Origin of the sequence: Pseudomonas sp. 2VD (assembly GCF_005503585.1) — a bacterium.
Classification (GTDB): domain Bacteria; phylum Pseudomonadota; class Gammaproteobacteria; order Pseudomonadales; family Pseudomonadaceae; genus Pseudomonas; species Pseudomonas aeruginosa.
The window spans coordinates 1-42,955 of record NZ_SCND01000006.1; the positions used below are offsets into that span (position 1 = coordinate 1).

The 42,955-nt window shown below is 67.2% G+C and carries 44 protein-coding genes and 1 pseudogene; 32 read left to right on the plus strand and 13 right to left on the minus strand.

Features of this window, described 5'->3' with window-relative positions; translation table 11 throughout:
* The 5 genes from FFS27_RS33475 to FFS27_RS01250 form a co-directional block, all read left to right on the plus strand.
* Window positions 1-131: hypothetical protein (locus tag FFS27_RS33475; RefSeq protein ID WP_256659432.1), on the plus strand; the 131-nt coding region annotated here is incomplete at its 5' end.
* Entirely contained in the window at window positions 124-645 is a 522-nt protein-coding gene (gene cobU, locus FFS27_RS01235) for a bifunctional adenosylcobinamide kinase/adenosylcobinamide-phosphate guanylyltransferase (protein WP_003162533.1), read from the plus strand. The genes FFS27_RS33475 and cobU, both read left to right, overlap by 8 nt.
* The gene (cobT, locus tag FFS27_RS01240; RefSeq protein WP_034013871.1) at window positions 642-1,697 is read left to right on the plus strand and encodes a nicotinate-nucleotide--dimethylbenzimidazole phosphoribosyltransferase; all 1,056 of its coding nucleotides are present in this window, start codon (window positions 642-644) and stop codon (window positions 1,695-1,697) included. Before cobU ends, cobT begins: the two co-directional genes overlap by 4 nt.
* Entirely contained in the window at window positions 1,694-2,278 is a 585-nt protein-coding gene (gene cobC / locus FFS27_RS01245; protein WP_021263940.1) for an alpha-ribazole phosphatase family protein, read from the plus strand. Before cobT ends, cobC begins: the two co-directional genes overlap by 4 nt.
* A 2-nt stretch (window positions 2,279-2,280) precedes the next feature.
* Complete coding sequence (locus FFS27_RS01250) at window positions 2,281-3,018, plus strand: adenosylcobinamide-GDP ribazoletransferase (RefSeq protein ID WP_003082605.1); 738 nt, start codon at window positions 2,281-2,283, stop codon at window positions 3,016-3,018.
* Here FFS27_RS01250 and FFS27_RS01255 read toward each other — a convergent pair.
* Window positions 2,981-4,486, minus strand: coding sequence for an MFS transporter (locus FFS27_RS01255; RefSeq protein ID WP_137951913.1), 1,506 nt, complete (start codon window positions 4,484-4,486; stop codon window positions 2,981-2,983). The genes FFS27_RS01250 and FFS27_RS01255 overlap by 38 nt on opposite strands.
* Window positions 4,487-4,604: 118 nt before the next feature.
* On the opposite strand from FFS27_RS01255, the gene FFS27_RS01260 reads away from it, so the two are divergent.
* Complete coding sequence (locus FFS27_RS01260; RefSeq protein WP_003163469.1) at window positions 4,605-5,165, plus strand: TetR/AcrR family transcriptional regulator; 561 nt, start codon at window positions 4,605-4,607, stop codon at window positions 5,163-5,165.
* A gap of 30 nt (window positions 5,166-5,195) precedes the next feature.
* On the opposite strand, the gene FFS27_RS01265 is transcribed toward FFS27_RS01260, so the two are convergent.
* Window positions 5,196-7,016 (minus strand): acyl-CoA dehydrogenase C-terminal domain-containing protein, encoded by a 1,821-nt coding sequence (locus FFS27_RS01265; protein WP_137951914.1) that lies wholly within the window; start codon window positions 7,014-7,016, stop codon window positions 5,196-5,198.
* A gap of 130 nt (window positions 7,017-7,146) precedes the next feature.
* Between FFS27_RS01265 and FFS27_RS01270 the strand changes: the two genes are divergently transcribed.
* The 3 genes from FFS27_RS01270 (at window position 7,147) to FFS27_RS01280 (ending at window position 9,588) form a co-directional block, all read left to right on the plus strand.
* Window positions 7,147-7,596: a MarR family winged helix-turn-helix transcriptional regulator gene (locus tag FFS27_RS01270; RefSeq protein WP_003082614.1), complete on the plus strand. Its 450-nt coding sequence runs from the start codon at window positions 7,147-7,149 to the stop codon at window positions 7,594-7,596.
* 73 nt (window positions 7,597-7,669) lie between these two features.
* On the plus strand, window positions 7,670-8,869 hold the full coding sequence (locus tag FFS27_RS01275) for an MFS transporter (protein WP_034013872.1): 1,200 nt from the start codon (window positions 7,670-7,672) through the stop codon (window positions 8,867-8,869).
* A gap of 164 nt (window positions 8,870-9,033) precedes the next feature.
* Window positions 9,034-9,588, plus strand: a complete 555-nt coding sequence (locus FFS27_RS01280) for a glutathione peroxidase (protein WP_003086801.1) — start codon at window positions 9,034-9,036, stop codon at window positions 9,586-9,588.
* A 58-nt stretch (window positions 9,589-9,646) separates the two neighbouring features.
* On the opposite strand, the gene FFS27_RS01285 is transcribed toward FFS27_RS01280, so the two are convergent.
* The 3 genes from FFS27_RS01285 to FFS27_RS01295 all read right to left on the minus strand — a co-directional run bounded on the left by FFS27_RS01285 (window position 9,647) and on the right by FFS27_RS01295 (window position 12,421).
* Window positions 9,647-10,921: an outer membrane protein transport protein gene (locus FFS27_RS01285; protein ID WP_003133490.1), complete on the minus strand. Its 1,275-nt coding sequence runs from the start codon at window positions 10,919-10,921 to the stop codon at window positions 9,647-9,649.
* A gap of 205 nt (window positions 10,922-11,126) precedes the next feature.
* Entirely contained in the window at window positions 11,127-11,606 is a 480-nt protein-coding gene (locus FFS27_RS01290; protein WP_003082640.1) for a hypothetical protein, read from the minus strand.
* 221 nt (window positions 11,607-11,827) lie between these two features.
* Window positions 11,828-12,421, minus strand: coding sequence for a TetR family transcriptional regulator (locus tag FFS27_RS01295; RefSeq protein ID WP_021264483.1), 594 nt, complete (start codon window positions 12,419-12,421; stop codon window positions 11,828-11,830).
* Between the two features lie 111 nt (window positions 12,422-12,532).
* On the opposite strand from FFS27_RS01295, the gene FFS27_RS01300 reads away from it, so the two are divergent.
* Window positions 12,533-13,372 (plus strand): alpha/beta hydrolase family protein, encoded by an 840-nt coding sequence (locus tag FFS27_RS01300; protein WP_021264484.1) that lies wholly within the window; start codon window positions 12,533-12,535, stop codon window positions 13,370-13,372.
* A 21-nt stretch (window positions 13,373-13,393) separates the two neighbouring features.
* On the opposite strand, the gene FFS27_RS01305 is transcribed toward FFS27_RS01300, so the two are convergent.
* Window positions 13,394-14,248, minus strand: a complete 855-nt coding sequence (locus tag FFS27_RS01305; protein WP_021264485.1) for a sulfurtransferase — start codon at window positions 14,246-14,248, stop codon at window positions 13,394-13,396.
* Window positions 14,249-14,548: 300 nt separating this feature from the next.
* The gene (locus FFS27_RS01310; RefSeq protein ID WP_003082649.1) at window positions 14,549-15,610 is read right to left on the minus strand and encodes an SMP-30/gluconolactonase/LRE family protein; all 1,062 of its coding nucleotides are present in this window, start codon (window positions 15,608-15,610) and stop codon (window positions 14,549-14,551) included.
* 140 nt (window positions 15,611-15,750) lie between these two features.
* Here FFS27_RS01310 and rnd point away from each other — a divergent pair, with 140 nt between their 5' ends.
* The 3 genes from rnd to FFS27_RS01325 all read left to right on the plus strand — a co-directional run bounded on the left by rnd (window position 15,751) and on the right by FFS27_RS01325 (window position 18,352).
* Window positions 15,751-16,875 (plus strand): ribonuclease D, encoded by a 1,125-nt coding sequence (rnd, locus tag FFS27_RS01315; RefSeq protein ID WP_003086813.1) that lies wholly within the window; start codon window positions 15,751-15,753, stop codon window positions 16,873-16,875.
* The gene (locus FFS27_RS01320; protein ID WP_003082651.1) at window positions 16,872-17,165 is read left to right on the plus strand and encodes a YcgL domain-containing protein; all 294 of its coding nucleotides are present in this window, start codon (window positions 16,872-16,874) and stop codon (window positions 17,163-17,165) included. Before rnd ends, FFS27_RS01320 begins: the two co-directional genes overlap by 4 nt.
* A 254-nt stretch (window positions 17,166-17,419) precedes the next feature.
* On the plus strand, window positions 17,420-18,352 hold the full coding sequence (locus FFS27_RS01325; protein ID WP_003086815.1) for a D-2-hydroxyacid dehydrogenase: 933 nt from the start codon (window positions 17,420-17,422) through the stop codon (window positions 18,350-18,352).
* A gap of 11 nt (window positions 18,353-18,363) precedes the next feature.
* Here the strand turns inward: FFS27_RS01325 and aitP are convergent, their stop codons facing one another.
* Window positions 18,364-19,326 carry a CDF family iron/cobalt efflux transporter AitP gene (gene aitP / locus FFS27_RS01330; protein ID WP_023101411.1) on the minus strand — a complete coding sequence of 321 codons (963 nt, stop codon included), beginning with the start codon at window positions 19,324-19,326 and terminating at the stop codon, window positions 18,364-18,366.
* A gap of 67 nt (window positions 19,327-19,393) precedes the next feature.
* Between aitP and FFS27_RS01335 the strand changes: the two genes are divergently transcribed.
* The 5 genes from FFS27_RS01335 to hxuC all read left to right on the plus strand — a co-directional run bounded on the left by FFS27_RS01335 (window position 19,394) and on the right by hxuC (window position 24,536).
* Window positions 19,394-19,669, plus strand: a complete 276-nt coding sequence (locus tag FFS27_RS01335) for a metal/formaldehyde-sensitive transcriptional repressor (RefSeq protein ID WP_003082658.1) — start codon at window positions 19,394-19,396, stop codon at window positions 19,667-19,669.
* A 76-nt stretch (window positions 19,670-19,745) separates the two neighbouring features.
* Window positions 19,746-20,195 (plus strand): YcgN family cysteine cluster protein, encoded by a 450-nt coding sequence (locus FFS27_RS01340; RefSeq protein ID WP_003082662.1) that lies wholly within the window; start codon window positions 19,746-19,748, stop codon window positions 20,193-20,195.
* 149 nt (window positions 20,196-20,344) lie between these two features.
* On the plus strand, window positions 20,345-20,872 hold the full coding sequence (locus FFS27_RS01345) for an RNA polymerase sigma factor (protein ID WP_003082669.1): 528 nt from the start codon (window positions 20,345-20,347) through the stop codon (window positions 20,870-20,872).
* Window positions 20,869-21,852, plus strand: a complete 984-nt coding sequence (locus FFS27_RS01350; RefSeq protein WP_003086822.1) for a FecR family protein — start codon at window positions 20,869-20,871, stop codon at window positions 21,850-21,852. Before FFS27_RS01345 ends, FFS27_RS01350 begins: the two co-directional genes overlap by 4 nt.
* 128 nt (window positions 21,853-21,980) lie before the next feature.
* Window positions 21,981-24,536 carry a heme receptor HxuC gene (hxuC, locus tag FFS27_RS01355; RefSeq protein WP_014603684.1) on the plus strand — a complete coding sequence of 852 codons (2,556 nt, stop codon included), beginning with the start codon at window positions 21,981-21,983 and terminating at the stop codon, window positions 24,534-24,536.
* 6 nt (window positions 24,537-24,542) lie between these two features.
* On the opposite strand, the gene lepB is transcribed toward hxuC, so the two are convergent.
* The gene (gene lepB, locus FFS27_RS01360) at window positions 24,543-25,082 is read right to left on the minus strand and encodes a signal peptidase I (RefSeq protein WP_003133458.1); all 540 of its coding nucleotides are present in this window, start codon (window positions 25,080-25,082) and stop codon (window positions 24,543-24,545) included.
* Between the two features lie 76 nt (window positions 25,083-25,158).
* On the minus strand, window positions 25,159-27,210 hold the full coding sequence (locus FFS27_RS01365; RefSeq protein WP_021264486.1) for a S9 family peptidase: 2,052 nt from the start codon (window positions 27,208-27,210) through the stop codon (window positions 25,159-25,161).
* Window positions 27,211-27,358: 148 nt separating this feature from the next.
* Here FFS27_RS01365 and FFS27_RS01370 point away from each other — a divergent pair, with 148 nt between their 5' ends.
* The 4 genes from FFS27_RS01370 (at window position 27,359) to FFS27_RS01385 (ending at window position 29,685) form a co-directional block, all read left to right on the plus strand.
* Complete coding sequence (locus FFS27_RS01370) at window positions 27,359-27,832, plus strand: hypothetical protein (RefSeq protein ID WP_003086834.1); 474 nt, start codon at window positions 27,359-27,361, stop codon at window positions 27,830-27,832.
* Window positions 27,833-27,895: 63 nt separating this feature from the next.
* Window positions 27,896-28,357, plus strand: a complete 462-nt coding sequence (locus tag FFS27_RS01375) for an HIT family protein (RefSeq protein WP_021264487.1) — start codon at window positions 27,896-27,898, stop codon at window positions 28,355-28,357.
* A 3-nt stretch (window positions 28,358-28,360) separates the two neighbouring features.
* Window positions 28,361-29,134 carry a class II glutamine amidotransferase gene (locus tag FFS27_RS01380; protein WP_003082680.1) on the plus strand — a complete coding sequence of 258 codons (774 nt, stop codon included), beginning with the start codon at window positions 28,361-28,363 and terminating at the stop codon, window positions 29,132-29,134.
* A gap of 26 nt (window positions 29,135-29,160) precedes the next feature.
* Window positions 29,161-29,685 (plus strand): DUF2937 family protein, encoded by a 525-nt coding sequence (locus FFS27_RS01385; RefSeq protein ID WP_003082681.1) that lies wholly within the window; start codon window positions 29,161-29,163, stop codon window positions 29,683-29,685.
* Between the two features lie 9 nt (window positions 29,686-29,694).
* Here the strand turns inward: FFS27_RS01385 and FFS27_RS01390 are convergent, their stop codons facing one another.
* Window positions 29,695-30,555 (minus strand): LysR substrate-binding domain-containing protein, encoded by an 861-nt coding sequence (locus tag FFS27_RS01390; RefSeq protein WP_019484331.1) that lies wholly within the window; start codon window positions 30,553-30,555, stop codon window positions 29,695-29,697.
* 167 nt (window positions 30,556-30,722) lie between these two features.
* Between FFS27_RS01390 and phnW the strand changes: the two genes are divergently transcribed.
* Window positions 30,723-31,838, plus strand: coding sequence for a 2-aminoethylphosphonate--pyruvate transaminase (gene phnW / locus FFS27_RS01395; protein ID WP_003086851.1), 1,116 nt, complete (start codon window positions 30,723-30,725; stop codon window positions 31,836-31,838).
* 35 nt (window positions 31,839-31,873) lie between these two features.
* Complete coding sequence (phnX, locus tag FFS27_RS01400) at window positions 31,874-32,701, plus strand: phosphonoacetaldehyde hydrolase (protein ID WP_022580686.1); 828 nt, start codon at window positions 31,874-31,876, stop codon at window positions 32,699-32,701.
* A 50-nt stretch (window positions 32,702-32,751) separates the two neighbouring features.
* Here the strand turns inward: phnX and FFS27_RS01405 are convergent, their stop codons facing one another.
* The gene (locus FFS27_RS01405) at window positions 32,752-33,663 is read right to left on the minus strand and encodes a LysR family transcriptional regulator (protein WP_003082689.1); all 912 of its coding nucleotides are present in this window, start codon (window positions 33,661-33,663) and stop codon (window positions 32,752-32,754) included.
* A 107-nt stretch (window positions 33,664-33,770) separates the two neighbouring features.
* Here FFS27_RS01405 and FFS27_RS01410 point away from each other — a divergent pair.
* Both FFS27_RS01410 and FFS27_RS01415 read left to right on the plus strand, forming a co-directional pair.
* Window positions 33,771-35,128 (plus strand): annotated as a pseudogene (locus FFS27_RS01410) (MDR family MFS transporter).
* 13 nt (window positions 35,129-35,141) lie between these two features.
* The gene (locus FFS27_RS01415) at window positions 35,142-35,528 is read left to right on the plus strand and encodes a DUF4440 domain-containing protein (protein ID WP_003082694.1); all 387 of its coding nucleotides are present in this window, start codon (window positions 35,142-35,144) and stop codon (window positions 35,526-35,528) included.
* A 7-nt stretch (window positions 35,529-35,535) separates the two neighbouring features.
* Here FFS27_RS01415 and FFS27_RS01420 read toward each other — a convergent pair whose 3' ends face one another.
* Window positions 35,536-36,150 (minus strand): TetR/AcrR family transcriptional regulator, encoded by a 615-nt coding sequence (locus FFS27_RS01420; RefSeq protein WP_003082696.1) that lies wholly within the window; start codon window positions 36,148-36,150, stop codon window positions 35,536-35,538.
* A 157-nt stretch (window positions 36,151-36,307) separates the two neighbouring features.
* Here FFS27_RS01420 and FFS27_RS01425 point away from each other — a divergent pair, with 157 nt between their 5' ends.
* From FFS27_RS01425 to FFS27_RS01455, 6 genes are all read left to right on the plus strand, one after another.
* On the plus strand, window positions 36,308-37,849 hold the full coding sequence (locus FFS27_RS01425) for an MFS transporter (RefSeq protein WP_022580682.1): 1,542 nt from the start codon (window positions 36,308-36,310) through the stop codon (window positions 37,847-37,849).
* Between the two features lie 626 nt (window positions 37,850-38,475).
* A complete protein-coding gene (gene cyoA / locus FFS27_RS01435; protein WP_003082702.1) occupies window positions 38,476-39,471 on the plus strand; it encodes a ubiquinol oxidase subunit II in 996 nt (331 codons plus the stop codon).
* A gap of 6 nt (window positions 39,472-39,477) precedes the next feature.
* Complete coding sequence (cyoB, locus tag FFS27_RS01440; protein ID WP_003082705.1) at window positions 39,478-41,454, plus strand: cytochrome o ubiquinol oxidase subunit I; 1,977 nt, start codon at window positions 39,478-39,480, stop codon at window positions 41,452-41,454.
* Between the two features lie 3 nt (window positions 41,455-41,457).
* Window positions 41,458-42,087, plus strand: a complete 630-nt coding sequence (cyoC, locus tag FFS27_RS01445; protein WP_137951915.1) for a cytochrome o ubiquinol oxidase subunit III — start codon at window positions 41,458-41,460, stop codon at window positions 42,085-42,087.
* Entirely contained in the window at window positions 42,087-42,422 is a 336-nt protein-coding gene (gene cyoD, locus FFS27_RS01450; protein ID WP_003109258.1) for a cytochrome o ubiquinol oxidase subunit IV, read from the plus strand. The genes cyoC and cyoD overlap by 1 nt, the downstream gene beginning before the upstream one ends.
* Window positions 42,423-42,432: 10 nt before the next feature.
* Window positions 42,433-42,955: UbiA family prenyltransferase (locus FFS27_RS01455; protein WP_171019178.1), on the plus strand; the 523-nt coding region annotated here is incomplete at its 3' end.

Consider the following 42,955-nt stretch of genomic DNA (forward strand, 5'->3'; position numbering starts at 1 on the left):
GCCTGCGCGAGGTCCAGGCGGTGGACTACCAGGCCTTGCGCGAACGCGACATCGAGCGGCTCGCCGACTTGGTCGAGCGCCACCTGGATACCGGGCGATTGCTCGCCCTCTGCGGAGAACCCCATGCGTGACCTGATCCTTGGCGGCGCCCGTTCCGGCAAGAGCCGCCTGGCCGAGCGCCTGGCCGCCGAGAGCGGGCTGGCGGTGAGCTACATCGCCACCGCCCAGGCCGGCGACGGCGAAATGGGCCGGCGCATCGCCGAGCACCGCGCGCGCCGCCCGGCCCACTGGCGAACCCTGGAAGAGCCCCTGGCGCTGGCGGCGACGCTGCGCAGCGAGGCCGAGGCCGGACGCTGCCTGCTGGTCGACTGCCTGACCCTGTGGCTGACCAACCTGCTGCTCTGCGACGATCCCCAGCGTCTCGACGGCGAGCGCGAGGCGCTGCTGGAATGTCTCGGCGCGCTGCCGGGACGGATCATCCTGGTCAGCAACGAAACCGGGCTCGGCGTGGTGCCGCTGGGCGAACTCAGCCGGCGCTACGTCGACGAGGCCGGCTGGCTGCACCAGGCCATCGCCGAACGCTGCGAACGGGTGACCTTCACCGTCGCCGGCCTGCCCATGCCGTTGAAAGGAGAACCGCTATGAGTCTGCAATGGTGGCGCGACACCTGCCGCGAGGCGGACCCGCAGATGCGCCGGCGCGCGGCCGAACGCCAGGACCGGTTGACCAAGCCGCGCGGCTCGCTGGGCCGCCTGGAGCAGGTGGCGATCGACCTGGCGGCGTTGCAGGGGCGCGAACGACCGAGCCTGGAGAGGCTCTGGGTGACGGTCTTCGCCGGCGACCACGGGGTGGTCGCCGAGGGCGTCTCGGCCTATCCGCAGGCGGTCACCGGCGAGATGCTGCGCAACTTCGTCCGCGGCGGCGCGGCGATCAGCGTGCTGGCGCGCGAACTCGGCGCCGGCCTGGAGGTGGTCGACCTGGGCACCGCCGTCCCCCTGGAAGCCTTGCCCGGCGTGCGCCACCTGCGCCTGGCGGCGGGTACCGCGAACTTCGTCGAGGCCCCGGCGATGGGCGCCGAACAGTGCCTGCTGGCGCTCGAGGCCGGGCGCGAAAGCGTGCGCCGCGCCGAGCAGGCCGGCAGCCAGCTGTTCATCGGCGGCGAGATGGGCATCGGCAATACCACTGCGGCGGCGGCCATGGCCTGCGCGCTGCTGGATGCGCCGGTGAGCGCGCTGGTCGGGCCGGGAACCGGGCTGGACGCCAGCGGCGTGGCGCACAAGACCGCGGTGATCGAGCGCGCCCTGGCCCTGCACGGCGCCCATAGCGCCGACCCCTTCGAAACCCTCCGCCGTCTCGGTGGGCTGGAGATCGCCGCGCTGGCCGGCGCCTACCTGGCCTGCGCGCAGAAAGGCATGGTCGCCCTGGTCGACGGCTACATCTGCAGCGTCGCGGCGCTCTGCGCGGTGCGCCTGAACCCGGCCTGCCGCGACTGGCTGCTGTTCGCCCACAGCGGTGCCGAGCCGGGCCATCGGCATGTGCTCGAAGCCCTGGCGGCGCAACCGCTGCTCGACCTCGGCCTGCGCCTGGGCGAGGGCAGCGGCGCGGCTCTGGCGGTGCCGCTGCTGCGCCAGGCCTGCGCGCTGCACGCGGGGATGGCGACCTTCGCCGAAGCGGCGGTCTCGGACCGCCCGGCATGAGCCTGCGCCTGGACCTCCTGCGGCATGGCGAAACCGAGTCCGGCGGCGGTTTCCGCGGCAGCCTCGACGACGCCTTGACCGCGCGTGGCTGGGCGCAGATGCGCACGGCGGTGGAAGGCGGACGCTGGGACCTGCTGGTCAGCTCGCCATTGCAACGTTGCCGCGCCTTCGCCGAGGAACTGGCGCAGCGCCAGGGGATCGAGCTGGAACTGGAAAACGATCTGCGCGAACTGCATTTCGGCGCTTGGGAGGGGCGCTCGGCGGCCAGCCTGATGGACGGCCACAGCGAGGCGCTCGGCCGCTTCTGGGCCGATCCCTACGCCTTTACCCCGCCGGGCGGCGAGCCGCTGTCCGAGTTCGAGGCGCGGGTGCTGGCCGCCCAGCGACGCCTGCTCCAGCGTCATGCCGGCCGTCGTGTGCTGCTGGTGACCCATGGCGGCGTCATCCGTCTGTTGCTCGCTCGCGCCCGTGGCTTGCCGCGCGAGCGCTTGCTGCAGGTGGACGTCGGTCATGGCGCACTGTTCGGCCTGCGCGCCGGAGAGGGCGACGATCGCTGGCACGAATGCCGGGAAGGGGAATAGCCATGCGCGAAGCCTTGCGCTCACTGCTGGTCGCCTTGCAGTTCCTCACCCGCCTGCCGGTGCGCCTGTCGGCGATGCCGACGCCGGAACAGTTCGGCCGCGCGGTGCTCTGCTATCCACTGGTCGGGGTGCTGATCGGCGTCGTGCTGTACGCCGCGGCGCGGTCGCTCGACGGTACGCCGCCGCTGTTGCAGGCAGCCTTGCTGCTGAGCCTGTGGGTAGCGCTGAGCGGCGCGCTGCACCTGGACGGCCTGGCCGACATGGCGGACGCCTGGATCGGCGGGCTGGGCGACCGCGAGCGGACCTTGGCGATCATGAAGGACCCGCGCAGCGGCCCGGTGGCGGTGGTGGTCCTAGTACTGGTCCTGTTGTTGAAGTTCTCCGCCCTGGCGGCGCTGCTCGGCCAGGGCGAGGCCGGGTTGTTGCCGCTGGCCCCGTGGTTGGCGCGCAGCAGCCTGCCGCTGCTGTTCCTGACCACGCCCTACGCGCGCCCCGGCGGTCTCGGCCAGGCCATCGCCGAGCACCTGCCGGCGCGCAGCCTGCCGTGGGTGCTGGGGGTGAGTTTCGGCCTGGCCCTGGCGTTCGGCCTGGCCGGCCTGCTGGCGTTGCTGGTGACGCTGATGCTCTTCGCCTGGCTGCGCAGCCGTTTCCTCGCGCGCCTCGGCGGCACCACCGGGGACACCGCCGGCGCGCTGGTCGAACTTACCGAGTGTGCGGTGCTGGTGGCGCTGGCTCTGTAGCCGGACGCGGCTGGCGCAGGACCGCCATGGCGATGAGGAAGAGCAGCGCGGCGGCGGCCAGTAGCACGGCGACGAAGGCCTGGTCGAAAGCCTGCCGGGCAAGCTCGACGAGCCGCGACGCGACCTCCGGCGCCAGGCCCTCGGCGACCAACAGGGCGTCGTCGAGGCTGTCGCGGACCCGCGCCGGCAGCTCGGCCGAGGGCAGCCTCAGCGACATCCCGTAGACGAAACTCATCAGGCTGCCGAGCAGGGTCACGCCGATCACCCCGCCCAGTTCGTAGGACACGTCTTCGATGGCGGCCGCCATTCCGGAACTCTGTTCGTCCACGTTGAGCATCACCGCGGTGGAGGCGGCGGTCATCGCGCCGCCGAAGCCGACGCCGAGCAGCACCAGGCTGGCCAGTTGCGCTCCGGTGGCGGACTGGTAGGACAGGGCCAGGCCGAGCAATCCGGCGCTGCCGAGCAGCAGGGAGGCGCACATCACCCGGTTCTCGCCCCAGCGCGGCACCAGCCAGCCGGCCAGCGGCCCGACCACCAGCGAGGCCAGCGGGATCGGCAGGACGAACAGGCCGGCCTTCAGCGGCGTCAGGCCCTGCACCAGTTGCAGGTGCTGGCTGAACACCAGTTCCATGCCGACCAGCGCCATGGTCGCCACCAGGGCCACCGCGACGCCGCGGGCGAAGCGCCGGTTGCGGAACAGCGCGAAGTCGATCATCGGCTCGCGGGCGCGGCGCTGGCGGCGGACGAACAGGTACAGGCAGAGCATGCCGCCGAGCGCGGCGAGGACGGCCAGCCCGAAGTCCGGGGCGCGCGCGCTGAGTTCCTTGATTGCATAGACCACCCCGACCAGGCCGAACATCACCTGCAGCGAGCCGAGGGCGTCCCATGGTCGCCGTGACTGGCCGCCGCAGGCGGGGATGGCCGGCAGCGCCAGCAACAGGGCGATGGCCACCACCGGGACGTTGATGAGGAACACCGAGCCCCACCAGAAGAACTCCAGCAGCACGCCGCCGACCACCGGCCCCAGCGCCGCGCCGGCAGAGGCGACGGAGGCCCAGATGCCGATGGCCAGAGCGCGTTCGCGTTCGTCCTGGAAGACATGGCGGACGATCGACAGGGTCGCCGGCATCATCAGCGCCGCGCCCACCGCCAACCCGGCGCGGGCGGCGATCAGCGCCGCGGCGCTGGGGGCGAAGGCGGCGCACAGCGAGGCCAGGCCGAACAGCGGCAGGCCGGCGAGGAACAGCCGCTTGTGGCCAAGGCGGTCGCTGAGCAAGCCGGCGCCGGGCAGCAGGCCGGCGACCACCAGCGGATAGGCGTTGACGATCCAGAGCTTCTCCGCGGCCGTCGCACCGAGGTCGTGGGTCAGGCGCGGCAGGGCCGTGTAGAGCACGGTCATGTCGATGATGATGAGGAACAGGGCGCTGGAGACGATGGCCAGGACCAGCCAGCGGTTCTGCCGGAACATGGGATAACCTCTGTGGCGAACGGTTCTTCGCTCGCCGTGGATAACGGGAATTGCGCGCCACGGGCGGACGCGTGAAAATATAAATACATACGTATGGATTTAAACTCAAGAGGTAGCCATGGGACGCCGACGAACGATCGACCGCGACCAGTTGCTCGATGCCGCCGAGGCGGTGATCGCCCGCGAGGGCGCGGCCGGCCTGACCATCGATGCGGTGGCGAAGGAAATGGGCATCACCAAGGGCGGCGTGCAGTACTGCTTCGGTACCAAGGACGCGCTGATCGACGCGATCTTCGAGCGCTGGGGCAAGGCCTACGACAGCCTGTTCGAAGCGGTGGCGGGGAAGCAGCCGACGCCGCTGACGCGGGTTCGCGCGCATGCCGAGGCGACCCAGCGTTCGGACGAGTTGTCCAGCAGCAAGGCGGCGGCGCTGATGGCGGCGCTGATCCAGACGCCCGAGCACCTGGAGGGCAGCAACCAGTGGTATCGCAGCCGCTTGGAAGGCCTGGACCTGTCCGCACCCGAGGGGCGCCGTGCGCGCCTGGCGTTCCTGGCGGTGGAGGGCGCCTTCATGTTGCGCTACTTCCGCCTGATGGACATTGGCCAGGAGGAATGGGACTCGATGCTCGACGACGTTCGTGCGTTGTTGCTGACCCCGGCTGGCGCCAGCGGAGACTGAGGCTCCGCTGGCGCGCTGCGGGTGGTCGCCTCAGTCGAAGGCGAAGTGCTCGCTCTTCAGGTCCATGATCGAACCGGTCGGCTTCGCCATCGCCGCCGCGTGGCCCTTGGCGCGCGGAAGCAGGCGGGCGAAGTAGAACTCGCTGGTGGCGATCTTGGCCTTGTAGAAGTCCGCCGACTCGCTGCCGCCCTGGCGCAGTCGCCGGCGCGCAGCGGCTTCCTGGAGGGCCCAGGAATAGGCCAGCGTGGCGTAGCCGGAGAACATCAGGTAGTCGTGGCTGGCGGTGCTCACCAGATCGCGTTGCTTGCGCGCGCTGAGGGCAATGCGCAGGGTCAGCAGGTTCCATTGGGCGCAGAGCTTGAGCAGCACCAGGGCGCGGCCGCGCATGCGCGGCTCGTTCTTCAGCAGGTCGACGGCGAACCGGGTCACGCCCCTGGTGAAGTCGCGCACGGCCTTGCCCTGGGTCATCAGCAGGACCTTGCGGCCGAGCAGGTCGAGGGCCTGGATGCCGGTGGTGCCTTCGTAGAGGGTGGCGATCCGCGCGTCGCGGACGATCTGCTCCATGCCGTGTTCGCGGATATAGCCGTGGCCGCCGAACACCTGCATGCCGAGGTTGGCGCTTTCCAGGCCGAGTTCGGTCAGGCAGCCCTTGAGGATCGGCGTGAGGAAGCCGAGCTTGTCGTCCCAGCGTTCGTATTCGGCGTCGTCGTTGCTGAGGATGCCCTGGATCATCCGGTCGGCGTACTGGGTGGCCAGGTAGACCAGCGCCCGGCCGCCTTCGGCGATGGCCTTCTGGGTCAGCAGCATGCGCCGCACGTCGCCGTGGTGCATCAGGCTGTCGGCGACCTGGTCGGGTTCCTTGGTCCCGGAGAGCGCGCGCATGGAGCGGCGTTCGCGGGCGTAGGCGAGGGCGCCCTGGTAGGCCAGCTCGGCGGTGGCCACGCCCTGGATGGCGGTGCCGATGCGGGCGCTGTTCATGAAGGTGAACATGCATTCCAGGCCCTTGTTCGGCGGTCCGATGAGGAAGCCGGTGGCGCCGTCGAAGTTCATCACGCAGGTGGCCGAGGCCTTGATCCCCATCTTCTTCTCCAGCGCGCCGCAACTCACGCCGTTGCGCGGGCCGAGCGCGCCGCCTTCGCCGGGAAGGAACTTGGGCACGATGAACAGGGAAATGCCGCGGGTGCCCTTCGGTGCGTCCGGCAGGCGGGCGAGCACGATGTGGACGATGTTCTCGGTCAGGTCGTGTTCGCCGGAAGAGATGAATATCTTCGTCCCGCTGATGGCGTAGCTACCGTCGGGGTTGGCCTCGGCGCGGGTCTTCACCTGGCCGAGATCGGTGCCGCACTGCGGCTCGGTGAGGCACATGGTGCCGCCCCAGCGGCCCTCGGTGAGCGGAACCAGGTAGGTCTGCTTCTGTTCCTCGGTGCCGTGCTGCATCAGGGTGTTCATCGCGCCGAGGGAGAGGCCGGGATACATGGAGAACGGCCAGTTGGCTGTGCCCATCATCTCCTGCTTGAGCGCGCCGAGGCTCATCGGCAGGCCCTGGCCACCGTACTCCACCGGGTGCGAGAGGCCCTGCCAGCCGCCGGCGACATAGGCCTCGTAGGCTTCCTTGTAGCCCTTCGGCGTCCGTACTTCGCCGTTCTCCAGGTGGCAGCCTTCCTCGTCGCCGCTGTGGTAGAGCGGGGCGATCACTTCCTCGCAGAGCTTCGCGCATTCGCCGAGGATCGCATCGACCATGTCCGGCGTGGCTTCGGCTCCGTTGACGAGGTTGCGGTAATGCTCGGGGAAATCGAAGACTTCGTTGAGCAGGAAGCGCGTGTCGCGCAGCGGGGCTTTGTAAACGGGCATGGCTACCTCGGCGATGGATGGAGGGCGCCGGGTGCTCCCGGTCGCCGCTGACAGCGCGAGTTATAGGCCAGCGCCCGGCGTCCGGCCTTGGCAGGGGCAACAGACGGCGTTGGCAGTTCGGACAATCCGCTTGACCGACGAGAGGTACGGGTATATACACGCATCCATGCTACCGACCCAATGCCTCTGTACCAAACTGCGTCGCGCCGCCCGCAGCGTTTCCCGCTTCTACGACGAGGCGCTGGCCGATACCGGCCTCAAGGTGGCGCAGTTTTCCCTGCTGCGGCACCTGCGGCGCCTGGACCGGCCGAGCATTTCCGAACTCGCCGAAGCCATGGGACTCGACCGCAGCACCCTCGGTCGCAACCTGCGGGTGCTGGAAGGCGACGGCCTGCTGCGCCTGACCGGTGGCGAGGACCAGCGCAACCGCCTGGTCGAGCTGACGCCTGCCGGGCTGGATGCCCTGGAACGCGGAACGCCGGCCTGGGAAGACGCGCAGCGGCGTCTCGCCGGGCGCCTTGGCGAGGAGCGCAGCGGCGCCTTGGCGGCGTTGCTGGTGGAACTGGAGCGACTGGACTGACAACCGACGAAGCCTCTCGCCGAGGCGCTTCGTTCACGATAAAGCGGGTATATACCCGTAGATGGAGCGACCCATGCCGCGTGCCGCCTTCTGGATCCTGCTGTCCGGAGCCCTGATCCTCGCCCTGTCCCTCGGCGTGCGACATGGTTTCGGCCTGTTCCTCGCGCCGATGAGCGCCGACTTCGGCTGGGGCCGCGAAGTCTTCGCCTTCGCCATCGCCTTGCAGAACCTGGTCTGGGGCCTGGCCCAGCCGTTCACCGGGGCGCTCGCCGACCGCTACGGCGCGGCGCGGGCGGTGCTGGTCGGGGGCCTGCTGTACGCCCTCGGCCTGGTCCTGATGGGACTCTCGCAGTCGGCCAGTGGGCTGTCGCTGAGCGCCGGCCTGCTGATCGGCCTGGGCCTTTCCGGCACCTCGTTCTCGGTGATCCTCGGCGCCGTCGGCCGCGCAGTGTCGGCGGAGCAGCGCAGCATGGCGATGGGTATCTCCAGCGCGGCCGGCTCCTTCGGCCAGTTCGCCATGCTGCCCGGTACCCTCGGCCTGATCGGCTGGCTGGGCTGGTCCTCGGCCCTGCTCGCCCTGGGCCTGCTGGTGGCGCTGATCGTGCCGCTGGCCGGGCTGATGAAGGATCGCCCGTTGCCGCCGCAGGGCCACGAACAGAGCCTCGGCGAAGCGCTGCGCGAGGCCTGCGCGAATTCCGGGTTCTGGCTGCTGGCGCTGGGCTTCTTCGTCTGCGGCTTCCAGGTGGTGTTCATCGGCGTACACCTGCCGGCCTACCTGGTCGACCAGCACCTGCCGGCGCAGGTCGGCACCACGGTGCTGGCGCTGGTCGGGCTGTTCAACGTGTTCGGCACCTACATCGCCGGCTGGCTCGGCGGGCGCTGGTCGAAGCCGCGCCTGCTGACCGCGCTGTACCTGGTGCGCGGGGTAGTGATCGTGCTGTTCCTCTGGCTGCCGCTGAGCGTCTACAGCGCCTACGCCTTCGGCGTGGCCATGGGGCTGCTGTGGCTGTCCACGGTGCCCCTGACCAACGGCACCGTGGCGACCCTGTTCGGCGTGCGCAACCTGTCGATGCTCGGCGGCATCGTGTTCCTCTTCCACCAGTTGGGCGCCTTCCTCGGCGGCTGGTTGGGCGGGGTGGTCTACGACCGCACCGGCAGCTACGACCTGGTCTGGCAGTTGTCGATCCTTCTAAGCCTGCTCGCGGCGCTGCTCAACTGGCCGGTGCGCGAGCGTCCGGTGGCGCGCCTGCAGGTGGCCGGAGGCGCGGCGTGAAGCTGGCCTGGCTGCTCGCCGCCGGGGCGCTGCTGGGACTCGCCTGGTGGGGCTGGCAGCGTGGCGGACTGGCGCTGCTGGAACTGGGCATGGGCGCATGCTGATAGGTGGCGATAGGCGCGGGGAAGGGTAAGCTGGGACATTCGTCGCCAAGGAGCCATTCCATGAAACCTCGCGTGCTGTTGTCCGCCCTGGCGCTCGCCGGGCTGCCGCTGAGCGGCTGGGCCGCCGATTGCCCGGAACTGTTGCAGGGCCAGTTGACCAAGCTGCGTTCCAAGGAAAGCATCGATCTTTGCCAGCGTTACGCCGGCAAGCCGCTGGTGGTGGTCAACACTGCCAGCCACTGTGGCTTCACCCCGCAGTTCAAGGGGCTTGAGGCGCTCTACCAGCGCTACAAGGGGCAGGGCCTGGAAGTGCTCGGGGTACCCTCCGACGACTTCAAGCAGGAAGCCGCGGATACCGCCGAGACCGCGAAGATCTGCTATGGCAACTACGGCGTGACCTTCGCCATGACCCAGCCGCAGCACGTGCGCGGCGACGAGGCGATCCCGCTGTTCCGCCAGTTGGCCGAGCAGAGCGGCCAGGCGCCGCGCTGGAATTTCTACAAGTACGTGGTGGATCGCCAGGGCAGGGTGGTCGCGCAGTTCTCCAGCAAGACCACCCCGGACGATCCGCAGCTCCAGGCCGCCATCGAGAAGGCCATCGCCAGCCAGCCCTGAGGGTCGGCCAGGCATGAAAAAGCCGGGCAATGCCCGGCTTTTTCGTTGGCGCGTGCGATCAGAAACGATAGGTGACCTGGGCGGTCAGGCCATGCGCGCTGTTGTCGTACTTGGCGCTGTAGGCCGGCTGCAGGGCGCTGCCTTCCTGGTTGACGCCGGCGGTGGTTTCCCACAGGTAGGCGTAGGCCACGTCGACGGTCAGGTCCTGGTTCGGCGACCAGCCGGCACCGACGGTGAAGACCTTGCGGTCGCCCACCGGGATGCGCACGTTGCGGTCCTCGTTGGTGGTCGGCGAGGGCTCGTAGGCAAAGCCGGTGCGCAGCACCCACTCCGGGGTGGCCTGGTAGGAGGTACCTACCGAGAAGGACCAGGTGTCGCGCCAGTTCAGGTCTTCGCCGATGGTGTTGAAGCCCAGGGCCTGGCCGAGCGCCGGTACGCCGCTGTTGCGCACCTCGATCTTCTCCAGGCGGCTCCAGCGGGTCCAGACGGCGCCCAGGTAGCCCGTCCACTTGTCGTCGAACTTGTGGGTGATGGAGGTATCCACCGACTCCGGCAGGGTGATGTCCAGCTTGGCATCGTACTTGCCGTTCAGGCCCAGGGCACCCGGAGCGTTCTTCACTTCGGTGTTGCCGCCCAGGTGGTACTTGACCTTGGAGTGGTAGGTCAGGCCCCAGGTGGTGTCGTCGGTCAGGTCGACCATCACGCCGACGTTGTAGCCGATGGCAGTGTCGTCGCCCTTGATGTTGATCTTGGTATCGCCGTTGCTGCCGAGCAGGCCATTGGTGGCCAGGGTGTTCTTCAACTGGCCGTCGATGCGGTTGAAGGTCGGACCGAAGCCGACGGAAACCTTGTCGTTGATCTTCCAGGCGATGGTCGGCTGCACGGTGATCACCTGCACCTTGCTATAGGAGCCGTGGGAACTGCCCATGAAGCCGTTTTCGTAATCGTTGATGATGCCGTAGGGCACGTAGATGCCCAGGCCGAAAGTGAAATCTTCGTTGATCGGCGTGGAGAAGTAGCCGAACGGTACGGCGGCCAGCGGTACCGAGTCGCCCTTGTTGCTGCCCTGGGCGGTGCTGTGGGCCTGGCTGATGTCGTCCTTGGCCTTGACGATGGCCAGACCGCCGCTGACTTCGGTGCGTTTCAGCTTGGACAGGCCGGCCGGGTTGCCGTAGATGGTGCTGGCATCGAGCGCGGACGAGGCGCGGCCGGCGTAGGCGGTGCCGGCGCCGCTGGCGCTCTGTTCGTTGATGGCGATGCCGTTGGCGAGGGTGTAGGTCGAGACAGCGCTAATGGTCAGTGCGAGAGAGGTTTTAAACCATATTGTTTTCATTGTTGGAGCAACTCCTGTGTATAACGGCGCGCAAACTACCAAGATTCCCAGACCGGCGCCAGTGTTCCGAAGTTCCGCAGGGTGCGGAACAGAGCGGTTGGCTCCGGTGCCAGTGAAGCGAAGGTAGCGCAACCGTTCGTGTCTGTATGTAAAAAATTTTCTGACCGGTTGGTCTGTTTCGGACGCGGGATTTTTCCATTCGCCGTCAGGCGACCTGGCTGAGGCTGCCGATGCAGCGTTGCCAGGCGTCGATGAACTCGTGCAGGCGACCGTGCGGCTGGAATACCTGGCGCCACACGCGAGCCTGGGCGAGGTGGTCGTGCTGGTCGGGCAGCGGCAGTCGCGCGGCTTCCACCAGCGACCAGGCGATGGCCGTGCTGTAGCGCAGGTTCACCGTCAGTTCCAGGTGCGGCGCGGCGAGGAAGGCATGCTGGCTGGCCAGGCCGCGGACCCGGCTGGCGCGCTCCGGGTCCAGCGCCAGGTACTGGTCCCAGAGCTGCTGGTGGCGTTCGCTGGCGATGCGGTACAGGCCGTGGCCACGGCGGTCGTCGAGGGCGCTCCCGAGCGCCGACTGGCAGGCCGCCGCGCCCAGCAGCAGCGCTTCGGCGGCGGGGCTGTGGCAGGACAGGTAGTCCAGGGTCGGGCGTATCACGTGCTGGCAAAGATCGTTGGCGGAAATACCCATGACGGCCTCGCGCAAGGTGGATCGGCGGGGCCGGGCAGTTTGGCAGCTTCTATTCCGATGGCCCCGCCGATAGCGGACTTAGCCGCTTGATTTGAAGTGTAGTGAAACAAGTCAGCTGTAAAGGACTGTTTTTAAATTGTTTCCAGCTTTAGAGAACGGCTGATATGCCCGCTGGAAATTAAACCGGCGCGTCCTTGCTTCGCTTGTGCTGGGCGGCATTCTCAGCCCCTGCGCAGGCTGTAGAGGAAGTCGCGGATGATGGCTTTCACTTCATTGGCCGCTTGCCGCTTGTTGCGTGCATCGCGAAGACTCATCGCGGCCTGGGTAAGGAAGCCGTAGAGCTGGCCGACCAGGGTTTCCCGGCGGTAGTCCTTGAGTTCGCCACTGGCCGCCAGTTCGTCCACCAGACGCCCGACGTAGCGCAGCGTATGGCGCGAGTCGATGCGTTTCCATCGCTCCCAGCCGACGACCGTGATCACCTCCTGCAGCGACAGTTGCCGCTTGCCGCGCGCCATCACGCTGTCGATGAAGGCCTCGGCCAGCGCGGCGGCCTCCGCCCACTTGTCGACCTGCGCCGGCACCCTGTCCAGGTCCTCGGCGATCGTCCGTACCTGGCGTTCGTAGCATTCGGCGAGCAGTTCCTGCTTGCTGCCGAAGTGGTGGTAGAACGCGCCCTTGGTCACGCGCGCCTCGCGGGCGATGGCGTCGATGGAGACGCCGCCATAGCCATGTTCGATGAAGGCGGAGAGGGCGTTTTCCAGCAGCGCCTCGCGGGTCGCCTCGGCATTTTCCTGCTGCCTGCTCTTGATATTCATACTGTTGCCTTCTTACATACCGTCGGTATGTTCATGCTAGCACGCCTGGCGATCCGTCGAGCATTGCGTCCGTCCCGGCTGCTCGAGCCCGCACGGCAAAGGAGAGCGCGAATGAGTACCGCAGTGGAGATCGCCTGCCGTGACGGTGTGCGCCTGGTCGGCGACCACTTCCCGGCCGTCGGCGATGCGCAGGGGAGCATCGTGGTGGCCTGCGCGCTCGGCGTCAGGCGCGCCTTCTACCAGCGCTTCGCCGTCCTGGCCGCGGCTTCCGGCTACGAGGTGCTGTTGTTCAGCTACCGCGGCAGCGAAGGCGACGACCCGGCCGCGGCTAGCTATCGCCTGGCCGACTGGGGGCGCGAGGACATCGATGCGGCGCTGGCCTGGTGCCGAGCGCACGCGCCGGAGCTACCGCGCTATTTCGTCGGCCACAGCATCGGCGCGCAGTTGCTCGGTCTGGCTGGACAGGCCAGCGGATTGAGCGGCGCCGCGTTCGTCGCCGGTTCGTTTCCGTACTGGAGGCGCTGGCGAGGCAGGCAGCGCTGGCAGATGTTCGGCCTGTTCTGCGTGGTGGTGCCGCTACTGACCGGACTGCTCCGCCGCTTTCCCAGCCGTTTCTTCGGCCTCGGCAGCCTGGATATGCCGAGTCATTTCATGCGCGACTGGGCGCGCTGGGTGCGGCAGCCGGACTACCTCCTGGCACCGCGCTTCGGGTTGCGGCGGCAGGGTTACGAGGCGCTGGACATCCCCGTCGCCAGCTTCCTGTTCGAGGACGACGACTACGTGCCCTGGGCTGCGGCGGAAAAGCTTCACCAGGTCTATGCCGCGGCGCGCCTGGAGTTGCGTCGCAAGGAGCGGTCGGAGGGGGCGGTCGGGCATTTCGGGCTGTTCCGCAACGAGGCGTTGCAGAAGGAGTTGCTCGACTACTTCAGGAAGCTGCCCGACGCGGCGTAAGCCGCGTCCGAGCGTATGGCGTCAGTCGCCGGTGGCGACCGGGCGGTGCGGGTCGGTGATCCACTCGCTCCACGAGCCGGCGTAGAGGCGCGGAAGCGGGAAGCCGGCGAGGCTCAGGGCGAACAGGTTGTGGCAGGCGGTGACGCCGGAGCCGCAGTAGGCGACCAGCTCGTCCACCGGGCGACCGCGCAGCAGGGCGGAGAACCGCTGGTGCAATTGTTCCGGCGGAAGGAAGCGGCCGTCGCTGCCAAGGTTGTCGGTGAAGGCGGCGCACTGGGCACCGGGAATGTGTCCGGCGACCGGATCTATGGGCTCGACTTCGCCACGGAAGCGCGGCTGCGCGCGAGCATCGAGCAGCGCCAGTCCGGGTTGGCCCAGTTGGGCCTGGAGGGTGGCGGCGTCGATCAACAGCGAGGCATCGGGCTGGCCCTGGAAATCGCCGGGTCGAAGACTGCTTTCGCCATTGGTCAGTGCCAGCCCCGCAGCCTTCCAGGCCGCCAGGCCGCCATCGAGGAGGTAGACCCCATCGCGCTTGCCCAGCCAATGCAACAGCCACCAGGCGCGGGCGGCGAATGCGCCGGGGCCGTCGTCGTAGAGCACCACCTGGCTATCCTGGCGCAGGCCCCAGGCTTGTAGCTTGAGCGCTAGCTCGGCGGGATCCGGCAGCGGATGGCGACCGGTCACGCCCTTGCGCACGGGAGCGGAAAGATCCCGTTCGAGGTCGGCGAAATGCGCGCCGGGAATGTGGTTCTCCTGATAGACGCGGGCACCGTAGGACGGGTCTTCGAGGGCGAAACGGCAGTCGAGGACCAGCAGGTCGGGTTCGCTGAGGCGGGCGGCCAGTTGTTGCGCGGTCAGCAGTTGGGCGGACGACATCGCGGACTCCTTGGGTCGGGAAGCAAAGCCGGTGGCGGATGGGTGGATCATGCCCCTTGGACCGCGTCGCGTCATCCCGGCGTCGCGCGGCGAGGCGGAGAAATGGCGAAAGGAAAGGGCCGGCTCCAGGCGGGGAAGATTCTTACTCGGTCATCAGCCTCGCCCGGCAGCGAGGTATTTGTCCAGACATGCAGAATCGGCACGTTCCGAGGTATCCGCTCCTGTGTTCTATCCCTCGGAACGCTTGTCCGATTGGCTTGGCCCGGCGCTTGCGCCGGGCTTTTTTTCGTCTCGTTTCTCTCAGGGGATCGCCAGGCGGCCGATCCGGTCGTTTTCCAGGCTGCCGAAGTAGAGCTGGTCGCCCACCGGCTTCGCCGAGGTGATCATGCGCAGGTGGTGGCCGCTGGTGTCGTGCAGGCTGCGGACGATCCTGCCCTGTTCGTCGATGGCGATGACCAGCCCGTAGGCAGTGGGCTTCGGCAGGAACATGCGCGGCAGCTTGGCCAGCTGCGCCTTCAGCCAGGGATGTCGGTGGAGGAAGTCGGCGTCGGCCTTGCGCGGGGTCGGCAGGGCCACCCAGAAGGTACCCTTGCGGTCGCCCTGGAGGTTGTCCGGCAAGCCCGGCAGGTTGTCGATGAACACCTCGTGCTGGCCAGCCTTCTCGCCTTTCAGCCAGTAGCGGGTGATGCGATAGCGGTAGGTCTCGTTGACCAGTACGAAGTCCTCGTTTGCCGAGAGTGCCACGCCATTGGCGAAGTACAGGTCCTTGAGCAGCACCTCGGTCTTGCCGGTGGACGGGTCGTAGCGCAGCAGGCGGCCGTGCGGTCGGGCCTCGAGCAGGTCGAGGATGTAGTCGGGCTGGTGGAACTTGCTGGAAGCGTCGCTGAAGTAGATGCGGCCGTCGCTGGCGATGTCGAGGTCGTCGGTGAAGGCGAAGGGGACGCCGTCGGCCTCGGTGGCGAGGGTTTCCACCTTGCCCTGCGGATCGATGCGAAGCAGGCCTTTCCAGGCGTCGGCGAGGATCAGGTTGCCGGCGGCATCGAAGTCCATGCCCAGCGGGCGGCCGCCGGTGTCGACGAAGGTCTCGACCTTGCCGCTGGCGTCCAGGCGTACCACGCGGCCGTCGGCGAGACCGGCATAGACGCGGCCCTGGCTGTCCACGGCGGTGTCCTCGGGGCCGTGCAGTTGGCCCTGGCCAAGCAGCTCGGCCTTCATCAGGGTGTCGTTGGGTTCGAGGACCCCGGTCATCTGCGGAGCGGCCGGGGCATCCCAGGCGAGCGGGTCGATCGGGCTGGTCTTCAGGGCCAGGTAAAGAGCCGCGCCAGCCAGCAGGAGGACGATTATTCCGCTGAGCTTCTTCATGCAGTTCCCTTGTTCGGATTGTCGGACAAGGGGCGGAGTATGGACATTCGCTACGTTCATCGGCAAGCGCGGTGCCGAGCGGAATGCTCGCAGGGCGCGAGGCTCTATATAATGCGCCGCACTTGACCAAGGAGATGTTCGTGACCGCGCCCGAAATCCAGTGGATCCGCGATGATGCCAGCCTGGCGCAGCAATGCCGGGAATGGCGCACACAGCCGTACCTCGCGCTCGATACCGAGTTCATGCGCGTCGATACCTTCTATCCCGCGGCCGGTCTGGTGCAGGTGGGCGATGGCCGGCAGGAGTGGCTGATCGATCCGCTGCTGATCCAGGACTGGAGTCCCTTCGCCGAACTGCTCGAAGACGAGCGGGTGGTGAAGGTGCTGCACGCCTGTAGCGAAGACCTTGAGGTGTTCCTGCGCCTCACCGGCAGCCTGCCGGTGCCGCTGTTCGATACGCAGTTGGCCGCCGCCTATCTCGGCATGGCCCATTCGATGGGCTATTCGAAGCTGGTGAAGGAGGTGCTGGACATCGACCTGCCCAAGGACGAGACCCGTTCCGACTGGTTGCAACGGCCGCTCACCGAGATGCAGATGCGCTACGCCGCCGACGACGTCCAGCACCTCGCCCAGGTCTACCTGGCCCTGGATGCGCGGCTGAGCGAGGAGAAACGCGCCTGGCTGCTGGAGGACGGCGCCGAACTGGTCGCCAACCTCTGCCGCGAGAGCGATCCGCGCGAGGCCTACCGCGAGGTCAAGCTGGGTTGGCGGCTGCGTCCGCAGCAACTGGCGGTGCTCCGCGAACTCTGCGCCTGGCGCGAGGAGCAGGCACGCCTGCGCAACCGGCCGCGCAACCACGTGCTGCGCGAACGCACCCTGTGGCCGCTGGCGCGCCTGCTGCCGAAGAACAAGACCGACCTGGCGGCGATCGAGGACATGCATCCGCGCACCGTGCGCCAGGACGGCGACTTCCTCATCGAACTGATCGCCCAGGCTGCGCGCCTGCCGCAGAGCGAATGGCCCGAGGCGCTGCCCGAGCCGCTGCCGCCGGAGGTCACCCCGCTGCTCAAGAGCCTGCGCGCCATCGGCCAGCGCGAAGCGGAGACCCTGGGCATGGCGCCCGAGCTGATGCTGCGCAAGAAGATCCTCGAGGCACTGCTCAAGAGCGGCTATCCCGACGGTCCCTACGAACTACCCGATTCCCTCCGCGGCTGGCGCCGCGAACGCATGGGCCAGGCCCTGCTGGACGCCCTGGAGAGCGCATGAAACGAATCTGTTCCGTTTACAAGAGCCCGCGCAAGAACGAGATGTACCTCTACGTCGACAAGCGCGAGGCGTTGAGCCGCGTGCCCGAGGCCCTGCTGGTGCCGTTCGGCGCGCCGCAACATGTCTTCGACCTGCTGCTCACCCCCGAGCGCCAACTGGCCCGCGAGGATGTCGCCAAGGTCCTGGAGAACATCGAGAAGCAGGGCTTCCACCTGCAGATGCCGCCGGGCGAAGAAGAGTACATCGAGCATCTCCCGGAAGAGTTGCTGCGCATGAACGACCCGCTCTGACGCGAGCCGTACCCCGCTGGCGCCGGCTTACCGGCGCCACTTTCACGACGTGAAACCCGCTCTGTGCAAGGCTGCGCCTTCGGTGCATGATGTCCGCAAGATGTCGCACGATAGCGGAACCCCTGGCAGCGACCGTGGTCTACCAGCGCCAATCCTGCTGCTCTCGAGGGCTTCCCTCCAGGAGCCGTGATGCATGAAAGAACAATATTCTCCGGCCTGATCGCCAGCCCTTGTCCGGCTTGGCAGTGTGACCCATGCGCTTGCTGATTCTCGAACGTGACCACGCTCTCTATGCCGCGCTGCTGATGGCGGCCGACCCCAGCCTGAAGGTGGTGGCGGGGGACGACCCCCTGCAACTCATCGACGCCGCCAGCGAGTGCTCGATCTGGCTCGGCCAGCCCGACCTGGTGGCGCAGATGCTGCGCCAGGGCGTGCATCCGGTCTGGGTGCAGTCGACCTGGGCGGGCATCACGCCACTGCTGGCCGCCGACCTGCCGAAGGATTACAGCCTGACACGCGCGGTAGGCATCTTCGGCCAGGTGATGAGCGAATACCTGCTGACCTACATGCTCGCCCACGAGCGCCAGTTCCTCGGCCGGCTGGCCAGCCAGGTCGGTTCGCAATGGGATAGCCGCACGCCTGGCGGGTTGCGTGGCCGGCAGGCGGTGATCGTGGGTACCGGGGAGATCGGCCAGGCGGTGGCGCATACCCTGTCCGGCTTCGGCATGGACCTGACCGGGGTGGCGAAGAATCCGCGTTCGCTGGTGCCGTTCAACCGCATGGGCTCGCTCGACGACCTCGGTCGCCTGGTGGAGACGGCCGACTACCTGATCAACCTGCTGCCCGACACCCCCGATACCCACGACATCTACGACCGTGCGCTGTTCGCCCGGCTCAAATCCACGGCGCTGTTCATCAACGCCGGGCGTGGCGTCGCGGTGGTGGACGCCGACCTGGTGGCAGCACTGGAGAACAACCAGCTGGCCGGCGCGGTGATCGACGTCTGCCGCGAAGAGCCGCTGCCGGCCAATCACCTGTTCTGGCATACCCCGCGCCTCTTGCTGACCGGCCACACCGCCGCGCCGACCCTGCCGGGGGCGATGGTCGAACTGTTCCGCGACAACCTCGCGCGCTTCTGGGCGGGCACCGCCATGCGTGGCGAGGTGGACTTCGCTCGCGGCTACTGAGCCGCGTTCCCTCAGGCGGCGAGCGGGAGCAGCGGATTCACCTCGACGGTGATGTGCACCAGTTCCTCATGCTCGGCCAGGCGGCGCTTGAAGTAGTCGGCGCTGCCTTCCTCGGTGGTCAGCAGACTCAGCAGGCAGGCGTACCTGCCCTGGCCGACCTGCCATAGGTGCAGGTCGAGCAGTTCCGCCGGCAGCGGGCTGCTGGCGATCGCCGCGCGGATTTCCGCAGCCACCGGCGCGTCCATCTGCGCATCCAGCAATACCCGGCTGCTCTGCCGGATCAGGCCGCATGCCCAGACACTGACCAGTACCGCGCCGACGATACCCATCAGCGGGTCCAGCCAGGCCGCGTTCCACAGCAGGCCGCCGGCCAGCGCGACGATCGCCAGCAGCGAGGTGGCGGCATCCGCCAGCACGTGCAGGTAGGCGGCGCGCAGATTCAGGTCGTGTCCGTGGGCATGATGGTCGTGGTCGTGGTCGTGGTCGTGGTGCGAGTGGCCGTGCCCGTGGTGGGCATGGCCGTCGCGCAGCAGCCAGGCGCAGGCGAGGTTGACCAGCAGGCCGAGCGCGGCGACCAGCATCGCCTGCTGGTAGTGGATCGGGCTGGGGTCGAGCAGGCGTTCGACCGACTGATAGAGCATCAGCCCGGCCACCAGCAGAAGCAGCAGGGCGCTGGTGTAGCTGCCGAGCACCTCGATCTTCCAGGTACCGAAGCTGAAGCGCGGGTCGTTGGCATAGCGCCGTGCGGCGCCGTAGGCGAGTATCGCAAGACCCAGGGCCAGGGCATGGGAACTCATGTGCCAGCCGTCGGCAAGCAGGGCCATGGAGTTGAACAGCCAGCCGCCGGCGATTTCCGCGACCATCATGCAGGCGGTGAGCAATACCGCCCAGCGCGTGTTGCGCTCGGCCAGCGGGTTGCCCTGGTCGAACCGATGGGAGTGGCGCAGGGGCCGGGTAGTCGGGGTGCCGGGCATTGGCTACTGTCCTGTCGAGACGTCGAAAATATACTATACCCCAGTATATTACCTTGAGGAGAGAGCGGTGGCCCATACCATCCATGGGAAGAAGAAGCTCCTGGCGCGGGTGCGCCGCATCGCCGGGCAGACCCGGGCGCTGGAGCAGGCGCTGGAAGAGGGCAGCGAATGCGCGGCAGTGCTGCAGCAGATCGCGGCGATCCGCGGTGCGGTGAACGGCCTGATGAACGAAGTGCTGGAGGGGCACATCCGCGAACACCTCGGCGCCGAGCAGGCGAGCGCGGAGCAGCGTCGCGAAGACCTGGAGCTGGTGGTGACCGCGCTGCGCTCCTACCTGAAGTAGTCATGTGCCGGCCGGTGCTTGGCCTGGAAGGGGCGGGGGACTAGACTATCGCGCCTTTTCACCAGCCCCCGATGCCATGGCCGCCAAAGTCGAACCCTTCTGGAAACGCAAGACCCTCGCCCAACTCGACCAGGACGAGTGGGAGTCGCTGTGCGACGGTTGCGGCCTGTGCTGCCTGCAGAAGCTCGAGGACGAGGACGACGGCAGCGTCTACTACACGCGTATCGCCTGCAAGCTGCTCGACCTGCAAAGCTGCCGCTGCACCAACTACGCCGAGCGCATCCGTTTCGTCCCCGACTGCATCCAGCTCACCCCGGCGCAGGCCGACGAGTTCCAGTGGTTGCCGCCGACCTGCGGCTATCGCCTGGTTGCCGAAGGCAAGGACCTGCCGCTCTGGCACCACCTGGTCTGCGGCGACCCGGAGCGGGTCCACAAGGAACGCATTTCCCAGTCCGGGCGCATGCTCAGCGAGACCCAGGTGGCCGAGGACGACTGGGAGGACTACCTGATCTTCCGCGCCGGCTGAGCTCGCGTCCGTCGCACTTCCTTACCTTGTGAAATGATATGTATTATCATTCGCATATTTGCGAAGGGACTTCCGTATCCGACGGAAGCGGGGAGGCGAGGTGTTGCAGCGGGTCAACGGCGCGGGGGGCGCCGCCGGAGGATGCACGGATGGATGAGCGCTTCCGTGGTTCCGTCTCGCATGCCTATCAGGCGTTCCATGGCGAGTTGCTGCGCTTCCTGCGCAAGCACCTGGGCAGTTCGGCGGACGCCGCCGACCTCGCCCAGGATACTTTCGCCCAGTGGCTGAAATGGCCGGGCCGGCAATCGGTCGAGCAGCCGCGCGCATTTCTTTTCCAGATCGCCCGCAACTTGTTGCGCGACCATTGGCGCCGGCAGCAGAGCCGCGGCCAGGATCTCGACCGGCCGGCGGCGAACGACGAACCCGCCGCGCTGGAAGGCGAGGCGGCCGGGCCGGGCGAGCGTTTCGAACAGCAGCAGCGCCTCAGCCACCTGGCGGCCGCGCTGGCCGAGCTGCCGCCGCGGCGGCGCGAAGCGTTCGTCCTGCACAAGTTCGACGGCCTGTCCCAGGTCGAAGTGGCCGAGCGCATGGGAATCTCCCTGAGCATGGTGGAAAAGCACATCGCCAGCGCCTTGCTGCACTGCAAGCGGCGGCTTGGCCAGGGAGGCGAAGGATGAAGCCGCTGGAACGACTGGAACCGCTGTTCGCCGACGAAACCGAAGAGGACATCGATCACCGCGCCGCCTACTGGTTCAGCCGGCGTCGTTCCGGGCATTTCAGCGCTGCCTGCCGGGCCGAGCTGGAGGATTGGCTATGCGCCGATCCGCGCCATCGCGAAGCGCTCGAGGGCATGGAGCGGCTCTGGCGCGAATTCGACGGCCTGCCGCGCCCGGCGCTGGACGATATTCCCGAACCGGTGCCGGCCTGGCGCCTGCCCCGGGCGCTGGCGGCGGCGTTCTTCGTGTTCTGCGCGCTGCTCGTCGCCACCCTGTTCTGGCGCGACCAGTCGCTCGGGCCGAACCTCGCCTACGGCACGGCGCCTGGCGAGCAGCGCGAGGTGGTCCTGGCGGACGGCTCGAAGCTGTTCCTCGACGTCGATACCCAAGTGCAGGTGCGTTACGCCGAGCGCACCCGCGACGTGCTGTTGAAGAAAGGCGAGGTGTTCTTCGTGGTCAGCCACGATCCGGCCCGGCCGTTCCGGGTCGGCAGCGGCGACAGCCGGGTCACCGTACTCGGTACCCAGTTCAGCGTCCGGCGCAACGCGCAGGCCCTCGCCGTGGCGGTGAAACAGGGGCGCGTGGCGTTGCAGCCGTCCCTGGAGAAGGATGCCGAACATGTGCTGCTGGCTGGCGACAGCGCGCGCCTGGACCTCGCCGACCAGCGCCTGGAACTCGGCCATGTGGCGCCGGAGCAGGTCGCCAGTTGGCGCGATGGGCAACTGGTGTTCCGCGACAAGCCGCTGGGCGAACTGGTGGAGGAACTGTCGCGCTATCGTGCCGCGCCGATCCGCCTGGGAGATCCCCGGCTTGCCGACAAGCGGGTCTCCGGTACGGTGCGGATCGCCCGCCCCGACGATTTTCTCCTCGCTCTGCCGGCGCTATTGCCGGTGCGGGTACAGCCGCAGGCTGGCGGTGAGGTGCTGATCCTGGCGCGCTGAGGCGCGTCGTCAGCATTAATGAAAATATTTTTCATTCGCATATGTGGGTTTTTCTCCCTGCTGCGTCTTCTCTGCTGTCCGTCGCCGCTGCCGGCGACATCCAGCAGTCACTTGGGGAGAGTTCCAGCATGACCTTGCCTTTCACCCGCGCCGCCTGGCGCCCGCTGTGTTCCGCCGCCGTGCTCGGCGCCGCGTTGTGGGCCGCCGGCGCCAGCGCTGCCGAACGACGCTTCGACCTGCCGGCGCAGCCGCTGGCCGCCTCGCTGTCGCGCCTGGCGCAGCAGGCGCAGGTCCAGGTGCTGTTCGACGAGTCGCTCCTGCGGGGCCTGCGCGCTCCGGCGCTGAGCGGCAGCTACGGGGTGCGCGAGGCGCTGGAGCGGTTGCTGGTCGGTTCCGAGCTGGAGCTGGTGGAGGCGGGCGGCGGCTACGTGGTGCGCCAGCGCCAGGTCGACGCCTACAGCGACAACGCACTGCAACTGGACGCGCAGACCATCGTCGGCAACGGTCGCGAAGTGGACGCCAGCAACGTCGGCCGTTCGACCCTGACCCGGCGGGATATCGAACGCCAGCAGGCGGACAACATCCCCAGCCTGCTGCAGACCCTGCCCGGAGTGACCATGGGCGGCTCGCCCAAGCCGGGCGGACAGACCACCAACATCTGGGGCCTGGGTGACGCCGAGGACGTGCCCTATACCCTGGACGGCGCGCAGAAGAGCGGCTTCGAGCGTTACCAGCAAGGCACCGTGTTCATCGAACCGGAAATGATCAAGCGCATCGAGGTGGAGAAGGGGCCGCACTCGGTGTTCACCGGCAATGGCGGCTTCGGCGGCACCGTGCACATGGAGACCAAGGACGCGCCGGACCTGCTGCGCGAAGGCCGCGACGTCGGCGCCATGCTCAAGTACGGCTATCACTCCAACGACCAGCAGAAGATCTACTCCGGCGCCGTGTTCGGTCGCAGCGAAGACCGCCGCGTCGATGCCCTGCTCTACCTCAACGGCCGCGACGGCCGCGACATGAAGCTGGCCGACAACCTGCCGCTGTCGCCCACCGACTACCCGATCAACCCCAAGCGCCTGCCCAACAGCGCCCAGGACGAGAAGACCGGCCTGTTCAAGCTCAACCTGCACCCCACCGAGGAGCACGACCTGGGCTTCACCTACCTGCGCTCGAAAAGCTCGCGCTGGACGCCGTTCTCCGCCAGCAGCTACCCGACCCCGCCGAGCCAGTGGACCATCGACCGTTACGGCTACGAGCTGGGCCTGACCCGCCTGCTGGCCCACCGCGATACCACCGACACCACCTGGACCGGCAAGTACAACTACCATCCGCTGGACAACCCCTGGATCGACCTGCAACTGAGCTATTCCGACGCCCGCACCGAGCAACTCGACCGTCGCGAGGACACCGCCTTCTACCAGCTCGCCACCGGCGGCAAGCGGATGCGTACCGAGTACCAGGACAAGGTCCTGGAACTGCGCAACACCAGCCGTTTCGATACCGGAGCGCTACAGCACGAGCTGACCCTGGGCGCGGCGCTGCACAAGCACAAGCGCGACATCCTCATGCACATGCCGGGCAAGACCTATGAGACCCCGCGCTACAACTACGGCTGGCTGCAACCGGCATTCATGCCGGCCGGCAAGCAGGACACGCAGAGCTTCTACATCCAGGACGCGATCACCTACGGCAGCCTGACCGTCACTCCATCGATGCGCTTCGACAGCGTGCGCAACGACGGCCAGGCCAACCTGGCGCCGATCTACGACAATCCCAAGCTCGGCCATGACTATCGCGCCCAGACCTACTCCGGCTGGTCGCCGCGGCTGTCGGTGTTCTGGACCGCGACGCCGAACCTGGCGTTCTTCGCCGACTACACCGAGACTTGGCGAGCGCCGGTGATCGACGAACAGTACGAAGTGCAGAACAGTTCGACCATCGGCGGCAGCAGCCGCGACCTGGACGCCGAGCGCATCCATGCGATCCGTGGCGGCAGCGTGATCAACCTGCCGGACCTGCTGGTCGCCGGCGACAGCCTGCAGATCCGCACCACGTTGTTCCAGAACCGCATCAAGGACGAGATATTCCGCACCCGCAGCGTCGGCTGCCGCCAGCAGTCGATCGACAACGGTAGTATCGGCGGTAGCTGCGGCGACATGCTGCCGCTGAGCAACTACCGCAACCTGCCGGGCCTGACCATCAAGGGCTTCGAAATCGAGAGCTTCTACGACAGCCAGCGGCTGTTCGGCAGCCTGTCCTACTCGTGGATGACCGGCAAGCACGATGGTGCCTACAGCAATCCCTGGGGACCGAACGTGTGGGCGCGCGACATCCCGCCGCCGAAGTGGGTGGCCATGCTCGGCCTGAAGGTTCCGGAATGGGACGCCAAGCTCGGCTGGCAGGGCGAGTTCGTGCGCAAGACCGACCGCCTGCCCAGCGATCGCTACAGCGGCGGGATGGGTACCGGTTCCGGCGATATCTACTGGGATCACGCGGCCAACGACAGCTACGACACCCATCGGCTGTTCGCCGAGTGGGTCCCGGCCAAGCTGGGCCTGAAGGACACCCGCATCGACTTCACCGTGGACAACCTGTTCAACCGCTCCTATCGCCAGCCGCTGGGCGGCGACCTGGTCTACAGCCAGGGACGCAACGCCAAGATCAGCGTCACCCAGTTCTTCTGAGGGGCGTCAGCGCACCGAACCGATGCGCCGGGTGTCCTCGGCATACCAGACGACGAACACCCGGCCGACCAGGTCGGCGCGCGGTACGTAGCCCCAGTAGCGGCTGTCGTTGGAGTTGTCGCGGTTGTCGCCGAGCATGAAGTAGTGGCCGGCGGGGACGGTCCGCTCGGCCATGCGCAGGGAGTCCGGCTGGCGCAGCGCCTGCTGCGCCAGGTAGGGCTCGGTCACCTGGTGGTCATTGACGTAGAGCCGGCCGCCATCGATCCGCACGCGATCGCCGGGTATCCCGGCGATGCGCTTCACATAGGCGATGCTGCGCTGCGGCGGGAAGCGGAACACCACCAGGTCGCCGACCTGCGGGTCGGCGAAGGCGTAGCGCGCGGCGTTGGCGAGGATGAAGTCGCCCTGTTGCAAGGTCGGTTCCATCGAGCGCGAAGGGATCTTGTACAGCGCCACGCCGAGGAGCCGCGCGCGCGGGTCGAGACTGGCGGTGCCGAACGGATTCGCCAGGTAGACGGCCAGCATGATCGCGGCGAGCAGGCCCATGGCGGGCCAGAAGCGTCGTTTCACGAAGGTTCCCTTTTTCGTGGCGGAAGGCCGGCGTCGCCGGCCCCCGCGGTCGTCATACCAGGCCGAGGACCTTGAGCAGGAAGGCGTATTCCAGCGCCACGTCCTTCAGCCCCTGGTAGCGGCCGCTCATGCCGCCGTGGCCGGCGCCGAGGTCGGTCTTGAGCAGCAGCAGGTTGGCGTCGGTCCTGGTCGCCCGCAGTTTCGCCACCCACTTGGCGGCTTCCCAGTACTGCACGCGGCTGTCGTTGTAGCCGGCGACCACCAGCAGGTGCGGGTAGTCTTGGGCCCTGACGTTCTCGTAGGGCGCGTAGGCGGCGATCCGCGCATGCACCTCGGGCTCCTGCGGGTTGCCCCACTCATCGTATTCGGTGACGGTCAGCGGCAGGTCCGGATTGAGCATGCTGTTCAGCACGTCGACGAAAGGCACCTCGGCGATCGCCGCGCCGAACAGTTGCGGGCGCTGGTTGAGCACCGCGCCGATCAACAGCCCGCCGGCGCTGCCGCCGCTGATGGCGAGACCCTCGGGACGGCAGTAGCCCTCGGCGAGCAGGTGCTCGGCGCAGGCGATGAAGTCGTCGAAGCTGTTCTGCTTGTGTTCCAGCTTGCCGGCCCGGTACCAGGCTTCGCCCAGTTCGCCGCCGCCACGGACATGGGCGATGGCGAAGACGAAGCCGCGTTCGAGCAGGCTCAGGCGGGCGTGGGAGAACCAGGGATCGAGGCTATGCCCGTAGGCGCCGTAGCCATAGAGATAGAGCGGCGCGGGGCGCCCGGCGGCGATGCCGTCGAGGACTTCCTTGCGCGCCACCAGGCTGACCGGCACCTGCGTGCCGTCGCCGCTGCTGGCCCAGATGCGCCGGCTGGCGTAGGCGTCGGCGTCGAATGGGCCTTCCACCGGGGTCTGCTTGAGGACGGTCTGCGTGCCATCGGCGAGGTTCAGCTGGCGTACCTGCGCCGGACGGTTCAGGGCCTCGTAGCGCAGTCGCACGCAGGGGCTGTCGAATTCCAGGCTGTCCTGCACGTAGAGGCTGTAGGCGGCGTCCGGCAACTGCACGCGGTAGGCCGGCAGGCCCTGCGGTTGCACCTCGATAACCGGCAGGCCGCCGTCGCGCAGGCCGAGGATCACCGCCTCGGCGTTCAGGCTGACATCTTCCAGGGTCCGCTGCGGGTCGTGGGCCACGCGCAGTTGCCAGTGCTCGCGAGTCGGCCGCGACTCCTCGGCCTGGTAGAGGGCGAAGTTGATCCCCGCCTGGTTGCTGCGGATCAGCCACAGGCCCCGGCCGTCGAGGCGACCGTGGTCGGGGTAGTACTCGTGGCCTTCCTCGCGCGGCGCCAGGCAACGGAACGTTCCCTGCGGCTGGTCGGCGTCGAGCACCCAGGCCTCGCTGGTGGTCTTGCTGTTGAGCAGGAGGATCAGCTGGCGTTCCGAGCTGGAGCGGTAGCAGTGCAGGAAGAAGCGCCCGTCGCCTTCCTCGAACACCAGCTCGGCGCCGGCCTCGCCCAGGCGGTGGCGACAGAGCTTGTGCGGGCGGTGGGTGTCGTCCAGTTCGCCGAAGAACAGCGTGCGGTTGTCGTTGGCCCAGGTCAGGCTGCCGTCGCAGTCGTCGAAGGGCAGGGCCTGCACCGCGCCGCTGGCGAGGTCCTTGACGAACAGGCGGTAGATCTCGTCGCCGCTGGTGTCCAGGCTGTAGGCCAGCAGGCTCTGGTCGGGGCTGATGCTGAAGGCGCCGAGGGAGAGGAAGCCGCCGTCGGCCAACTGGTTGGGATCGAGCAACAGTTGCTCGGCGCCCTCGTCGACCGCCAGGCTGCCGTCCGCCGGACGCGGGCAGCGGTAGTGGCGCGGGTATTCGTCGCCGGCGGTGGTGCGCTGGTAGTACAGCCACGGACCCCACGGACTGGGCAACGACAGGTCGGTCTCGCGGATGCGTCCCCTGATCTCCTCGAACAGGGTCTCGCGCAACCCGGCCTGGTCGGCCAGTTCGCTATCCAGGTAGGCGTTCTCGGCCTTCAGGTAGTCGAGCACCTCCGGGGCGTCGCGCTCCTCCAGCCAGGCGTAGGGGTCGCTTCCGGCGTCGCGGCGGGCGATGGGGGGCTGCGGATGGGGCATCGGGAATCCTCGTCGATCCGGCCATGCGCGAGGCCGGGAAATCTGAATAAAACTGGCGGCGCGGCGCCCGCCATCGGTGGGTAGGCGCGTCGGCATGCAAAAGCGGCTATCATAAGCCCCCCATCACCGCTATCGCCACGCACGCCGCATGAATGAACAAGACTATCTGATCGCCTGGGGCGCCTACGCCATCGCCGGACTCGGCCTGATGCTGGTGTTCTGGCTGATGACCGGCTGGATGTGGCGCTGGCTGCGCGAACCCCTGCGGCTGATCGTCTTCATCCTGCTGTTCACGCCGACTCCGGTGGACCCGCAGAACGACCTCTACGCCCCGGCCATCGCCATCACCGCGCTGGATGTCGTGTTCAAGGTCGGCAACAACGCCTGGCGCGCGGTCTCTGACCTGGCCCTGGTGGCGCTGCTCGGTTTCGGCCTGTACCTGCTGATCGCCGCCATCCGCTGGCCGCTGGAGCGGGCCTGGAAGAATCGTCGGCATCCGTCGCAGGACGCCGAGGACGAGCCGACCCTGCGGCAGATGATGCAGCCCGAGTTGATGCCGGACGTCGACACCCGCACCGACGAGCACGGCGACCGGCGCATGCGCATCGAGCCGCGCCTGTAGCCTTTCGCGACGAAATCCATTCTTGCGCTACGCCCGGCAGGCGTTCAGCATGAGGCGAGGCCTATGTCGGGATTTCCCATGGATTGCGTGTTCTGCGCCATAGCGGGTGGCCGCGAGCCGGCGCACAGACTCTTCGAGGACGAGCATTTCATCGTCCTGCTGGACATCTTTCCGCTGCGACCGGCGCACGTGCTGATCGTAGCCCGCGAGCACGCCCCGCACCTGAGCGATCTTTCCGCCGCCGCCCGCGACGCCCTCCTGGCGCTCGCCGAGCGTACCGGTCGCGCATTGCGCCGGGCCGGTTTCGGCGTGGAAGGCATCAACCTGTTGCTCAACGATGGCGTGGCGGCCAACCAGCACGTGGCGCACCTGCATCTGCACCTGATTCCCCGGCGTCGCGGCGACCTGCCGCGACTGCTCTGGCGCGCCCTGACCCGTTTCCTGCCGGTCGGTCGCGCGAGCCTGCAGGCGCGTCTGCAGCGGGAACGAGAACTACTACGTACAGCCTTGCTCAGGGAGGTTTGAGCCATGTGTGAACTATTGGGCATGAGCGCCAACGTCCCGACGGACATCGTCTTCAGCTTCACCGGACTGATGCAGCGCGGCGGCGGTACCGGCCCGCACCGCGACGGTTGGGGCATCGCCTTCTACGAAGGACGCGGCGTGCGGCTGTTCCAGGACCCGCTGGCGAGCGTCGATTCGGAGGTGGCGCGGCTGGTGCAGCGCTTCCCGATCAAGAGCGAGACGGTCATCGGGCACATCCGCCAGGCCAACGTCGGCAAGGTCGGGCTGAGCAACACCCACCCCTTCATCCGCGAACTCGGTGGGCGCTACTGGACCTTCGCGCACAATGGCCAACTGGCCGACTTCCAGCCCAAGCCCGGTTTCTACCGCCCGGTCGGCGAGACCGACAGCGAGGCGGCCTTCTGCGACCTGCTGAACCGCGTGCGCCGGGCTTTCCCCGAGCCGGTGCCGGTGGAGGTGCTGTTGCCGGTGCTGATCTCGGCCTGTGACGAATATCGCAAGAAAGGTGTGTTCAATGCCCTGATCAGCGACGGCGACTGGCTGTTCACCTTCTGCTCCAGCAAACTCGCCTACATTACCCGCCGTGCGCCATTCGGCCCGGCGCGGTTGAAGGATGCCGACCTGACCGTGGACTTCCATGCGGAAACCACGCCGGACGATGTGGTTACGGTGATCGCCACCGAGCCGCTCACCGACAACGAGAACTGGACCTTGCAGCAGAGCGGCGAGTGGGTCCTCTGGTGGGGCGGCGAGGTGTTGGCCAAGGGGCGGGTCTGAATCGCCGCCGTGAACGAGGAGAGCGCATGTTCCGCAGTTACCTGAGACTGCTGCTGTTCACCCTGGGCCTGCTGCTCGGGGTGCAGGTGCCCGGTTTCATCGACGACTACGCCAAGCGCGTCGACGCCCATCGCCTGGAGGCCGCGCAGAACATCCAGGGCTTCCAGCAGACCGCCGGGCAGTTCTTCAACGGTAGCCTGGAGGAACTGGTCAGGCATTACCGCAGCAACAGCGATCCGGTGTTCCAGCGCGACGGCGAGAACCTCGACCGCCTGATGCGCCGCGCGCGCATGCTCGACGCCGAGTGGCAGGCCATGCAGGGGCCCTGGTACGCCCGCGCCTGGCACATGCTGCGCGCACCGAACCATGAGTTGCTGATGGAAACCTATGCCAGCTACAGCTACCAGGTCCTGCTCAAGCCCGAGGTGATCGCCTGGGGCCTGGGCTGCGCCTTGCTGGTCGCCTGGATCGCCGAGCTGATCGTGTATTCGCTGGCCTCGCTGTTCGGCTTCGGCGAAGACCGCCGCACCCGCGAGCGTCACTGGAGCTGACGGCGCGACTCAGGCCGCCGCCAGTTCCAGGAACGCCCTGATCACCCGCAGGCCGCGGCGCTTCTCCAGGCAGCCGATCAGGTGGCGGTTGGTCAGCTCGGGACCGACCAGCGGCACCGCGCGAACCCGCGGATCGTTGCCGACCTCCAGGGAAGACACCACGCCGACGCCCAGTTCGGCGGCCACCGCTTCGGTCACCGCTTCCCGGCTGTCCAGCTCCAGCAGCACCCGCGGCTGCACGCCCTGGCTGGCGCAGGCGCGGTCGAAGGTGCGGCGGGTGATCGAGCCGGGTTCGCGCAGCACCATGATCTGCTGGTCGAGTTCTTCCAGCGGTACGCCTTCGCTGCGTTCGCACCAGGGATGCTGGCGAGGCAGCAGGGCGCAGATGCGCGAATTCACCAACTCCTCCAGGAACAGCCCGGGACGCGCCTCGACCTCGGTCAGCACGGCGACGTCGACGTGTTCGCTGAGCAGCGCCGCGAGGGTTTCCTGGGCGTTGCCCAGGCGCAGGTTGACGGTGATTCCCGGATAGCTCGCGCGCAGCCGGGCGAGCATCGGCATCACCAGGTGCGGGCCGTCGGCGGCGACCTCGAGGCGGCCGGAGACCAATTGTCGATTGGCGTCGAGCAGGGCCTCGGCTTCTTCCTCCAGGGCGAACAGGGTGCGTGTGATCGCCACCAGGCGCGAGCCTTCCTCGGTCAGTTCGATGCGCCGGGCGGTGCGTCGGAACAGGGTGACCTGGTAGTGCTCCTCGAGTGCCTTGACGTGTCCGGTCACCGCCGGCTGGCTGATGCACAGGCGCTCGGCGGCGCGGGTGAAACTGCCTTCGCGGGCGACGGCGTCGAAGGCGCGGAGCTGGAAGAGATTCATGGTATCGGCCTGGCTTATGGCTGGCATCGGAACAAACAATTTGAACGATAGTAGCGCGGCGCTCACCTTATGTCTCCAGGCTTCCCTGGAACGCCGGCGCGGAACGACCGCCCGGACCGCGAAGCCCGATCCGGTTTCTTTGGCCGATTCCCGCAGAGGAAATGAGCATGAGCACTGCCGAACGCGCACCCATCCTGCTGACCCCCGGTCCGCTGACCACCTCCTACCGTACCCGTCGGGCGATGATGGTCGACTGGGGCTCCTGGGACAGCGATTTCAACGAACTCACCGCCAGCGTCTGCCAGCGCCTGCTGAAGATCGTAGGCGGCGAAGGCAGCCACACCTGCGTACCGTTGCAGGGCAGCGGCACCTTCGCCGTGGAAGCGGCGATCGGCACCCTGGTGCCGCGCGACGGCAAGGTCCTGGTGTTGATCAACGGTGCCTACGGCAAGCGCCTGGCGAAGATCTGCGAGGTCCTGCAACGGCCCTTCAGCACCTTCGAGACCGAAGAGAACGTGCCGACCACCGCCGCTGACGTAGAGCGTCTGCTGGCCGCCGATCCGGCGATCAGCCATGTGGCGCTGATCCACTGCGAGACCAGCACCGGCATCCTCAATCCGCTCGAGGCCATCGCCAAGGTCGTCGAGCGTCACGGCAAGCGCCTGATCGTCGATGCCATGAGCTCCTTCGGGGCGATCGGGATCGATGCCCGGAAAGTTCCGTTCGATGCCTTGATCGCCGCCTCCGGCAAGTGCCTGGAGGGCGTCCCCGGGATGGGCTTCGTCTTCGCCCGCAGCGCCGCCCTGGAAGCCAGCGCCGGCAACTGCCACTCCCTGGCCATGGACCTGCAGGACCAGCACGCCTATATGCGCAAGACCGGGCAGTGGCGCTTCACCCCGCCGACCCATGTGGTCGCCGCCCTGCACGAAGCGCTCAGCCAGTACGAAGAGGAGGGCGGCCTGCCGGCGCGTCAGCGGCGCTACGCGAGCAATTGCGAAACGCTGCTCGGCGAGATGGCCCGGCTCGGTTTCCGCAGCTTCCTGCCGGCGGAAATCCAGGCGCCGATCATCGTTACCTTCCACGCGCCGCGCGATCCGCGCTACCGCTTCGCCGACTTCTACCAACGCGTGCGGGAGAAGGGCTTCATCCTCTATCCGGGCAAGTTGACCCAGGTGGAAACCTTCCGCGTCGGCTGCATCGGCCACGTCGACGCCGCGGAGATGCGGCAGGCGGTCGCCGCCATCGGCGAGGCGCTGCGCGAACTGGAAGTCCTCGAGATCTGAACTGAACGACAACGAGCAGAAAAGGGTTCACGACAATGAATTACAACCAGCCAGCCACCCTCCAGGCCGCCATCCTCGACTGGGCGGGAACCGTGGTCGATTTCGGCTCCTTCGCGCCGACCCAGATCTTCGTCGAGGCTTTCGCCGAATTCGGCGTCCAGGTCAGCCTGGAGGAAGCGCGCGGTCCGATGGGAATGGGCAAGTGGGACCACATCCGCACCCTCTGCGACATCCCGGCGATCGCCGAGCGCTACCGCGCCGTCTTCGGCCGCCTGCCCAGCGACGACGATGTCACCGCCATCTACGAGCGCTTCATGCCGCTGCAGATCGAAAAGATCGCCGAACATTCGGCGCTGATCCCCGGCGCCCTGCAGGCGATCGCCGAACTCCGCGGGATGGGCCTGAAGATCGGTTCCTGTTCCGGTTATCCGGCGGTGGTGATGGAGAAGGTGGTAGCCCTGGCCGAGACCAACGGTTACGTCGCCGACCACGTGGTGGCCACCGACGAAGTGCCCAACGGCCGGCCAGGGCCGGCCCAGGCGCTGGCCAACGTGATCGCCCTGGGGATCGACGATGTGGCGGCCTGCGTGAAGGTCGACGACACCTGGCCGGGTATCCTCGAAGGGCGCCGCGCCGGGATGTGGACGGTGGCGCTGACCTGCTCGGGCAATGCCCTGGGCCTCACCTACGAGCAGTACAAGGCGCTGCCGGCGGCCGAACTGGAGCGCGAGCGGACGCGTATCGAACAGATGTTCGAAGGTTCGCGTCCGCACTACCTGATCGAGACCATCGCCGAGCTGCCGGCGGTGGTCCGCGACATCAATGCGCGCCTGGCGCGCGGCGAGATGCCGCAGGGTAACTGAGCCACGTCTGTGCCGAGGCCGCCGCGGGCAACCGCGGCGGCCTCGGTTTTCTAACCGGCGTCCGGGTGCCCCAGGCGAGTCTTGAGGAAGTCGATGAACGCGCGGACCTTCGACGGCAGGTGGCGGGTCGGCGGATAAACGGCATGCACGCCCTGGAGCGGAAACCCGTGGTCCGCCAGCAGGCGTTGCAGCGCGCCGCAGCGCAAGTCGGCCTGCACCAGCCAGTCCGGCAGCACGGCGATACCCAGGCCGTCGAGGGCAAAGGCGCGCAGGGCCGCGGCGTTGTCGGCCAGCAGCATGGGATGGCGCGGTCCGCGGTAGCTGCGCAGGGCGCCGTCGGGGGCGCGTACTTGCCAGGGCAGGGAGTCCGCCAGCCGGCTGTGACCGAGATTCTGCAGGCGCTCCAGACTCTCCAGGTCGGTCGGCGGCGGTTCGCCGAGCGCCGCCAGGCAGGCCGGGCTGGCCACCGCCAGGACCTCGAAGCTGGCCAGTTGCACCGCATGGTGCGTGGAGTCCTCCAGGCGCCCCAGGCGGATGGCGACGTCGAAGCGTTCGCCAATCAGGTCGGCATGCAGCGATGAGGTCGACAATTGTACCTGCAACGCCGGGTGCAGCCGGGCGAATGCCTGCAGGGCCGGCACCAGTTGGCGCAGGCCGTATTCCTGGGTGGTGGTGACGCGCAGGCTGCCACGCAGTTCGCCATGCTCGGCGCGGGCGTCGTCGATGGCCAGGCGCGCCTCGTCGAGCACCTTCACGCAGCGCTGGTAGAAGCGTTCGCCAGCATCGGTCAGGGCCATCCGCCGGGTGCTGCGGCTGAGCAGAGAAACGCCCAGTTCGGCCTCCAGCCGCTTGAGGTTGAAGCTGACTACCGCACGCGTCTGGCCGAGGGTGTCGGCGGCGGCGCTGAGGGAACCGCAGTCGACCACGGCGCGAAAGGTTTCGAAGCGGTCGAGGCTGACCATGGAAGGCGTCCCTATTGTCAAATTCGATTTGACAGTCTATGCGCGATTAGCCTCTCCAGATAGCGCGAGCGCCTCGCTATGCTCCCCGGCAAACCTCCGGAGCGCCCATGAATCAACCGTCCCGCCTGGCCACTTTGTACCTGCTGGGGTTCGCCCTGGACCTGGTGAACATCTTCATCGCCAGCGTCGCCTACCCGGACATCGGGCGTTCCCTTGGCGCTTCGGTGGCGACCCTGGCGTGGATCGGCAACACCTACCTGCTCGGCTTGACCCTGGTGATTCCGTTGAGCGTCTGGCTCGCTTCGCGCCTGGGAGAACGGCGACTGATGCTGCTGGCACTGGCCGGTTTCGCCAGCGCTTCGCTGGGTTGCGGCCTGGCTGGATCGGCGGCGACGTTGATCGTCTGGCGCCTGTGCCAGGGGTTGGCCGGCGGGTTACTGATCCCCCTCGGCCAGGCCATGGCCTATCGGAATGTCCCGGCGTCGGCACGGGCCGGCCTGACCGCACGGGTGATGCTGGTGGCGCTGATCGTTCCCGCCGTGGCGCCTGCCCTCGGCGGCTGGCTGGTGGACAGCCTGTCCTGGCGTGGGATCTTCTTCGCAGCGTGGCGCCGGCGCTGCTGGTGCTGGCCCTGGCGATGCGCTGGCTGCCCAGGCACAAGCATGCGGCGCAGCGCCTGGACCTGCGCGGCCTGCTGCTCGGCTCGGCGGCGCTGGCCACGCTGCTGGTGGCGCTCGCCTGGCTGGGATCGCCCGGCAGCGGCGGGCGTGGCCTGCTCCTGGCGCTGCTGGCCTGCGTGCTGGGCTGCTGCTACTGGCGTGACGGGCGCGCTCGTACCGACGCGCTGCTCGACCTTGGCTTGCTGGAGGCGCCATTGCTGCGTACGGCGATGCTGGTCTATCTCTGCGTGCCGGGAGCCTTCATGGGCGCCAACCTGGTCGCCATGCTCTATCTGCAAGGCCCCCTCGGCCTCAGCGCGAGCCGTGCCGGTGCGCTGATGCTGCCCTGGGCGCTGGCGGCCGGCCTGGCCATCGGCCTGACCCGGCGACGCTTCAATCGCTGGGGGCCGAAATCCTTGCTGCTGGCGGGCATGGCGATACAGGCCGGCGGCCTGCTGTGGCTGGCTCGAAGCGGGGAGGGGAGCGGCTTCTGGCAACTGGCGGGGGCCTACGCGACCATGGGATTCGGCGGCAGCCTGTGTAGCAGCGCGGCACAGGGCATGGCCTTGCTCGACGTCCCGGCGGCGCGCATGGGCCATGCCAGCGCCTTGTGGAACATCAATCGGCAGCTGGCGTTCTGCCTGGGCATGGCCGTGCTCGGTGGGTTGCTCAACCTGTTGCAGGAGCGGGCCGACCCCGCGGCCTTCGTCCACTGCTTCCTGTTCGCCGCCGCTTTCACGCTATTGCCTCTGCCGTGGGTGAGGCGTATCGATTCCGCCGGGGTTCGCGCCCTGGTCCAGACCTGAAAGGAGCTACACCATGACTTGTGCCTACCGCCGGGAAATCCACCATGCCCACGTGGCGATCCGCGACTGGCTGGCCGGCGACTCACGGGCTGACGCGCTGGATGCGTTGATGGCGCGTTTCGCCGAGGACTTCTCGATGGTCACGCCGCATGGTGTGGTCCTGGACAAGACTGCTCTGGGCGAGCTGTTCCGCAGCAAGGGTGGCACCCGTCCTGGGCTGCGCATCGAGATCGACGGCGAGAGTCTGCTGGCTTCAGGCGTGGATGGCGCGACCCTGGCCTATCGGGAAATCCAGTCCGACGCGGCGGGTCGCAGCGAGCGCCTGTCCACCGTAGTCCTGCACCGTGACGACGAAGGGCGGCTGTACTGGCGCCACCTGCAGGAAACCTTCTGCGGCTGAGCCTGCCTCAGTCGCTGGCACCGAGCAGGCGCAGGAAGGCATCGGCGAGTTCGCCGGCCAGCGGCTGGGTATCCAGGCGGCCGCCGGCGATGGCGTCGTCGGCGGCGCCATGCAGCCCGGAGTAGAGCAGCAGGGCGTTCAGCCGTGGGTTGCGCAGCGGCCAGGCGCCGGCCGCCGCGCCGTTCTCCAGTAGCTCCGCCAATTGCTCCAGCACGCGGTCGCGCTCCTGGTTGCCGCGCTGGTGGTGATGGTGCTCGCTGTAGACCACATCGTGCAGCCGGTAGCCCTCCAGGTAGCCCGCCAGGCCGCTCTCGGTCCAGGCGCGCAGGCGGCCGGGATGGTCGTTCGCCGGACAGGCCTCGACGGCATTCGCGATGCGCTGCTGGAAAGCCTGGGTGAAGCGCTCGCGCAGGGCCAGGAGGATGTCGGTCTTGGCTTGGAAGTAGTGATAGAAGGTACCCTTGGCGACCCCCGCGGCAGCGACGATGTCGCTGATGGTGGTGGCGTCCACACCCTTGTCTAGGAACAGTTGCTGCGCCGCCGCCATCAGTTCCTCGAGACGAACCTCCGCAGGCTTGGTGCGCGGTTGGCGGGCAGGCTGTTCGGCGTGGCGATCGGGCATGGAGCGCGGGTCCGGTGGTTGGGTTGGCCGCAGTGTAAAAGAGCGTGGAGGGGAAGACGAGGCATGACAGGAAGATGAGAATGTTTCGCGATATTTATTGACTGACCGTCGGTCAATGGATTATTCCTGGGCCAGCGCCCTCTCATCGGAGTACTCCATGAACCCTTCGCGTCGTGTCGCCCTGGTCGCCGCCATTTACCTGGGAACCTTCATCGCCTCGCTCGACATCAGCATCGTCAACCTCGCCCTGCCGACGCTGCAGTACGCCCTGGATACCGACCTAGCCGGCCTGCAGTGGGTGGTCGACGCCTATGCGCTGTGCCTGAGCGCCTTCATGCTGTCTTCCGGACCGCTGAGCGACCGCTACGGTCGCAAGCTGACCTGGCTGCTCGGGGTCGGCCTGTTCAGCTTCGGTTCGCTGCTCTGCGCGCTGGCCACCTCGCTGCCGCTGCTGCTGTTCGGACGCGCGGTCCAGGGCATCGCCGGGGCGCTGTTGATACCCGGCGCGCTGTCGATCCTTACCCAGGCTTTCCACGATCCCGGCCAGCGCGCCCAGGTGATCGGCGGCTGGACCTCCTTCAGCGCGCTGTCGCTGATCCTCGGCCCGCTGCTCGGCGGCCTGCTGGTGGAGCACGCCGGCTGGCAGAGCATCTTCCTGATCAACCTGCCGCTCGGCCTGCTGGCGCTCGCCCTGGGCCTGTGGGGCATCGAGGAAACCGCGCACCCCGAGCACGCCGCCTTCGATCCCCTGGGGCAGCTGCTCAGCGTGGTCTGGCTGGGGGCGTTGACCTACGCCCTGATCGCCGCGGGAGAGGGCGGCTGGTTGTCTCCCACGGCCTGGCCGGCGCTGCTCCTGGCCGGGGTCGGCCTGCTTGGCTTCCTCTTCGTCGAGCGGCGGACCGCCCGACCGCTGCTGCCCCTGGGGTTGTTCCGCCAGGCCGGGTTCGCCGTCTGCAACCTGGCCTCGTTCGTCCTCGGTTTTTCCGGCTACGCCAGCCTGTTCTTCCTCTCCCTGTTCTTCCAGCAGGTGCAGGGTGCCTCGGCGCAGCAGGCCGGCTTCTACCTGGCGCCGCAGTTCCTCGCCATGGGCGCACTGTCCATGCTGTTCGGCCGGTTGCAGCGGCACGTACCGCTGCGACGCCTGCTGGTGCTGGGCTACCTGGTGATCGGCCTGGCCATGCTGGCGCTGGCCGCTTGCGGTACGGGAACCGCGTATCCCTGGGTCGGCCTGTTGCTGGTGGCGCTCGGCCTGGGCATGGGCCTGGCCGTTCCCGGCACCGGTCTGGCGGTCATGGCGAGCGTGGCCCGCGAGCGTTCCGGGATGGCCTCGGCGACCATGAATACCCTGCGCCAGGCCGGCATGGCCGTCGGCATCGCGTTGCTGGGAGCGCTGCTGAGCGGGCGGGCGATCGTCGTCCTGGGCGATCGGCTGGAGGAGCTGGGGATTGCCGATGCGCAACGGCTCGCCACCCAGGCGTTCACGGCCCATCGCTTGCCTGGTTCCCTGGCGGGGCTCGACGCCGAGCTGCCGGCCGCGCTGGCCGAGGGCTTCCGTCTGGCTATGCTGGTGGCCGGAGCCAGCGCCCTGCTGGCCGCCGCGCTGCTCTGGCGCCTGCGCGTTAGCGCCGGCCCGGCGGCGGATACAGTTGGCGCATCTGGACGAACGGCAGGGGTACAGTTGCAGGCCGATAGACACTGACTCTCGGGTCACGATACTGGCGCGGGGGCGATTTCCTTGCGCTATGCTGCTCGAAGCGAAGAATATTCGCGTATTCCAACTGTTGTGCTAGGGTATGACCTGCGACAACCTGTCGCAGGCAGGTAAAAGCCCTACTTTATCTATGTTTGAGAAAGTCTATTGCAAGATGTGTCATAGGCTCCTCAGCTGAAATGAATTGTAATAACTGACGCTCAGTTTCGGTCCAACGAGCGTCGCGCGAGTCTCTGCTCCGCATCGCGATAAATGGGTTCCTGCCTTGCCTGTTGCACAACAAATAGCCGACCGATAACTGCGACCTGATCACCCGGCGGGAAGGGCAATCCTTCTCGCCCAGGCATGCACGTGCCTTGGCCGCCCTTGGCCTCTTCCGGCACAGCTTCGAAAACGCTGTTCATCAAGGAACGACTCAGCGCGTGGAACGAGTCCGTCACCGGAATCGGGAAAGGTATCCGCTTGCCTTCTCCCGTGGCCGGGCAATGGCCGTTCCGTACCCCGGTGGCGACTGCATGTCTGGAACTGGCTGAAGCCAGCGGTCTCCGCCACAAGCCTTGCAAGGAGACATCCATGAGCGACCACTCGCTCCTTCCATCGATTAAGGCCGGAAGATGACCAAAGCAAACCCGTTTGCCGCATTGAAATGGCTTTCCCTGGCGCCCGCGCTGCTGCTCGGCGGCTGCGACATGACCCTGTTCAACCCGAAAGGGCAGGTGGGCATGGACGAGCGCACCCTGATCATTACCGCGACCCTGCTGATGCTGATCGTGGTCATCCCGGTGATCGTGATGACCCTGGCGTTCGCCTGGAAGTACCGCGCCTCGAACACCCAGGCCGAGTACAAGCCGGACTGGCACCACTCCAACCGCATCGAGGCGGTGGTCTGGCTGGTGCCCTGCGTGATCATCGCGATCCTCGGCTGGATCACCTGGGAAAGCACCCACAAGCTCGACCCGTACCGTCCGCTGGACTCCGAGGTCAAGCCGGTCACCATCCAGGCCGTTTCGCTGGACTGGAAGTGGTTGTTCATCTATCCGGAGCAGGGTATCGCCACGGTCAACGAGATCGCCTTCCCGAAAGACACCCCGGTGAATTTCCAGATCACCTCGGATTCGGTGATGAACTCGTTCTTCATCCCGCAGCTGGGCAGCCAGATCTACTCGATGGCCGGGATGATGACCAAGCTGCACCTGATCGCCAACGAAGAAGGCGTGTTCGACGGTATCTCCGCGAACTACAGCGGCGGCGGTTTCTCCGGCATGCGCTTCAAGGCCATCGCCACCTCCGAGCAGGGCTTCCAGGACTGGGTCGCCAAGGTCAAGGCGGCACCGGCCAGCCTGTCGATCGGCACCTATCCGGAGCTGGTCAAGCCGAGCGAGAACGTTCCGCCGACCTACTTCTCTTCGGTCAGCCCGGAACTGTTCGGCCACATCCTCACTAAGTACGAGCACCACGGCGACGCCAAGGGTGCCGCGCACGGCGAGCACGCCGGGGCTGAGCACGAAGCCGCCATGACCGGTCACGACATGCAGGACATGGACATGCAAGCCATGCAGGGCATGAAAGACATGAAGGACATGCACATGCAACCGAGTACCCAGGAGTAAGCGCAGATGTTCGGGAAACTGACACTCTCGGCCGTGCCTTACCACGAGCCCATCGTCATGGTCACACTGGCTGTCGTCGCCCTGCTGGGCCTCGGCGTGGTCGGTGCGATCACCTACTACCGCAAGTGGACCTACCTGTGGACCGAGTGGCTGACCTCGGTCGACCACAAGAAGATCGGCGTGATGTACATCGTCGTCGCCCTGGTCATGCTGGTCCGCGGCTTCGCCGACGCGATCATGATGCGCGGCCAGCTGGCCCTGGCCGAAGGCGCCAACCACGGCTACCTGCCGCCGGAGCACTACGACCAGATCTTCACCGCGCATGGCGTGATCATGATCATCTTCATGGCCATGCCGTTCATGACCGGCCTGATGAACCTGGCCGTGCCGCTGCAGATCGGCGCGCGCGACGTGGCGTTCCCCTTCCTCAACTCGCTGAGCTTCTGGCTGCTCGTGGTCAGCGCCATGCTGGTCAACGTGTCGCTGGGCCTGGGCGAATTCGCCCGTACCGGCTGGGTGGCCTATCCGCCGCTGTCGGAGCTGGCCTATAGCCCCGGGGTAGGGGTGGACTACTACATCTGGGCGCTACAGATATCCGGGATGGGCACGTTGCTCACGGGGATCAACTTCCTGGTCACCGTGTTCAAGATGCGTGCCCCGGGCATGAAGCTGATGCAGATGCCGATCTTCACCTGGACCTGCACCTTCGCCAACATCCTGATCGTCGCCTCGTTCCCGATCCTCACCGCTGCGCTGGGCCTGCTGTCGCTCGACCGCTACCTGGACATGCACTTCTTCACCAACGAGCTTGGCGGCAACGCCATGATGTACATCAACCTCTTCTGGGCCTGGGGCCATCCCGAGGTGTACATCCTGATCCTGCCGGCCTTCGGTATCTTCTCCGAGGTCACCGCGACCTTCGCCGGCAAGCGCATGTTCGGCTACAAGTCGATGGTCTGGGCCAGCGCCGCGATCACCTTCCTCGGCTTCACCGTGTGGCTGCACCACTTCTTCACCATGGGTTCGGGCGGTGACGTCAACGGCTTCTTCGGCGTGGCCACCATGCTGATCTCGATCCCCACCGGGGTGAAGCTGTTCAACTGGCTGTTCACCATCTACAAGGGTCGCCTGCGCTTCAGCACGCCGATCCTGTGGACCCTGGGCTTCATGGTGACCTTCACCATCGGCGGCATGACCGGCGTCCTGCTGGCCATCCCGGGCGCGGACTTCCTGCTGCACAACAGCCTGTTCCTGATCGCCCACTTCCACAACACCATCATTGGCGGCGCGGTGTTCGGCTACCTGGCCGGCTTCGCCTTCTGGTTCCCGAAAGCGTTCGGCTTCACCCTCGACGAGAAGTGGGGCAAGCGCTCCTTCTGGTGCTGGCTGGTGGGCTTCTACATGGCCTTCATGCCGCTCTACATCCTCGGCTTCATGGGCATGACCCGTCGCCTGAACCACTACGACAACCCGCTGTGGAAGCCCTACCTGGTGGTCGCGTTCTTCGGCGCCGTGCTGATCTTCTGCGGCATTGCCTGCCAGTTGATCCAGCTGTTCGTCTCGGTCCGCAACCGCAAGCAACTGGCCGACGTCAATGGCGACCCGTGGGAAGGCCGCACCCTGGAATGGGCCACTTCCTCGCCGCCGCCGTTCTACAACTTCGCCGAGCTGCCGAAGGTACAGGACGTGGATGCCTTCCACGACATGAAGAAGGCCGGCACCGCCTACCGCAAGCTGCCGGCCTACCAGCCGATCCACATGCCGAAGAACACCGCCGCGGGCTTCTCCATCGCCGTGTTCGCCTTCGTCTTCGGCTTCGCCGCCATCTGGCATATCTGGTGGCTCATGGCGGTCGGCTTCGTCGGCATGATCGGCTCCTTCATCGTGCGCAGCTACAACCAGGACGTCGACTACTACGTCCAGCCCGAAGAGATCGAGAAGATCGAAAGCGCCCGTTTCCAGCAACTCGCCAAGCAGGTCTGAACCATGTCGACGGCAGTATTGAACAAGCATCTGGCCGACGCCCACGAAGTGGGCCACGACCAGGATCATGCACACGATAGCGGCGGCAACACCGTATTCGGTTTCTGGCTCTACCTGATGACCGACTGCGTGCTGTTCGCCAGCGTCTTCGCCACCTACGCGGTGCTGGTTCACCACACCGCCGGCGGCCCCAGCGGCAAGGACATCTTCGAGCTGCCCTACGTGCTGGTGGAAACCGCCATCCTGCTGGTTTCCAGCTGCACCTACGGCCTGGCCATGCTCTCCGCGCACAAGGGCGTCAAGGGCCAGGCGATCGCCTGGCTCGGGGTCACCTTCCTGCTCGGCGCCGCGTTCATCGGCATGGAGATCAACGAGTTCCACCACCTGATCGCCGAAGGCTTCGGCCCGAGCCGCAGCGCCTTCCTGTCGTCCTTCTTCACCCTGGTCGGCATGCACGGCTTGCACGTCAGCGCCGGCCTGCTGTGGATGCTGGTGCTGATGGCGCAGATCTGGACCCGCGGCCTCACCGCGCAGAACAACACCCGGATGATGTGCCTGAGCCTGTTCTGGCACTTCCTCGACATCGTCTGGATCTGCGTCTTCACCGTCGTCTACCTGATGGGGGCCCTGTAATGAGCAGCGCTGCACACGACAACCACGGCGCCGGCCACGGCAGCCTGGGTTCCTACGCGATCGGCTTCGTGCTCTCGGTGATCCTCACCGCGATCCCGTTCTACATGGTCATGGACGGCGGCTTCTCGCGCCACGCGACCATCCTCACCATGGTCGTCCTCGGCCTGGTGCAGGTGGTGGTGCACCTGATCTGCTTCCTGCACATGAACATGTCGTCGGAAGGGCGCTGGAATGTGATGGCGTTCATCTTCACGGTGATCGTCATCCTGCTGGTGGTCGGTCTCTCGCTGTGGATCATCTTCAGCGCCGACATGCTGATGATGCCGATGCCCTGAGGGCCATGACGTGAAGCTGAAACGCTATCTCCTGGTGGCCAAGCCGGGAATCATCTTCGGCAACCTGATCGCGGTGGCGGGGGGATACTTCCTCGCCGCCCGCGGCAGCGTCGAGCCGATGCTGTTGCTGGCCACGGTCATCGGCCTGTCGCTGGTGGTCGCCAGTGGGTGCGTGCTGAACAACTGCATCGACCGCGACATCGACCGGCACATGGAGCGGACCCGCGGGCGGGTCACCGTGACCGGGCAGATCTCGCTGAAGGCTGCCCTGGCCCACGGCCTGGTCCTCGGGGTCGCCGGCTTCGGCCTGCTGTGGTGGTGGACCAACCCGCTGACCACCGCGCTGGCCGGCTTCGGCTACTTCGTCTACGTCGGCCTGTACAGCCTGTGGTTCAAGCGTCGTTCGCAGTACGGCACGCTGGTCGGCAGCCTCTCCGGGGCGATGCCGCCGGTGGTCGGCTACTGCGCGGTGAGCGGCCAGTTCGACGCCGGAGCTGCCTCGCTGCTGGCGATCTTCTGCCTGTGGCAGATGC

Excerpts from the sequence above, each read along its gene's own strand:
- FFS27_RS01250 (WP_003082605.1), top strand. The coding sequence starts at position 2,281 with ATGCGCGAAGCCTTGCGCTCACTGCTGGTCGCCTTGCAGTTCCTCACC.
- lepB (WP_003133458.1), bottom strand. The coding sequence starts at position 25,082 with ATGGGCCTGCTCGCCGCGATCATGCTGGCCGTCTACCTGGCGAATCCG.
- FFS27_RS01345 (WP_003082669.1), top strand. The coding sequence starts at position 20,345 with ATGGATGAGCGCTTCCGTGGTTCCGTCTCGCATGCCTATCAGGCGTTC.
- cobT (WP_034013871.1), top strand. The coding sequence starts at position 642 with ATGAGTCTGCAATGGTGGCGCGACACCTGCCGCGAGGCGGACCCGCAG.
- cobC (WP_021263940.1), top strand. The coding sequence starts at position 1,694 with ATGAGCCTGCGCCTGGACCTCCTGCGGCATGGCGAAACCGAGTCCGGC.
- FFS27_RS01300 (WP_021264484.1), top strand. The coding sequence starts at position 12,533 with ATGAGTACCGCAGTGGAGATCGCCTGCCGTGACGGTGTGCGCCTGGTC.
- cobU (WP_003162533.1), top strand. The coding sequence starts at position 124 with ATGCGTGACCTGATCCTTGGCGGCGCCCGTTCCGGCAAGAGCCGCCTG.
- cyoC (WP_137951915.1), top strand. The coding sequence starts at position 41,458 with ATGTCGACGGCAGTATTGAACAAGCATCTGGCCGACGCCCACGAAGTG.
- cyoD (WP_003109258.1), top strand. The coding sequence starts at position 42,087 with ATGAGCAGCGCTGCACACGACAACCACGGCGCCGGCCACGGCAGCCTG.
- FFS27_RS01425 (WP_022580682.1), top strand. The coding sequence starts at position 36,308 with ATGAACCCTTCGCGTCGTGTCGCCCTGGTCGCCGCCATTTACCTGGGA.
- FFS27_RS01325 (WP_003086815.1), top strand. The coding sequence starts at position 17,420 with ATGCGCTTGCTGATTCTCGAACGTGACCACGCTCTCTATGCCGCGCTG.
- aitP (WP_023101411.1), bottom strand. The coding sequence starts at position 19,326 with ATGCCCGGCACCCCGACTACCCGGCCCCTGCGCCACTCCCATCGGTTC.
- FFS27_RS01350 (WP_003086822.1), top strand. The coding sequence starts at position 20,869 with ATGAAGCCGCTGGAACGACTGGAACCGCTGTTCGCCGACGAAACCGAA.
- FFS27_RS01305 (WP_021264485.1), bottom strand. The coding sequence starts at position 14,248 with ATGTCGTCCGCCCAACTGCTGACCGCGCAACAACTGGCCGCCCGCCTC.
- FFS27_RS01265 (WP_137951914.1), bottom strand. The coding sequence starts at position 7,016 with ATGCCCGTTTACAAAGCCCCGCTGCGCGACACGCGCTTCCTGCTCAAC.
- FFS27_RS01385 (WP_003082681.1), top strand. The coding sequence starts at position 29,161 with ATGTTCCGCAGTTACCTGAGACTGCTGCTGTTCACCCTGGGCCTGCTG.
- FFS27_RS01320 (WP_003082651.1), top strand. The coding sequence starts at position 16,872 with ATGAAACGAATCTGTTCCGTTTACAAGAGCCCGCGCAAGAACGAGATG.
- FFS27_RS01255 (WP_137951913.1), bottom strand. The coding sequence starts at position 4,486 with ATGTTCCGGCAGAACCGCTGGCTGGTCCTGGCCATCGTCTCCAGCGCC.
- FFS27_RS01280 (WP_003086801.1), top strand. The coding sequence starts at position 9,034 with ATGAAACCTCGCGTGCTGTTGTCCGCCCTGGCGCTCGCCGGGCTGCCG.
- FFS27_RS01380 (WP_003082680.1), top strand. The coding sequence starts at position 28,361 with ATGTGTGAACTATTGGGCATGAGCGCCAACGTCCCGACGGACATCGTC.
- phnW (WP_003086851.1), top strand. The coding sequence starts at position 30,723 with ATGAGCACTGCCGAACGCGCACCCATCCTGCTGACCCCCGGTCCGCTG.
- FFS27_RS01260 (WP_003163469.1), top strand. The coding sequence starts at position 4,605 with ATGGGACGCCGACGAACGATCGACCGCGACCAGTTGCTCGATGCCGCC.
- FFS27_RS01365 (WP_021264486.1), bottom strand. The coding sequence starts at position 27,210 with ATGCCCCATCCGCAGCCCCCCATCGCCCGCCGCGACGCCGGAAGCGAC.
- FFS27_RS01390 (WP_019484331.1), bottom strand. The coding sequence starts at position 30,555 with ATGAATCTCTTCCAGCTCCGCGCCTTCGACGCCGTCGCCCGCGAAGGC.
- FFS27_RS01405 (WP_003082689.1), bottom strand. The coding sequence starts at position 33,663 with ATGGTCAGCCTCGACCGCTTCGAAACCTTTCGCGCCGTGGTCGACTGC.
- FFS27_RS01420 (WP_003082696.1), bottom strand. The coding sequence starts at position 36,150 with ATGCCCGATCGCCACGCCGAACAGCCTGCCCGCCAACCGCGCACCAAG.
- FFS27_RS01275 (WP_034013872.1), top strand. The coding sequence starts at position 7,670 with ATGCCGCGTGCCGCCTTCTGGATCCTGCTGTCCGGAGCCCTGATCCTC.
- FFS27_RS01415 (WP_003082694.1), top strand. The coding sequence starts at position 35,142 with ATGACTTGTGCCTACCGCCGGGAAATCCACCATGCCCACGTGGCGATC.
- FFS27_RS01295 (WP_021264483.1), bottom strand. The coding sequence starts at position 12,421 with ATGAATATCAAGAGCAGGCAGCAGGAAAATGCCGAGGCGACCCGCGAG.
- cyoB (WP_003082705.1), top strand. The coding sequence starts at position 39,478 with ATGTTCGGGAAACTGACACTCTCGGCCGTGCCTTACCACGAGCCCATC.
- FFS27_RS01290 (WP_003082640.1), bottom strand. The coding sequence starts at position 11,606 with ATGGGTATTTCCGCCAACGATCTTTGCCAGCACGTGATACGCCCGACC.
- cyoA (WP_003082702.1), top strand. The coding sequence starts at position 38,476 with ATGACCAAAGCAAACCCGTTTGCCGCATTGAAATGGCTTTCCCTGGCG.
- FFS27_RS01310 (WP_003082649.1), bottom strand. The coding sequence starts at position 15,610 with ATGAAGAAGCTCAGCGGAATAATCGTCCTCCTGCTGGCTGGCGCGGCT.
- FFS27_RS01375 (WP_021264487.1), top strand. The coding sequence starts at position 27,896 with ATGTCGGGATTTCCCATGGATTGCGTGTTCTGCGCCATAGCGGGTGGC.
- FFS27_RS01285 (WP_003133490.1), bottom strand. The coding sequence starts at position 10,921 with ATGAAAACAATATGGTTTAAAACCTCTCTCGCACTGACCATTAGCGCT.
- hxuC (WP_014603684.1), top strand. The coding sequence starts at position 21,981 with ATGACCTTGCCTTTCACCCGCGCCGCCTGGCGCCCGCTGTGTTCCGCC.
- FFS27_RS01340 (WP_003082662.1), top strand. The coding sequence starts at position 19,746 with ATGGCCGCCAAAGTCGAACCCTTCTGGAAACGCAAGACCCTCGCCCAA.
- FFS27_RS01370 (WP_003086834.1), top strand. The coding sequence starts at position 27,359 with ATGAATGAACAAGACTATCTGATCGCCTGGGGCGCCTACGCCATCGCC.
- phnX (WP_022580686.1), top strand. The coding sequence starts at position 31,874 with ATGAATTACAACCAGCCAGCCACCCTCCAGGCCGCCATCCTCGACTGG.